A 57,671-nucleotide genomic window follows, 5' to 3' on the forward strand; every position below is an offset into this window, starting at 1 on the left:
GGGCCTGCAGGCGGTCGCGGACCGGCTGCTGGCGCACCTCGACCCCGACGGCGAAGAACCCCCCGAGGAGGACGCCGGGCGGGACGACGAGCTGTGGTTCGTGCGCCGCAAGAACGGAGTGTTGCTGTTCCGGGGGCGGATGTCGGATCCGGTCGACGCCGAGGCGTTCGTCGAGACCATCGACACCATGGCCACCCCCTGCGGGCCCGACGACCAGCGCGAACTCAAGCTGCGGCGCATCGAAGGACTCAAAGACCTCGTCAACGACGCCACCGGCCCCCCACGGCATCGCCTCTGATGCCCGCCGCGACCACGGCGAGGCCAGCGACGAAACGACCGACGACGCGGCTGACGCCACCACCGACGCCGCCTCAGGCGACGAACCGACCGACGACGGCGCGGCCGATGACACCGCTCGTGACGCGGCCGAGGACGGGTTGATCCCTGCGCCCCGCCGCCCGGAGCCGTCCGGGCACCCGGCGGGACGTACGGCGCGGGCCGCGCGGCCGGGGCGGGCGCTGCTCACGATCACCCTCGACCAGCGGTGGCTCACCGACACCCTCACCACCCGCGGCCGCCACCGTGGCTACGGGCTGCTCGACTCCGGCGCCCCCGTCCACCCCGCCACCCTGCGCCGCTGGGCCTGCGACGCCGACATCGTCCCCATCGTCCTCGGCCCGAAATCCGAACCCCTCGACGTCGGACGCCTCCAACGCACCGTCACCGACGCCATCCGCCGCGCCCTCAACCTGCGAGACGGCGGCTGCGCCTTCCCCGACTGCACCCGCCGACCCCGCCGCTGCCACGCCCACCACATCCGCCACTGGCGCGACCACGGCCCCACCCGGATCGACAACCTGGTGCTGCTGTGCAGCTACCATCACCAACTCCTGCACCACGGCCACTGGACCGTCACCATCCGAGACGGCCGACCCTGGTTCACCCCACCCCACTGGATCGACCCCACCCGACAACCCCGCCTCGGCGGACGACCCCGCATCCCCGTCTGACACGAAACGCTTCGACAATCGAAGCGAACCCGCGAAAGCCGGCGCGCCCTCGGACCGGCGAGGGCCGGCGAGGGCGAGCGAGAGGAATACCGCGTCAGCGGCTGGGCCCGCCGAACTCGCCCGCGAGCACACCCCGCCGGAAGGCGACCCATTCGTCGTCGCGGAAGTGCAGCACCGCGCCCGAGGAGTGCTCGCGCACGGCGCGACCGTCATCGGCGCCCGCGGTCACGTCGACCGCGCCGTTCGCCGACGGGACGTCGCGGGCGACCTCGTCGAGGAACGCCGTCCACGCCGGCCCGTCGAGGTGCAGCACCGGGCCCTCGCCGTGCTCCTTGGTGTCGCGCAGGTAGGTCGCGCCGTCGGCCTCGAGGACCTCGACGCAGCTCGCGCCGTTGGAGCTGAAGCTGGAGGTCCGCCATCTCGTGTGGGTCATGGACTCGTCTCCTTGCACCGTGGGGAGCGATGCGGCCGCGGCACCGGGCTCACGGCTCAGGTACACAGCGCCGCGCGTCGGTCGCGGATCACCTCGAGGGAGGCGTCCGGCGGCAACGCTGCGGCGCGAAGTCTCGCAGCGGCGGTGCGGTATCCGCCAATCCGGTCAGGATCCTGGACGTAGACCGCCCCGTCCTGGAACTCCACGTAACCAATTGATCGCGCAGCGTCGAAATCGAGCAGCGTGAACTCGCCGTCGAGCCCGTCGTGTACGGCGACCGCCAAGGGCATCACCCGGATGCTGACGTTGTCCTGCGCCGAGAGTGTCAGCAGATGGTCGAGCTGTTCGGCCATCACGGTGGGCCCGCCCACGAGCCGGTCGAGAATCGTCTCCTCGATCACCGCTTCGTAGCGCAGCGGCCGTGCGGCGTCGTGCAGACGTTGCTGGCGCGCGAGGCGCAGTGCCACGACGCGATCCACGTCGACGACGGGCACGCGCAGCGCGTCGGCGAGCAGCGCCGTGGCGTAGGCGCGCGTCTGCAGCAGCCCGTGCAGGAGCAGCGGCTCGTAGGCGAACGCGGCGGTCGCCAGGCCCTCGAGCCCGACGAAGGTGCGCAGCCAGTCCGGGACGACGTCGGCGAACGGCGCCCACCAGGTGCCGCGGTCGGCGGCCGAGGCCAGGGAGGCGAGCCGGTCGACGTCGGCGACGTCCGCCCCGTAGGACCGCAGGAGCCGCGCGACCTCGTCGGGCCGCTGCTGGTTCTTCCCCTGCTCCAGATAGTTGATCTTCGCGTGGGTGCAGCCGAGCACCCGGGCCGCGGCGGTCTGGGTGTGACCCGCGCCCTCGCGCGCCGACCGCAGCTCGTGCCCGATCAGCCAGCGCAGCGCGCTGGGGTCGGACCGGTCCGGACCACCGGACCCGCGTCGTTCCGTGTCCCCCGCTTCGGCGGTGCGATCCACGCCCCGCGTACCTCCTACAGCCCCCTGCCGCGCCGCCGGTCGGCGCCGGTCGTCCGGAAGGGTAGCCACCTGACGCAACACGAACCGGTGAACTACTCTTGGCTCTACATGTAACTGCGCCGGTGAGTGACCTGGAGGCCGAGGTGCCCGATCCCACCGTCGATCCTCTCGCCACCCGGACCGGGCTGCGGGCGGTGCCGGACACGCCCGGCGAGTCCACCTGGATCCTCCCCGCCGAACCGGTCAGCGGCACCACGACCACCACCGCGACGGGCCACCGGGCGACCCTGACGCACTGTCGGTGCGGGCTCCCGGTCGGCGGCGAGGGCTACGACGTGTCGGTCGACGCCGAGCCGCCCGACCTCGTCACGGTCACCGTGCTCGGCCAGGTCCCGGGCGTCACACGCTGGGACCGGGGCGCCGACGGGCTCTGGCACCCGGCCCGCACGCGCTACCAGGCGTCGACCCCGCCGGTGCCCTGGCGAGCGCTCGGGGTGTGCGCCGCGCGCCGGCGGCACCGGATCGTCCCGGTGAGGCGCCTGAACCGGTAGGCGTGCCGGCAGATCAGGCGTGCCGGCGGAAGAGCGGCGCCCGCCCGGGCGGCTGCTCGACGTCGCCGACCGGCGGCGCCGGCGGCAGGTCCCGCGTGACCGGCTCCCCCTTCGCCACGGTGACGGACTCGCCGTGGTGCCCGATCTCGAGGTCGTCGCCCTCCTCGAGCGTGTAGGTGGCGTCCGCGCTCTCGATCGCGACGTGCAGCGAGCGCCCCCGCCACTGGATGCGGAACCGCAGGCCCGAGAGCGCCTCGGGCAGGCGCGGCGCGAACGTCAGCTGCCCGTCGTGGGTGCGCATGCCGCCCAGGCCCATGACGATCGAGGTCCACGCGCTGCCCATGGCCGCGAGGTGCACGCCGTCGCGGACGTTGTGCTCCAGGTCGGCGAGGTCCATCTGCGCCGACTCGCACAGGTAGTCGTAGGCGAGGTCCAGGTGGCCGGTCTCGGCGGCCATCACCGCGAGCGTGCCGGGGGAGAGCGAGGAGTCCCGGACGGTCACGCGCTCGTAGTAGACGAAGTTGTCGTGCTTCTGCTCCGGGGTGAACGCGTCCGGGCACTGCACCATCGCCAGCACGAGGTCCGGCTGCTTGACGACCTGCTTGCGGTAGAGGTCGAAGTACGGGTAGTTGAGCAGCAGCGGGTAGTTCTCCTCGGGCGTGTTCTCGAAGTCCCACACCGCGTGGCGGGTGAAGCCCTCGCTCTGCTGGTGCACGCCGAGCGCCTCGTCGAACGGGATGACCATCGAGCTCGCCGCGGAGCGCCAGCTCGCGATCTCCTCGGGCGAGACGTGCAGCCGCTCGGCCTCGCGGGGCCAGCGGACCGCGGCGTCCGCGGCCCCGCGCAGGTTCTTCTGCGCCATGAGGTTGGTGTAGACGTTGTTGTCGGCGACCGCGGAGTACTCGTCGGGGCCGGTGACGCCGTCGATGCGGAAGGCGCTGTCGCTGTCGTGGTGGCCCAGCGAGCGCCACAGCCGCGCGGTCGCCACGAGCAGGTCGACGCCGATCTCGCGTTCGAACGCCTTGTCGTCGGTGGCCGCAACGTAGCGCATCACGGCGTCGGCGATGTCGGCGTTGACGTGGAACGCCGCGGTGCCGGCGGGCCAGTAGCCCGAGCACTCCTCGCCGTTGATCGTCCGCCAGGCGAACGCGGCGCCGTCGAGGCCGAGCTTGGCGGCGTGCGCGGTGGCGATGTCCAGCGTGCTGTGGCGCCAGCGCAGTGCGTCGGCGGCCGCGCGCGGCTGGGTGTACATGAACACCGGGAGCACGAACGTCTCGCCGTCCCAGAAGCTGTGGCCGTCGTAGCCCTGGCCGGTGAGGCCCTTGGCGCCGATCGCGCGGTGCTCGGCGCGGGCGCCGGCCTGCAGCACCTGGAACAGGCAGAAGCGCAGCGCCTGCTGCAGGCGCGGGTCGCCGTCGATCTCGAGGTCGGCCTTCGCCCAGAACGCCTCGAGGTATTCCCGCTGCGCGGCGAGCAGGCCGTCCCAGCCGGTGTAGACCGAGGCGTCGAGCGCGGCCTCGACCTGGTCGACGATCGCGGGCTGGGAGCGCTGGCTCGACCAGCCGTAGGCCATGTACTTGACGACGCGCAGCTTCTGGCCGGGCTTCAGGCGGGTGATCACCGTCGTGCGCCCGACGTTGTTCGAGCAGGAGCTGGTGACCTGGGCGTCGTCGGGCCCGAAGACCTGGTGCTCCATGGCCGCGCCGACGCGCAGCTCCGAGCGCCGCGTCTGGTGGGTCATGCGCGCGCCGTGGGACGAGTACGAGTGGTGCTCGGGGACGAGCACGTTCTGCAGCGCCGCCGCGACGCGCGGGTCGCCCTCGATGACGGGCATCTGCTCGTTGGCGAAGAGCTCGGACTGGATGACGAGCAGCGCCTCCGAGCCGGCGTCCTCGGGGACGGCGACCTCGTAGGAGATCGCGGCCACCGAGCGCTGCGAGAACGACACGAGCCGCTCGGAGGTGACCGTGACCCGCTGGCCGTTGGGCGACACCCAGTCGACGTGGCGGGTGAGCGTGCCGGCGCGCATGTCGAGCGTGCGGTGGTGGGCGAGCACCTGGCCGTAGCGCACGTCGAGCGGCTCGTCGTCGACGAGCACCCGGATGAGCTTGCCGTTGGGGACGTTGACCAGCGTCTGGCCCTCGTCCGGGTAGCCGAACCCGCCCTCGGCGTGCGGCAGCGGGCGCGACTCGTAGAACGAGTTGAGGTAGGTGCCCGGCATCGCGTGCGGCTCCCCCTCGTCGAGGTTGCCGCGCATGCCGACGTGCCCGTTGGCCAGCGCGAACAGCGACTCGGTCTGCGGGAGCGCGTCGAGGTCGACGTGGGGCTCGTGCACCGTCCACGGGTCGACGCGGAACGGGTTGCTGATCACGGGTTCTCCTCGTCGACGGGTCGGTCCGCGGGGCTCTCCACGGAGCGGTTCACGCGGGTCGGAGCGTATCCGGGGTCGCCGCGGGCACCGGGCCTACGGTGGAGTGATGGTTGCTCGCGTCCGTATCCCCCGCTCGGAGCTCGACGTCCACCCGCTCTGCCTGGGCGGCAACGTCTTCGGGTGGACCGCCGACGCCGCCGCGTCGGCCGCGGTCCTCGACGCCTACCTCGACGCGGGCGGGAACTTCGTCGACAGCGCCGACTCGTACACCTGGCGGGTCGAGGGCAACAGCGGCGGCGACTCCGAACGCGTGCTCGGCGACTGGATGGCGGCGCGCGGGGTGCGCGACCGCGTCGTCGTCGCCACCAAGGTCGGGTCGTGGCCGGAACGGCCGGGCCTGTCGCCGGAGAACGTCCGGGCGGCGTGCGACGACTCGCTGCGCCGCCTGCGCACCGACCACATCGACCTCTACTACGCCCACCGCGACGACCCCGACACCCCGCTCGAGGACGCCCTCGGCGCGTTCGACGAGCTCGTGACGGCCGGCAAGATCCGGGCCGTCGGGCTGTCGAACTTCTCGGCCGAGCGCCTGACCTCGGCGCTCACCGTCGCCGACAAGCACGGCCTCGCCCGGCCCGTCGCGCTGCAGCCGCACTACAACCTCGTGGAGCGCGCCGTCTACGAGGACGAGCTCGCCGACGTCGCCGCGGACGCCGACCTCGGCGTCATGCCGTACTTCGCGCTGGCCAAGGGCTTCCTCACCGGCAAGTACCGCCCGGGCGACCCGGCCCCGGACACGAGCGGGCCGATGGCCTCGGCCCGTGCCGGCGGCGCAGTCGCGTACCTCGACGACCGGGGGACGCGGGTGCTGGGGGTGCTCGAGGAGGTCGCCGGCGCGCACGACGTGCCGATGGCGGCCGTCGCGCTCGCGTGGCTCGCCGCGCAGCCGACCGTCACGGCGCCGATCGCGTCGGCCCGCACCGTCGAGCAGCTCGCGACGATCCTGCCGATGGCGGACCTGGTGCTCGCGCTCGACGAGATCGCCGCGCTGACCGAGGCGTCGGAGGACACTCGGCTGGCGAGCTGAGGGCCGCTCGGGTCTCATGAACGTGTGAGCGCGCTCTCCTCGGTGCACCGCGCCCTGCAGGTGCTGGAGGTCGTCGCCGCGGCCGGCGACGGGATCAGCGCGAAGGCCGTCGCCCGGCGCCTCGAGTACAACCTCTCGACGACCTACCACCTGCTCGACAGCCTCGTGTCGGACGGCTACCTCGTGCGCCTGGAGGAGCCCCGCGGGTTCGGCCTGGGCCCGAAGCTGCCGGCGCTGCACGACCGCCTCGTCGCGCAGCTGCCGGTGCCGCGCGGGCTGGGCGGGATCCTCGGCGAGGTGCACGGCCACGCCGGGGCGGGCGCCCTGTACGCGGCGTTCCGCGACGACGACGTGGTGGTCGTGGGCCACGACGACTGTGCCGAGCACCCGGTACCCGTGATCTCGGCGTGGCGGGGAGCCCTGCACGCCACCGCGGTCGGCAAGCTCTGGCTGGCCGAGGTGGCCGGCCCCTCCCGGCGGGCGATCCTCGACCGCGACGGGCTGCCCGCGCACGCCTACCGGACGATGACCGACCTCGACGAGCTCGAGCGCGAGCTCGACGCCGTGCGCCGCCGCGACCTCGCCGTCGACCGCGGCGAGTTCCGCGAGCGCCTGGCCTGCATGGCCGCGCCCGTGCGGGTGCCGTCGGCGTGCGGGCCGACGCTGGTCGGCGCCGTGGCGGTGGCGGTCCCGGTCGTCCCCGCCGGCGGGCCCGGCAGCATCGCCGACCGGCGCGACCGGCTCGAGCGCGCCGTGCGCGAGGGCGCGCGTCGCCTGTCCGTGGCGCTGCAGGATCCCGTTTCCACTGGATGGGACGACGGCGGGCCGGGGGCCGTGCGGCGCGGATAACCTGCCGCGCATGAGTGCCCGGACCAGCGCCCCGTTCCGCGCCGACCACGTCGGGAGTCTCCTGCGCCCGCAGGCCCTGAAGCAGGCCCGCTCCGATCACGCGGAGGGGCGCATCGGCGCCGACGAGCTCCGCAAGGTCGAGGACGAGGCCATCCGCGACGCGGTGCGGCTCCAGGAGGACGCCGGCCTGCAGGCGGCCACCGACGGCGAGTTCCGCCGCACCTCCTGGCACATGGACTTCCTGTACCAGCTCGACGGCGTCACCTCGTCGAAGGACTCGTCGGTGGAGGTGGCGTTCCGCAACGCCTCGGGCGACCTCACCTTCGCCGCCATGTCGCTGGTGATCGACCAGCGGATCGGGATCTCGCAGACGATCTTCGGCGACGCCTTCTCGATGCTGGCGTCGACCGTGACGACCGCGGTCCCGAAGCTGACGATCCCCTCGCCGTCGATGCTGCACTACCGCCTCGGCGGCGCCCCGGTGCACGAGGGCTCGCCGTACTCCGACCCGGACGCGTTCTGGGCGGACCTCGCGGCGGCCTACCGCGACGAGGTGTCGCGGCTCTACCAGGCCGGCGTGCGGTACCTCCAGCTCGACGACACCTCGCTCGCCTACCTCAACGACCCGGCGCAGCGCGAGTCGATGGCCGCCCGCGGCGAGGACGCCGACCACATGCACGAGCGCTACGTCGCCACGATCAACGAGGTGCTCCGCGACCGGCCCGCCGACCTGCGCGTCACCACGCACATGTGCCGCGGGAACTACCGCTCCTCCTGGGCGGCCGAGGGCGGCTACGACTACGTCGCCGAGACCGTCTTCGGCGGCCTCGAGATCGACGGCTTCTTCTGCGAGTACGACGACGCGCGCTCCGGCGACTTCTCCCCGCTGCGCTTCGTGCCCCGCGGCGACCAGCAGGTCGTGCTCGGTCTGGTGACCACCAAGACCGGCGAGCTCGAGGACCCGGACACCCTCAAGCGCCGCATCGAGGAGGCGACGAAGTACGTGCCGCTCGAGCAGCTCTGCCTCTCCCCGCAGTGCGGGTTCTCCTCGACGGTCGAGGGCAACGACCTGACCGCCGACCAGCAGCGCGCGAAGCTCGACCTCGTCGTCTCCGTGGCCCGGGACGTCTGGGGCTGACGCCACGACGCCGGCGCGCCCACCCCCGATCGGGGGTGGGCGCGCCGGCGGGTCGTGGCGAGGTTCAGACGCCGTAGCGCGCCGCGAGCTGGCCGCGGCAGATGCTCGTGTTCGCGTCGACGCCGACCTGGTACGAGCGTGCCTTGCGCAGGTGCAGTGGCAGGGCCTCGACGCCGACCGTGGCGCCCGAGGGGTCGACGACGAGCGGGTCGCCGTCGTCGGCCGGGATGCCGAGTTCGCGGCGCCGGGCCCGCAACCGGTGCAGATCGGCACTGTCAGGAGCATCGGCCAGCGTCATCGCCGCCACCTGCTCCGGCGTCGCCCCCGCCCGCACGAGGGGCCGGACCACGAGATCGGTGCCGGCCATCAGCGCGCGTTCGGTGAACGTGCGCCGCAGGTCGTCGAGCTCCGCCACGGCCTCGCCGACCTCGGTCCCCGCCATCGACCCCACGAAGCCCGCCCGCGCGGCGACGCCGGCGTTGATCGCGTCGGACGCGAAGTGGTCGGCGAGCGTCACGTCGGCGGTCCCGACGCCGGCCACGGCCGACACCGCGTCGTGGGCGTCGGCGACCATGAGGAACGCGAAGTTCGGGGCGCAGAAGTAGGTGGGCAGGCGCAGCGACACGTGGGCGACCCCGTCGTCGGACACCGAACAGGAGCCGACGAAGTCCAGGGAGACCACGTCGGCGTCGAGCTCGGGGTCGCGCACGGTGCGCAGCGCCTCCCACACCCGCGCCGTCGTCCCCGTCGCGGCCGACGCCTCGGCCTCGTTGGAGCCGGCGACGCGGGTGTCGGAGAGCACGGTCATGCCTGGGCCACCTCCCGGTCGACCAGCTCCGCGTCGCCGGGCGACGCGGGGGCGCTGGTGTCCGCGGACAGCTGGGCCTCCGCGGGCACCGGGATGTCGTAGAGCCGGGCCGCGTTCAGGCCGAGGATCTTCTTCTTGCCGTCGACGCCGAGGGCCGGGTAGTCGGCGTACTCCTCGCTGTCCGGGTAGTTCCAGTCGACGAGGCCCTCGACCTGCCACTTCGGTTCCCAGATGTTGTAGTCCGAGCCGAAGGTCATCTTGTCCTCGCCGACCCAGAACAGCAGCTCGCCCATCACCTTGGCGAAGAAGCGCGGGCGGGCGTGCATGAGCCCGCCGAGCACGACCGACAGGCCCGCGTAGACGTTGGGCTCCTGCGTCGCCATGAAGCAGAAGTCCTCGATGCGCGGCAGCCCCACGTGCTCGACGATGAAGTTGAGGCCCTGGAAGTCGGTGGCGGCGTGGTCGACGTCGGAGACGTCGAACGCGTCCTTGTCCAGCGGCCAGATCGTCGGGCCCTTGTGGACGTGGATGTTCTTGATGCCCAGTTCCTGGGCGCGCTCGAGGAAGCGGTAGCACTCCGGGTCGGAGAGCTTGTAGCCGCGCGAGTCGCCGTTCCATTCCGCGGTGTAGAGCTTCGCGCCGAGCGGCTGGTAGGTCTCGACGTTCTTCTCGAACTCGCGCATGCCGGCGTCGCCGTCGCGCGGGTCGAAGCGCGTGTTGACGCGGAACTTCTCCGGGTACTTCTTCGCCAGTTCGCCGTTGCGCTCGCTGGTGTTGAAGCCGTCCTTGTACCACTCGCGCAGGTAGGTCGACTGGAAGATCGCGACGTCGACGTGGCCCTCGTCGAAGACCTCGCGCATCAGCTGGTCCTCGGAGACCTTCTGGAACTCCTTGAGCGGCTGGTGCGTCTCGGCGGGGCCGAGCGACTGGTAGGCGTGGAAGCACTCGATCCAGCCCTTGGCGTACTGCTCGGCGCCCTGCACCCAGTTCTCGGGCGAAGCGTCCCAGTAGTGCATGTGGGAATCGACGACGAAGTACTTCTCACCGTTCTTCTCGTACACGGAGACGGCCTCCCCAGGCGTGCGCGGTCGTGGTGGTGGATGTGGTGGTGACCACGCGGCCCACATCACACGTGATCGTCGGGGCGTGGGCAAGACCACGGATTCCGTGGGTCGCCGAAACGGACGAACCGGACATCGCGAGGAGGCTCCGCGTACCGTCGGACCCATGCGCATCGTCATCGCCGGCGGACACGGGAAGATCGCGCTGCGCCTCGAGCGGCAGGCCGCCGCGCGGGGTGACGCGACGGTCGCCCTCATCCGCGACCCGGACCAGTCCGACGACGTCCGCGACGCCGGTGCCGAGCCCGCCGTCGCCGACCTCGAGGCGACCCGCGCCGACGAGCTCGCGACCCACCTGACCGGCGCGGACGCCGTCGTCTTCGCCGCCGGGGCGGGGCCGGGCAGCACGGTCGAGCGCAAGGGCACCGTCGACCGCGACGCGGCCCTGCTCCTCGCCGACGCCGCCGCGGCGGCCGGGGTCCGGCGCTACGTGCTGGTCTCGGCGATGAACATCGACAGCCCGCCGGCGCCCGAGGACGACGACTCGGTCTGGGCCCACTACCTGCGCGCGAAGAAGGCCGCCGAGGACGCGCTTCGGGCGCGGAGCGACCTGGACCTGACGATCCTGCGGCCCGGGCGCCTCACCGACGACCCGGGCACCGGGCTCGTGCGGCTCGGCGCCGTCGACGGTCAGCCGCCGGTGGGCTACGGCGAGGTCACCCGCGACGACGTCGCCGCCGTCCTGCTGGCGCTGCTCGACGCCCCGGACACGGCGGGCGCGGTGCTCGACCTCGTCGGCGGCACCGTGCCGCCGGCCCAGGCCGTCGCCGCCCTCCGCGGGGCGAACGCCCCCCGCTGACAGGGACGACTCAGCCGATCAGCCCCTGCTCGCGCAGGAACGACCGCGCGACCTCGTCGGGGCTGCGCCCGCCCGCGGAGACGCGCTCGTTGAGCTGGCGCATCACCGGCTCGGTGAGGGTCGGCGCGAGCATCCGGCCGAGCAGGGCGAGCCGGGGGGCGCGCGCCATGACGTCGCTGCGGACGGTGAGCGCGGCGTTGTAGGGCAGGAAGTAGCCGCGGTCGTCGACGAGCGTGGAGAGCCGCAGCGGGTTGAGGCGGCCGTCGGTGGCGAACACCTCGCCGAACGTGCAGGGGTTCGCGGCCGCGACGGCGTCGTAGATCTGGTCGATCTCGCGGGTGTCGAGCGCCTGGTCCCCGAGCGGGATGTCGTAGGTGGCGAGCATCCCCTGCAGGCCGTCCTCGCGCCCGGTGAACTCCTGGTCGACGCACAGCGTGCCCGCCGGCGACCCGGAGCGGACGAGGGCGGCGAAGTCGGAGAGCGTCCGGACCCGCAGCCGCTGGGCCGTGTCGGTGCGCACGCCGATCGCGTAGGTGTTGTTGAACGGGGTGGGGTCGAGCCAGGTCACCTGGTTGCCCTCGTCCGCGGTGCGCACGGCGTCGAACAGGGCCTGCGGGTCGGCGATCGTCGACTCCTGGGACAGGTACAGGCGCCACGCGGTGCCCGTGTACTCCCAGTACATGTCGATCTGACCGCTGGTCAGGGCGGCGCGGACGTTGGCCGAGCCCTTCGTGTCACAGCGGTCGACGACGGTGGCCCCGCTCGACTGGAGCAGGGCGATGGTCATCTTGCAGAGCACGATCTGCTCCGCGAACTCCTTGCCGCCGACGGTCAGCGTCTGCCCGCCGAGGTCGACCTCCCGGGCGAAGCTGCCCGGCGGGGTGAGGCGCTGCTCCTGGGAGCACCCGGCGAGCAGGCCGGCGATCAGCACCACGAGGAGGGTGAACGGGACCGGGGAACGCCGGGATCGGGGCACGGGCGTGGCGCCTTCGTCTCGTACGGTCGTGGACGGTCTTTCCCCGCGACGACGGCGGCCGGCCGGGGCCCGAGGACCCGCGACCGGCCGCCGCCGTCGTCACACCGTGAGGACCATCAGGGGCCTCACTGGCCGCCGATGAATCCCTGCTGCTGCAGCCAGCGGGTGGCCACCTGCTGGGGGTCCTGCCCCTGCGAGGAGACCTGCCCGTTGAGGTCGAGCATGACCTCGTTGGTCAGACGCGGGGTGATCGCGTCGAAGACCCGCTGGACGCTCGGGTTCCGGTCGAAGACCTCCTTGCGGAAGGTCGGCGACGCGTTGTACTGCGGGAAGTAGTTCTTGTCGTCCTGCAGCGTCACCAGGTTCAGGCCGGGGATGCGGCCGTCGGTGGTGAAGACCTCGCCGAAGTTGCACGGGTTGCCGTTGGCGGTGGCCTGGTAGATGGCGCCCGTGTCCAGCGTGTTCAGCCCGGGGGGACCGGCCGGCGGGTTGGTGACCCCGTAGGTCCGGTACAGGCCCGCGAGGCCGTCGTCACGACCGGCGAACTCGGCCTCGACGCAGAGCGTCGCCGCCGGGTTGCCGCTGTTGGTGAAGTTGCCCCAGTCGGTCAGCGTCCGCAGGTTGTTCTGGTCCGCGAACGGACGGGTCACCGCGAGGCCGTAGGTGTTGTTGAACGGCGACGGCGGCAGCCAGACGATGTTGTTCTGCGCCAGGTCGGCGTCACGGGTCGCGATGTACTGCTGCTCGGAGCCCGGGATCGGCGAGGCGTTCTTGAGGTGGGTGATCCAGCCGGTGCCGGTGTACTCCCAGTACATGTCGATCTGACCGCCGACGAGGGCGGCGCGGGTCGACGCGGTACCGGTGATGTTGCAGCGGTCGTTGGCCGTCGCGCCCACCGACTGGAGGGCGGCGATGGTCATCTTGCAGAGGACCAGCTGCTCGTCGAACTCCTTGCCACCGACCGTGTAGGTCTGGCCCTGCAGGTTGATGCCGCTGGCCGCCAGGCTGCCGCCCTGGGCCGTGGGCTGGCCGCTGCCCGACAGGCCACCGCAGCCTGCGGCCAGGAGGGCCGTGGCGGCGAGCGTCACCGCGCCCGCCCGCCAGCCGGAACGACGACCGGAGCGGCCGCCGCGGAATGTCCACCGCACAGTGTTCTCCTTATCCTCCGGGGTTGGCCGGGCCTCGCGGGCGGGGCGGTCGGCCGAGAGAAATCTCGAGGGGCCCGGCGTCAGCCGGACCGGGACACGACGATCCGTTCGACGACGCCGGCGAGCCAGTCGATGAGCAGGGCCACCGTGGCGATGACGGCGCCGGCGACCAGCAGGACGTTGATGCGGTTGAGCCGCAGCGCCTGCTGGACCAGCTCGCCGAGACCGCCCGCGCCGATGTAGCTGGCGAGGGTCGCGGTACCGACGTTGAGCACGAGCGCCACGCGCAGGCCGGCGACGATGACCGGCACCGCGAGCGGGATCTCGACGCGGAACAGGGTCTGCCGTGACGACATCCCCATGCCGCGCGCCGCCTCGATGAGCGACTGGTCGACCTGCTGCAGACCGATGACCGTGTTGCGGAGCACCGGGAGCAGCGCGGCCAGCGTCAGGCCGATGACGGCGGTGGTGACGCCGAAGTCGAGCCAGAACGCCATGAGCAGCAGGACGCCGAACGGCGGCAGCGCCTGGGCGAAGCCACCGACGGCGAGCACGGGGCCCTGGGCCTTCCGGGCGCCCCGCCTGCTCAGCAGGATGCCCAGGGGCACCGCGATGATCAGCACCAGGACCGTCGACAGGAACGCGAGCCAGAGGTGCTGCCGGAGCAGGCCCGCCACGTTGTCGGCGGCGAGCACGCGCTCCTCGATGGTGTCGAGGTCGCGGGTCTGGATGTACACGAAGAGCAGGATCAGCAGCAGGACGATGATCGCCGGCAGGATCACCAGGTCGTAGTGCTGCTGCCAGAGCCGCGAGAGCCTGCTCTGCTGCGGGCCCTCGACCTCCTCGACCGACTGCTCGGCCTGGGTGTTGATGGTCTCCGGGGTGGCCGTGCTCATGCGTCACGCTCCCGGGTGCGCAGCCCGCCGACGAGGTCGTTCCAGTGCAGGACACCCTGCGCGCGGCCCTGCTCGTCGACGACCGCGACCAGGGCGGCCCCGCCGTCGAGCATGACGTCCACCGCGTCGTAGACCGTGCCCGAGATCGGCACCGTCACCAGCGCGACGCCGGTCGCGTCGGCGCCGGGCAGGTGGCGCCACGAGACCGGCTTGCCGGAGGAGTCGACCTCGGCCACCGGGTGGCCGTTGCTGTTGCCCACGGCCTTCTCGTCGGTCTCGATGGGGTGGAGCTCCAGGCGGGCGAGCTCGAGCAGGGACAGGCGCCGGACCGCCGCACCGCCGCCGACGAAGTCGGAGACGAAGTCGTTGGCGGGCCGGGTGAGGACCGTGTCGGGGTCCGCGTACTGCTCGAGCTTCCCGGTGGCGAACACCGCGATCTTGTCGCCCAGCTTCACGGCCTCCTGGAGGTCGTGGGTGACGAAGGCGATCGTCTTGCCGATCGTGCGCTGGATCTCGAGGAACTCGTCCTGGAGGCGGTCACGGGTGATCGGGTCGATGGCGCCGAACGGCTCGTCCATGAGCATGACCGGCGGGTTCGCGGCGAGCGCGCGGGCGACGCCGACGCGCTGCTGCTGGCCACCGGAGAGCTGGCGGGGGTAGCGGTCGCGGAAGGTCGAGGGCTCGAGGCCCACGAGGTGGAGCAGCTCGTCGGCCCGCTCCTTGATCTGCTGCTTGTCCCAACCGAGCATCTTCGGGACGACGCCGATGTTGTCGGCGATCGAGAAGTGCGGGAACAGGCCGCCCTGCTGGATGACGTAGCCGATCTGGCGGCGCAGGAGGTCGCCGTTGACGTGGGTGACGTCCTTGCCGTCGAGCAGGATGCGCCCGGCCGTCGGCTCGATCAGCCGGTTGATCATCTTCAGCGTGGTGGTCTTGCCGCAGCCCGAGGGGCCGATGAGCATGACGATCTCGCCCTTGGGGATCGCCATGTCGAGCTGGCTCACCGCGGGCGTCTCGCTGCCCGGGTAGATCTTCTCGACGCCCTCCAGAACGATCATGTCGGACGACCCGGCGCCGGTGTCCGGGACGATGGCGGTCTGGTCTTGGTTGTCAGACACGGATACCCCTGGGGATGGTCAGGCGCTGGACGATGGCGAAGAAGATCTCGAAGACGGCGGCGACGACGAGGCACAGCAGCGTGCCCGCGAGGACCTGGTAGAAGGAGTTCGCCGCACCGATGCGCGAGATCCCGTTGAGGAGCAGGATGCCGAGGCCGGGCCCCTGGACGACGGCGCCGACCACGGCGATCGAGATCGAGATCAGCGTGGTGACCCGGATGCCGTTGAGGATGACCGGCCACGCCAGCGGGAGCTGGATGGTGAGCAGCCGGCGCAGGCGGCCGTAGCCGAGCCCCTTGGCCGACTCGAGCACGGCCCGGTCGACGGTGGTCAGGCCCGCCACGGTGTTCCGCAGCACCGTGTAGAGCGTGTAGATCGTCAGCACGATGATCGCGGTGGTGACTCCCAGCCCGGTGATGGGCAGGAACAGCGCGAACAGCGCCAGCGACGGCACGGTGAGCAGGGCGGCGGTGAAGACCAGACCGCCCTCGCGCACGCCGGCCGCGAACCAGTCGAGGGAGAACCGCCGCGGGTCGGGCTCACCGGTGGAGACCGCCAGCCCCAGCACGACGCTGATCAGGGAGCCCAGGCCGACGGCGATGAGCACCACCAGGAAATGGGCCTGCGTCAGGAAGACGATCTGCTGCGCATTGCTGGAGAGATAGTCCAGGAAGTTCACGACGCTCCTCTCTCGGGAGCAGGGGGGGTGGACAGGGCGGACACGTCGTCGTGGGCGAGCGGAGCGACGGGAGATCCTTGGGTCGGGCCGGATGGTCCGGCGCGGGCGGTGGCGCGCCCCGCCGGGCTCACCGCGCCCGCCCCCAGGGACCGGGACAGGTCGTAGGCCGCCCGCAGCACCGCGGCGCGGACCTCGTCCAGGACCGGATCGACGCGCGACTCGGGGCCGCTCACGCCGAGGGCGGCGACCACGGCGCCGCTGCTGTCGCGCACGGGCGCGCCGAGGGAGAGGAGGCCGCGGTCGGTCTCGTGGCGGGCCAGCGCCCAGCCCCGGCGGCGCTCGTCGGCGACCCGGGAGACGAGCTCGTCGAGCGATCGCGGTGCCGCCGGGCCGGCCGGACCGAGGCCCTCGGGCACGATGACCCGGGCGATCGCGGCCGTGTCGAGGTCGAACAGAAGTGCACGCCCGGTGGCAGTACACGACAACGGCACCGTGCGCCCCACCCACCCCGCCGCGCGCAGCTCGCTGTCCGGCGCGGCGGAGGCGATCGTCATGACGCTGCCGCCGCTGCGGATGCCGACGTCGACGCGCTCGCCGAGCAGCGCGGCCTCGCGGGCGACGGCGGTGTCGGCCTCGTCGCGCAGCCTGCGGTCCACCGCCGTGGCACCGATCGCGAACAAACGGGTGCCGATGCGGTAGCGCAGGGAACCGGGCTCGCGGTCGACGTAACCGGCGTCGGCGAGGAGCTTGAGCAGGCGCGAGACCTGCGACTTGTCCCGTCCGAGCTGCCGGGCGATCTCGACGACGCCCAGGGAGGAGGGGCCGCCCGGGGTACCGAGCAGGTCGAGGACGTCGAGGGCCCGGTTCACGGGGCCGCCGGCCTCGTCACGGGGGCGTCGCCCGCGGGGGGCGGGGGTGGTGGGGGCGGCCTCTTTCGAGCCGAGCGCGGCGGTGGGCGAGGCGGGGGACCGAGGTGCCGGCGTGTCCGTCGCTCCGGTGCGCGCGCGAGGGCTCACGGCTCGTCCCCCTTCCCGTCGACTCCGTTCCGGGCTCCCCGGATCGGGGCGTCTGCGGCAACGGGCGTTGTCTCAGCGACAACGACTGCGGGGACAGTAGGCGGGGAGAGCCGGGGTTGTCACCCCGTAGGTCCGACATTCGAGGGATGTTTCCCCGGGGATGGTGGACGCGGTGGGTGACCGAGTACCGGTCAGGGGCTCCGACAGAATCGGATCCGGGCAGCTCCGCGCCCGGTCGGACCCTCATCCGGGGTCGGACGACCGCTGCGGCTCACCATCAGTGACAACACCGATGTTTCGAGATCGTGATGTGCTCCCGGACCCCGGACGTCGCCCGTTCGGGGCGGGTCTCGGAGCCCCGGCCGGAGGCCGGCCGGAGGTCAGCCGGAGGTCAGCCGGAGGTCGTGGTGCGCGGGCCGGTGACCGCGGTGCGCGGGTTTCCGCCGACGCCCCACAGGGCGAGCAGGCGGTCCTCGATGCGCTCGAGCTCGCCGGCCACCGCGACGTGGGCGCTGCGGCGCCTGCTCGCGGGCATCTGCTCGGCGGCGCGCACGGCGGACTCGAGGTCGCTGAGGCGCTGCTCGGTGTCCTCGACGAACGCGCGGATCTCGGCCGGGCGGGTGCCGTCGCCGCCGCCGTGGCGCGTGCGCAGGTCCTGCGCGGACAGCGCGAGGTTGTGCACCCGGGCGTAGAGCGCGGCCCCGCGGCCGGTGAACTCGCCGATCTCGTCCGGGGCGACGCCGAGCTGACGCGCGCGGTGCGCGTCCCAGCGGTCCCGCGCCACGCCGACGGCCTGGTAGACGATCGGGGCCACGATCGGCACGACGATCCGGGCGATCCCGATGTAGCGCTTCACCTTCGCGCCGGTCCACGGGTCGGCGGCGGTGCCGTCGAGCTCGTCGTCCTTGTCGGCCGCGGCCTCGTCCGACTTCTGGCGCTTCTTCGCGGCCTTGAGGGCCTTCTTGTCCCCGAGCAGCGTCGCTTCCTGGGTCTCCGCGAGGTGGCGCTCGGCGAGCGCCGCGCGACGTCGCTCCTTCTGCGCCTTGACGGCCAGCTCGGCGGCCTTCCTGCTCACGACGTAGACGTCGTCGCCCACCTCGACGGTGTCCGCCTCCGTCGCGGGCCGCCCGCGCCGCAGCAGTCCCATGGACCCTCCAGTCCTCGTGCCCGTGGCCTGTCGTGCGTCCGGGCGGATCGCCCGCACCCTAGTGGCCGCGGGCGGGGCGTCGGAGTCCGTGACCCGGCCCGGCGCGTCCGGTCCCCGACGATCGATCGGGGCCCGAGTGCCCGGGCCGTACCCGTCCCACACCTGCACGCGGACGCCGTCGACCAGGGCTGTCGGGGTCGCGTGGGAAGCTCGGACCATGAGCACGACCACCGCGCAGGGGCCAGGAGACGCCTGTGCCGCCGACGCGGGTGCCCCCGCCGCGACGCCGCCGCGGCCGGTCCTGCTCGACGCCGCCGCCACGACGCGCTGCCGCCGCCGGGTCCACCTCGAGCACGTGCCGGCGGAGGACCTCGCGCCGGGCGGCCCGCCCCCGGGTGACGACGCCGACCCCGGCGTGGCGATGCGCAAGGCGGACGCGGCGAGCCACCGCGCGACGCTCGCCGCCCGCTGGGCCGAGCTCCTGGGCGCGGGCTGGACCGCCGTGCCGGCGGCGCCCACCGCGCGCGAGCGCGCCGCGGCCACCCGGGCGGTCCTCGTGGACACCACGGCCGACGTGGTCGGGGGCGCGGAGCTCCCGGCGGGCGAGGGGCGCCGCGGGCACGCGGAGGCGCTGGTCCGGGCGGTGCCCGGCGACGCGGCGTCCGGGTGGTGGCCGCTGATCGTCGTGCGCCACCGCATCACCGACCCCGGCGAGGGCGCGCTCACCTCGCCGCTCGGCCGGCCGCACCCCGACGCGGCCGCCCCCGACGACGCGCGGCGGGTGCGCACGGTGACGCGCGACGTGCTGCGCCTGGCCCACCTCCACCGCATGCTGCGCGCGGCCGGGCTCGCGCCGCCGGAGGACGCCGGGGCGCCGGTGTGGGGCGGCATCGTCGGCCTCGACGCCGACGTCGTGGTGTGGGTCGACCTCGCGGGCTCGGCGGGGTCCGGGCGCAGCACGCTCGAGACCTACGACCGCCGCCACGCCGACCGGTTGGCCGTCGCGGAGGCCGCCCGCTCCCGCCGCCCGGCGCTGGCCGAGCCCTCGCGGATCACCGAGTGCCGCCGCTGCCCGTGGTGGCCGACGTGCGAGACGGCGCTGCGCGCGGTCGACGACGTCAGCCTCGTCGTCCGGGGCGACGCGGCGTTGCGCCTGCGCGGTCGCGGCGTCACCACGGTCCGCGAGCTCGCGGCGCTCGACCCGGCCGCGGGGCTGCCCGGCCCGGAGCCCGACCCCGAGACCCCCGAGGCGGGCGAGGTCCCCGATCTGGTCGAGGCGGTGGCGCTCGCGCGGGCCTGGAGCCGCGACGTCCCGCTCGTGCGTCGTGTCGCGCGCCCCACCGTCGCGCGGGGCGACGTCGAGGTCGACGTCGACATGGAGAGCCTCGGCGAGGACGGCGCCTATCTCTGGGGCGCGCTGCTCTCGGGCGCGGACATCGGGCTCGAGCCGGGCTACCGGGCCTTCGTCACCTGGGACCCCCTGCCGACCCGCGACGAGGGCCGCTCCTTCGGGGAGTTCTGGACCTGGCTCTCCGACGTGCGCGCCCGCTGCGCGGAGCGCGGGCTGGTGATGCGCGCCTACTGCTACAACGAGCAGGCGGAGAACCGCTGGTTGCGGGGGTCCGTCGAGCGGTTCGGCGGCATGCCGGGGGTGCCGCCGGCCGCGGAGGTGGAGGAGTTCATCGCCTCCGACGCGTGGATCGACCTGTTCCCCGTGGTCAGCGAGTCGTTCCTCTGCCCGCACGGCAAGGGCCTCAAGCGGGTCGCGCCCTCGGCGGGGTTCGCCTGGCACGACCCGGAGGCGGGCGGCGAGAACTCCATGCGCTGGTACCGCGACGCGGTCGGGCTCGACGGCGGCGAGCCCGACCCGGCGCAGCGCGAGCGGCTCCTCGTCTACAACGCCGACGACGTCCGGGCCACGTGGACGCTGCGCACGTGGCTGACGTCGGACCGCGTCCTCGAGGTGCCCTACCTCGAGGACCTCACGGCCTGACCCCTACCGAGGCTGCATGCGCAGGCCGCCGTCGAACCGGATCACCTCGCCGTTGAGGTAGTCGTGCTCGATGATCTGGGCCACGAGCTGCGCGTACTCGTCGGGGCGCCCGAGACGCTTCGGGAACGGGATGCCCTCGGCGAGCTGCTCGCGGAACGACTCCTCGACGCCGGCCAGCATCGGGGTGTCGATGATGCCGGGCGCGACGGTCATGACGCGGATGCCGTACTGGGCGAGGTCGCGGGCGGCCGGCACGGTCATGCCGACGACCCCGCCCTTCGAGGCTGCGTAGGCGACCTGGCCGATCTGGCCCTCGAACGCCGCGACCGACGCCGTGTTGACGACGACGCCGCGGGCGCCGTCGGCGAGCGGCTCGGTCTGCGCGATCGCCTCGGAGGCGAGCCGCATGACGTTGAAGGTGCCGATGAGGTTGACGCCGATGACCTGGTTGAACACGCCCAGGTCGTGCGGGCCCTTCTTCGACAGCACGCGGCCGGCGGTCCCGATGCCCGCGCAGTTGACGACGATGCGCAGCGGCACGCCGGTGGCCGTGGCCGCCTCGACCGCGGCGGCCACCTGGTCGCCGTCGGTGACGTCGGCGCCCACGTAGTCGACGTTGTCCAGCGCCTCAGCGCCGTCGACGGCCTTCGGCAGGTCGATGGCGACGACCCGCGCGCCCTGCTTGGCCAGCCGGCGGACGGTGGCGCCACCGAGGCCGGAGGCCCCTCCGGTGACGATCGCGGCGACGTCGTTGGTGTCCATCTCTCTGCGGCGCTCCTCTGCGGCACGGGGTCGTTCCGGCGCGGAGGCTATCCCCGACACCCGCGGCCGGTCAGCCCTGACTGCCGGTGAACGCCGACACGTCCCGATCAGGGGCGGGCGATCCCCAGCTGGTAGTCGTCGAGGTAGCGCGACGCGAACCCGGCCTCGGAGTAGGCCAGGTAGAAGTCCCACATCCGCACGAACGTCTCGTCGAACCCGAGAGCGCGCACCTCCTCGGCGCGGGCGAGGAACGTCGCGCGCCACCGGCGCAGCGTCTCGGCGTAGTCGAGCCCGATCGAGCGACGGTCGACGACCTGCATCGTCGTGTGCCGGGCGAGCGTGTCGTCGACGGCCTCGAGGCTCGGGATGAGCCCGCCGGGGAAGACGTACTTGTGGATCCAGGTGTACGACGACTTGGTCGCCTCGAGCCGGTGGTGCGGCATCGTGATCGACTGCAGGCCGAACCGTCCGCCGGGGGCGAGCAGCCGGTCCACGGTGCGGAAGTACTCCGGCCAGAACCGCTCGCCGACCGCCTCGATCATCTCGATGCTGATCACGGCGTCGTAGGTGCCCGCGGCCTCGCGGTAGTCGCGGACGTCGATGGTGATCCGGTCGGAGACCCCGGCGCGCTCGGCGCGGGCGCGCGCGAGCTCGGCCTGCTCCACCGACAGCGTCAGCGTCGTGACCCGGGCCCCGCGCCGGGCCGCCCGGATCGCGGCCTCGCCCCACCCGGTGCCGATCTCGAGGACGTGCTGGCCCGCGCGCACCCCGGCCAGGTCGAGGATGCCGTCGATCTTGCGGTGCTGGGCGTCGACGAGCGGCTCGTCCGGGCGCTCCGGGTCGAACCAGGCGGCGGAGTACATCATCGACTCGTCGAGGAAGAGCGCGAACAGGTCGTTCGACAGGTCGTAGTGCCGGTGCACGTTCTCCTGGGAGACCTCCGCGTCGGCGGCGACCTCCTCGCGCGGCTGGCCGCGGTCGTAGAGACGGCGCAGGTTGCGCAGGGGACGGGGGACCAGCTCCTCGATGTGGTCGGTCATCACACGGAGCACGCCGACGAGGTCGTCGGAGTCCCAGTCGCCGACCATCCAGCCCTCGCCGAACCCGATGAGGCCCTGGCGGCCGAGGCGGGTGAAGAAGGCCTCGGGGCGGATCAGGCGGAGGCCGGGCCCCAGCGGGTCACCCTCCACCGAGCCGTCGGGCCACACGAGGTGCATCGGCAGACGCTTGACCGCCGACCGCACGAGGCCGCGGGCCACCGTCATGCGCAGACGGTTCTCGCCCGGGTCCTGCAGGCCCGGCCAGACACCCTCCGCGGGACGCGGCAGGACGCGGTCGCGCGCGGCGGGGGTCGCGGTGGTGCGCGAGGTCGGAGACACGGAGACGTCCTCTCGTCCGCGGCCGTGGGGGTCGACCGCACAGGGCATCGCGACGCCCTCGTGCGCCGCATTCGCCGCCACCTTCGTCAGGGACCGCCGGGGTGTTCGCAGCATTTCGCCGAGATCACGCCGACGGTCGTCGAGCTGATGATCCACTCACGGACCGCTGCCGTGCGTTACCGTGCGGAACCTGCCCAGCTCGGACGGTGCCCGTGCCGCATGCGGCGGGGTCGCGGAGGAAGGTGTGATGGGCGTCCCGGAGCAGCTGCGTCGCCTCGACGAGGACCTGGCCACCGGGCGGGTCGACGCCGAGTCCTACCGGCGGCGCCGCGACGAGATCCTCGCCTCCCGGCTGCCGCCGGCACCCCCGCCGCCGGCCCGCGACGAGCTCGACGACAGCGAGATCGACGCCGCCGACCAGGAGCTCGGGTTCGACGACGGGTTCGACACCGACGTCGCCGCGCGCGGCAACGGGCGCGGGTCCTCGCACGCGTCGCCGTCCGCGCCCTCCTCGCCGTCCGCGCCCGCCGTGCCCTCCGTGCCCGCCTCACCCCGGCAGCCGCCGCCCGGCGGGCCCCGACCTCCGGTGCCGCCGCCCGGCAGGCCCGACCGTCCCGACCGGCCGGCGGCGCCCCCGCGGGGCGGACCGCCCCCGACCGACCGGCGCCCGCCGCCGCCCCCGGAGCGGCGGAGCACCGGACCGGCGGCGCCCCCGGAGACGGGTGCCCCACGGCCGCCGGCCGGCCGGACGCCGCCCCCGCCGGGCACGCCGCGCGCGCCGAGCGCGCCGACCCCGCCGAGCGCGCCGACCCCACCGAGCGCGCCGACCCCGCCGGCCGAGGCTCCGACCGGGGAGCGGCCAGCGCCCGAGACCCCGGTGACGCCGCCTCCGGCCGGGCCGGAGACGCCGGTCGCGGACGCCCCCACCGGCCGCGACGAGCCGCGGGCGACGATCCCGGCCGCCGGCTCGGTGGAGAGCGCGCTCGCACCCATCGCGGAGGCCACCCCTCCCGCGCGCGACGAGCCCCCTGTCGCGACGACGCCCTCCGACGCCCCGGAGCCGGAGGAACCCGAGACGCCGGAGGAGGACCCGCTCCCGGCCACCGACGCCGCTCCTGAGGACCACGCCATCGGCGGGATCGACGAGGACCGTCCCGACGGGGACACGCAGTGGACGCCGCTGCCCGGCCGTCCGGCGCGGGTCGCCACCCCGCCTGCCGACACACCGGAAGCCCCCGGGACGGCCGAGACCCCCGGGACCGCCGCCGTCGATCCCGAGGCACCCGCTCCGGACGTCCCGGCCCCGGACTCCGAGGACGGCGACGGCGCCCTGCCCCGCGGGATCCCCGTGCCCGCGACCGCCGCCGAGGCGCCGCCGTTGCCCGAGACCCGCCCGTCGTCACCCGCCCTGCGGCCCCCTCCGCCGCCCGTGGACGAGGACGAGGACGACGCCCGCACCGACGAGCGTCCGCTGCCGGCCGATCCCTTCCCGCCGCCGTTCCGGTGGTCGGCGGAGGACGCCGACGCCGAGGCGCACCCGGACACCACCCAGGTCGTGCGCGACGCGCCCGGCCCGGCCGCCGACCGCACGCAGGTCGTGACCCGCGACCAACCGGCGCCGGAGGCGACCCAGGTGGTGCCCCGGCGCCCGGCGGCCCCGCGGTTCCCGAGCGGTCCCGCGCGCCCCGGACCGCCCCCGCCGCCGGAGCGCACGCAGTTCGTGCCCGGCGCGGTGCCCGCGCGGGCGGCCGGGGGTGGCGTGGCGCGCCCCGAGGACACGGCCCCGCCGTGGGCGAGCGCCGCCGCCCGCTCGGAGGGCCTGCAGGGCCGCGAGCTGTTCGCCCGCGGACCGGGCCCGCGCGCCGGGGTCATCCTCGGGACCGTGGCGCTGCTCCTGCTCGTCGCGATCGTGCTCGTGGCGTCGATCGCGCTGGCCTGACGCCACCTCACTAGGCTCCCGGCCGTGGCGACCATGGTCAGCTTCCACGCGCACCCGGACGACGAGTGCATCTCCTGCGGCGGCGTCATGCGCGCGGCCGCCGACGCCGGGCACCGGGTGGTGCTCGTGGTCGCGACGCGCGGGGAGCACGGCGAGATCGTCCCCGGTGTGCTCGACGACGGCGAGACGCTGGCCGAGCGCCGGGTCAAGGAGACCCACGAGGCGGCGGCGGTGCTCGGGATCGCGCGGGTGGAGTTCCTCGGCTACGTCGACTCCGGGATGGTCGACACGGAGACCAACGGGCTGGACGGGTCGTTCTGGTCGGCCGACGTCGAGGAGGCCGCCGAGCGGCTCGCGGCGATCCTGCGCGACGAGGACGCCGAGGTCCTGACCTGCTACGACCGCATCGGCGGGTACGGCCACCCCGACCACATCCAGGTCCACCGGGTCGGCCGGCGCGCCGGGGAGCTCGCGGGCACGCCGCGGGTCTACGAGGCCACGTCCAACCGCGACGAGTTCCGCAAGCTGATGGCGATGGCCCGCGAGGCCGGCGAGGAGGACGGGCCCGACCTCGACCCCGAGTCCTTCGGCTCGCCCGAGTCGGAGCTCACCACGCGGGTCGACGTCACGCCGTACCTCGACGCCAAGCGGGCGGCGATGCGGGCGCACCGCAGCCAGATCGCCGACGACTCCTTCTTCCTCACCCTCGCCGACGACCGCTTCGCCCTGGCCTTCGGCACCGAGTGGTTCATCCGGACCGACGGCGACCCCGCGCACCGTGAGGACACCCTCTTCCCCGCGGAGCGCCCGCGCGACTCCGCTGGGTGATCGGCACTGCTCATGGCGCGACCCGCCGGGCCCTGACGCGGCGGCGCCGCACTGTTGTGGTGGTATGGGCCGACACCGGAGACACGGAAGGCGGAGTCGGCCGATGCCGAGCGTGACTGCCGTCGCGGGCCGAGAGAGGGTGTGAGGTGGCCACCGGGCTCGAGCCGTCCCCCACGACCGTTCCGGACGTCCCGTCCCCGCGCGACGGGGTCCGCGGGCGCGAGTTCCCCAGGCCGTCCCGGTCCACGCTGCTGATCGCCGCCGGCGGCGCCGTGCTGGGGGCGCTGCTGTTCGTCGTGGCGTACCGCGGGATGCCCGACGACTCCTACATCACCCTCGACTACGCGCGGAACCTCGCCGAGCTGGGGCACTGGGGGCTCACACCCTTCCGGGACGCGAACTCGGCGACCTCGCCGCTGAACGTCTGGCTCCTCGCCGCCGGCATCCTCGTCACCGGCCGGCCGGTCGTCGCGGTCGGCCTCCTGCTCGTGGCCACCACGGCGCTCACGGCGGTCTGGGCGGCCTCGCTGGCGCACGCGGTCCGCCGTCGCCGCGTGGTCGTCGCCGGCCTGGTGGTGGGGCTCGTCGTCACCTCGCCGATCTTCGCGAGCGTCGTCGGGATGGAGGCGTTCCTCGCCGCGGCGCTGCTGGTCGGGGTCGCGCGGTACGGCGCCGAGCGCCGCACGGTCCCGGCGGGCGTCGTGACGGGCCTCGCCGTCCTGACCCGCCCGGACCTCGCCCTGCCCGCCGTCGTGGTCCTCGCGGTCCTGTTCCTCACGCCGGCGCCGCGACGGTGGGGCCGGCTCGTCCGGACCCTCGCCACGGCGGTCGCGGTGGCCCTGCCGTGGCACGTGTGGTCGTGGTTCGCGCTCGGCAGCTTCGTCCCGGACAGCCTCGTGATCAAGATGGGGCAGTCGCCCCCGGAGGGCGAGGCGTTCGGCGACGGTCCGCTCTACCTCTACGAGCGCTGGCCCGCGGCCGCCCTGCTCATCGGGCTCGTCGTGGTGGCCGGGCTGCTCGCCCTCGGGGCCGCCGCCCTCGCCCTCGCCCGCGGTCGCGGGCAGCTCGCCGACCGCGTCGTGGTGGCGTGCGGGATCGCCGGGCTGGCGCACTACGCCGCGTACGCGGCCCTGGGTGTCGCCCCGTACACCTGGTACTACAGCCCGTCGCTCGCGCTGCTCACCGTGTGCGCGGCGCTCGGTGCCGCCGGGCACGTCGCCGCGAGGAGCGGTGCCGTCACGGGCCTGGTGCTGGTGGTCGGCCTCAGCGCCGGCGTCCAGGTCGCGCCCGGGGTGCCGTGGACCGCCCCGATCATCTTCGGCAACTGGACGACGGCCGACCAGTACCTGGCCGTGGGCCGCGAGCTCGGCGCCGCCCTCCCGCCCGGGACGAGCGTGCAGGCGACCGGCGAGATCGGGCTGCTCGCCTACGCGTGCGAGTGCGACATCGTCGACGGCTTCGCCGACCAGCGGCACATCATGGTGCAGGTCGCCGCTCTGGAGCAGGAGGCCGGACCGGTGACGCGGCTGCTCCTGGGGGTCAACTACCTCCACGCCGACCGGACGCCGCCGCGGCCGTTCGAGTACTCGCTGCGCTTCGAGCCCGGCTCCGGGGACGGGCCGGGGTGGCCGACCAGCGGTGGCCCCGGACGGGGCGCAGGACGGTTCGTCCTCGGGCCGGCGGGCCCGCAGATCGGTTGGGCCGGCTGAGCGCGGCCCAGACCTCGATGATCCAGCCGAGGACTCAGCCCTCGAGGATGTAGCCGCGCCCGCGCACCGTGCGGATGCGCTCCGCGCCGAGCTTGCGGCGCAGGTAGCCGATGTAGACCTCGACGATGTTCGAGGTCGGCGGCCCGCCCCACACGCGGGTGACGAGCTGCTCCTGGGACATCGCCTGCCCGCGCGGGTGGCGGATGAGCGCGTCGACCACCGCGTACTCGGTGCGCGACAGGCTGACCGGCTTGTTCTCGACGAAGACCTGCTCGAGCGCCGTGTCCACCGCCACCTCGCCGCGGCGCAGGAACAGCTGCGCGGTCGGGCGGTCGTCCCCGAGGCGCAGGCGCAGGCGCGCCAGCAGCTCCTCCATGGGGAAGGGCGTGACCAGGTAGTCGTCCTGCGTCGCGCGCAGGGTCGACACCGTGCGGTCACGGGCCTCGGGGCTGGTCAGCGCGATGATCGGGGTGCGTGGGCTGTCGCGGTGCAGGTCCGCCAGCACCTCGACGGGCCGCAGTCCCGGCATCTCCACGTCCAGCACGACGGCCCGCGCCCCGCTGGCACGCGCGGTCGCCCCGACGCTCCAGCTCTCACGGAGGAGCTGGGGTTCGAAGCCGTGCGACCGCAACGTCCCGACCAGGACGCTCGTTGTGCGATGGGAAGGGGCCACGCACAGCACGCGGCCCCGCTCCGCGCCCGCATAACGATCAGGTCTCATCGCGGTCCAGCTTGTACCGGGACGCGTTCGAGTTCAATCGACGAGCGGCGAGCGGAGACGTGATGCTCGTCCGACGCGCCGACCTGAGAACCACACGAGGCGAGCGGCCCACTTACTCATCCGTTCGGCCGCATCAGCCTGCCGGTCGTCGTGCCGAGCGGTCCTGCGAGCGGCGCCGGAACCTGAGATCTCTCAGATAAGCGGTCGCCGGACGGCCGTGTCCCTACCGTGACCTTCCGTCGGAGCCCGGGCGGCGACGCTCCCCCTTTCGCCCCTGCCGCCGTCCTGGCTCCGCCGACAACCACCGGCAGGACACCCGTGTCCCGCGCGTCGATTCCCCGGACGAGCTCCCCCGTCCCGGCGTCGCGGGCACCGTCAGGAGGTTCCCGTGCCCCGACGCGGACGACATCGCACCAACCTGCCGACACGGCTCATCGCAGCCGTGGCGGCCCTTCTGCTCACGGCCGGCGTCGTCGCCGTGGCCGGCTCGGCCGCCGCCGACGAGTCCGGCAACGGCGGCATCCTCGGTTCCCTCAGCAGCTCGTCCTCCGACGAGGGGTCCGAGGGCGATTCGGACGACTCCTCGGACGACGAGGGCAACCGGTCCGGCGACTCCGACGAGGGCTCCGACGACGACGGCGACCAGGGCGACCAGGGCGGTCAGGCCCAGGGCGACGAGAACGGCGACGAGGGCGACCAGGGTCAGGACGACCAGGGCGACCAGCAGCGTCGCGGCGACGAGAACAACGGGATGTCCCAGGACGTCGGCGAGGTCGACGCCGACAACGAGGGCGCGCAGGTCGAGGCCGCCGAGGCCGAGGACCCCTTCCCGGGCCGTGACCAGGCCGCGAACGCCGACGCCGGTGACTACGTCGAGATCGGCGACGTCGAGGCGAACGGCAACATCGGTGAGGGCGGCGTCTTCAACGGCGGGTCGTACAGCGTCGACTGCGGCGTGAGCGACCACAACAACTCGGACAACTACATGGCCGCGCCGGGCAAGAAGAACGGCGCCCAGCACGTCCACGACTACGTCGGCAACCAGACCACCGACGCGAACTCCGACGACGACCCGCTGCAGGAGGCGGCCGACGCCGGCCAGACCTCCTGCGTCAACGGCGACGGCTCGGCCTTCTTCTGGCCGGTTTTGCGTGACATCAACGGCCAGAGCCCCGACGAGGGCGAGGACGGCGGCAGCCTCGACGGCAACAATGGCTCGATCATCAAGCCGGCCTCGGCCGACCTGACGTTCCACGGCCACGGCGACCGCGAGATCACCGCCATGCCCAGCCACCTCATGATGATCATGGGGAACGCGAAGCAGGGTGCTCAGGACGGCAAGAACGTCAACGCCAAGTACACGTGCTCCGGCGCCGGCAACGAGAACCGGATCACCGAGCAGTACCCGATCTGCGGGGCGAACGAGCAGCTGACGCGCATCCTCGACTACCCGAGCTGCTGGGACGGCGAGAACCTGGAGTCCAAGGACTTCCGCTCGCACATCTTCTTCCCGGACGCCCAGGGCAACTGCGAGGAGGACCAGGAGCCGATCCCGGCCCTGCGCATCACCCTGAAGTACGACCAGCCCGAGGGCCGGACGTTCCAGATCGACAGCTTCCCGAACGAGCAGCACGACCCGAAGACCGACCACTCCGACTTCCACAACATCGCCAGCCAGGCGTCGAACGACGCGGGAGCGGACTGCATCAACAACGACCAGCGGTGCGCCAACCTGCAGCAGTAGGCCGCACTCCGCACGACCCCGAGGGGCCGTCCCCGTGATCCTCGCGATCACGAGGGCGGCCCCTCGTCGTGTGTGCTTCGCGTACGGTCGTCGGCAGGCGCCGACCGGCGCTCACGGGAGTCCGGAGCCACCGGGCTGAGAGGGGACCTGCCAGCGGTCCCGACCGTCGGAACCTGATCCGGATCATGCCGGCGCAGGGAGGCTGACCTTGAGCACGTCCGCATCGACCTCGGCGTCCGAGAACCCCGAGGTCGCCCCCACCCTCGACGGCCCCGTGCCGAAGACCCTCGGTTTCCTCGACCAGGGCGCGTTCTGGGCCAACCTCGGCGTGAGCCTGCTCGGCTTCGCCGGGGTCCTCGCGGTGCTGCAGCCGGCGGGCGCCCCGCCGCTGACCGTCACCGCCGCCGTCGTCGCGACCGTCGTCGGCACCCTCATCGGCAGCGCCATGGTCGGCGTCTCGGCGATGCCGGGCGCCGCGACCGGCGCGCCGGCGATGGTCCTGCTCCGCGGCCTGTTCGGCGGCGTCCTGTCCTGGGTGCCGTCGGTGCTCAACGTCGTGCAGCTCATCGGCTGGGGCACGTTCGAGCTGGTCGTCATCGCCCAGGCCGGCACGCTGGCGCTCGGCGGCCCGACCTGGGCGTGGGTGCTCGGCGCCGGGGTCGTCACCACCCTGCTCACGCTGCGTCCGCTCGGGATGCTGCGCCTGCTGCGCCGGGTCGTGACGATCCTCGTCGCGATCTCGGTGGCCTACCTCGCCTGGTGGCTGTTCACGAGGCCCGAGCTCGACCTCGGCGCCGGCGGCGGCTCCTGGGCAGGGTTCTGGGCGGGCACCGACGCCGCGATCGCCGTCGCCGTGTCGTGGATCCCGGTCGCGTCGGACTTCTCGCGGCACTCGCGGCGCGTCTCGACGGCCTTCACCGCGGCCACCGTCGGCTACGGGGTCACCCAGATCGTCTGCTTCGTCGTCGGCCTCGCCGCCCTGGCCCTGGTCGGGGGCAACGGGGACGAGGTGTTCGCGCCGATGCTCGCCGCGCCGCTCGGGCTCGTGGCGCTGCTCGTGCTCACGGCCCGCGAGACCGACCAGTCCTTCGCGAACGTCTACTCCACCGCGGTCTCGGTGCAGAACCTCGCGCCGCGTGCGGACCGCCGCGTGCTCTGCCTGGTGATCGGCACCGTCATCACCGTGCTCGCCCTCGGCGTGACGATCGACGACTACGCGGTCTTCCTCGCCGTCATCGGGTCGGTGTTCGTGCCGCTGCTCGGCGTGGGGGTCGGTGACGCGCTGGTGCGCCGCGGTGCGAGCCCGGACCTCTCGCGCTGGGCCCCGTCGCGCCCGCTCATGGTCGTCGCCTGGGTGATCGGTCTCGCGGTGTACCAGCTGGTCAACCCGGGTGGGGCGCCCGTCTGGTCGGACGCCTGGAGCGCCCTGCGCGACGCGCTCGGATTCACGCCGCCGTCGTGGCTCTCGGCGTCGCTGCTGTCGTTCGTGGTGGCCGCCGGGGTCGCCGCGGCCCTGGCCCGTCTGGAGCGGCGGGTGACGCGGGCGGGGTCCGTCCGGTAGGGCTGGATCCCGACAAGTCCGGGGGAGTCGAGCAGCGAGGAGGACCGTGGGCCGCCGCCTCCGTGCCGCCGGGCGCGAACTGCGCTCACCCGTGACGCTGCTCCTGGTCGTCGCCTGCGTGGTGGCCGGGGTCTGGGCCGCGCTGGTCCTCACGCCCGACCAGGACGTCGAGGCCTTCGGACAGCAGATCAGCGTCGGCGTCCAGCCGCCGAGCGCGACGGCGTCGGGACCGCCCCGGATCGTCCAGATCGGCAACACCAGCCTGGACGTCCCCGACGTGACGATCTACGGGCCGATCCGCCCGCAGCTCTCGATCGGCCCGGTCCAGCGCAACGAGACCGCCGGGTCCGCGTTCGAGTCGCTGGCCGACGGCGACAGCCCCACCGAGGCGCTGTCGGCGATCGTCTCGGGCTTCGAGCAGTGGTTCGGGAAGGCGACGCTGATCCTCGTCGCCGTGGTGCTGGGGGTGTGCGGGCTGGTCGGCTCGCTGCGGGTCCTCGCCACCCTCCGGTTCACCGCCCGCCGCTCCGGGGCCGGCGCCCGCCCGGCGGTCATCGCGCGGCGGCTCTCCCGGACGCTGACGTCGTCGACGATCACCGCGCTCGGCGTGTCGCTGCTGGTGTGGGGCGTGTGCGGCGTGCTGGCGGTGGCCGGGGCGCAGGAGCTGCGCAGCGCGCGGTCGCTCACCGACCTCACCGGCGCCCACCACGTCACCCCCTCGCCGGTCGGCCCGACGGTCTCCGGGGTGCGGGGCGTCGTCATCGGGGACTCGCGGGTGGCCCGGCTGGGCGGGACGCCGGCGCCGGACGCGTCGCCCGAGGACGTCGCGTGCGCCCGCAGCACCGACTCGCTGGCCCGCCAGCTCGGCGCGGCCATCCGCGACGACGTCCTCAACCTCGCCTGCTCGGGCGCCCGCATCACCGGCGGGCTGCGCGCACCCCAGCAGACGGGCGGGGTCACGGTGCCGCCGCAGATCGGGCGCCTCAAGCAGGTCGAGGACCCGGCGTTCGTCGTCGTCGCGGTCGGCCCGAACGACCTGAACTGGACCGACCTCATCGGCTACTGCTACGCGGTCACCGACTGCGCGGACAACTTCACCGCCGGCGAGTTCTCCTACCGGCTGGCGGCCTTCGACCGCGACTACGCCGACCTGCTCGCCGACCTCGCGACGCTGCCGTCCAAGCCGCGCGTGGTGGTCATGACCAGCTACGACGTGCTGAAGCCCGACGCGCGGTGCTCCACCGCGCGCGGCCCGCTGCAGTACCCCGGGCTGACCCCCGAGGAGATCCAGCTGCTCGCCGACCGCAACGCCCGGCTCAACGGGGTGCTCGCGGCCGGCGCCGCGCGCTACGGGTTCGACGTCGTCGCGCCGCCGCTGACCCCGCTGTGCGAGCCCTCGCCGGACGGGCTGGGCCCGGACCTGCAGTCCCTCGAGGACCCGCACCCGTTCCACCCGACGGGCGTCGGCGAGCTGCGCCTCGCCATCCCGGTCGTCGACCGGATCGGGCTGCCGCCGGCCGCGGCGCCGCCCCCGGGCTGACGCATCGATCGGGATGTCAGGGGCTACTCCGTCGCCGTGAAGATGCGGACACTGGGCGGGACCGGCATCAAGGTCAGCCCCTACTGCCTCGGCGCCATGATGTTCGGCGCCTGGGGCAACACGGACCACGACGACTCGATCAGGATCATCCACCGCGCGCTGGACGCCGGGATCAACTTCGTCGACACCGCCGACGTCTACGCGCAGGGCGAGTCCGAGGAGATCGTCGGCAAGGCCCTGCAACAACTCCCGCCCACCCGCCGGGACGACATCGTGCTCGCGACCAAGGCCCACGCGCCGATGGGCGACGACCCGAACCGCCGCGGCAACTCGCGCCGGTGGCTCGTCACCGAGGTCGAGAACTCGCTGCGCCGGCTGCAGACCGACCACCTGGACCTCTACCAGATCCACCGCCCCGATCCCGAGACCGACGTCGAGGAGACGCTCTCGGCGCTCACCGACCTCGTGCGCAGCGGCAAGGTCCGGGCGATCGGCTCGTCGACCTTCCCGGCCTCCGAGATCGTCGAGGCGCAGTGGGTCGCGGAGCGCCACGGGTACCAGCGGTTCCGCACCGAGCAGCCGCCCTACTCGATCCTCAACCGCGGCATCGAGCGCGAGGTGCTGCCGGTCTGCCGCCGCTACGGCATGGGCACGCTCGTCTGGAGCCCGCTGGCGATGGGAATGCTCACCGGGAAGATCCGCAAGGGTCAGGACGCCGGCACCCAGCGCGCGCACCGGTCGCCGGGCCGGTTCACCGACGAGCGCAAGCTCGACGCCGTCGAGGCCCTGATCCCGCTCGCCGAGAAGGCCGGCCTCTCGATGGTGCACATGGCGATGGCGTTCGCCGTGTCCCATCCGGCGGTCACCTCGGCGATCATCGGGCCCCGGACGATGGAGCAGCTCGAGGACGTCCTCGCGGGGGCCGAGGTCACCCTCGACGACGAGGTCCTCGACCGCATCGACGAGATCGTGCCGCCGGGAGTGGACGCCAACCCCGGCGATGTGTCCTACGAACCACCCGCCATCGGCGAAGTGGCCCAACGGCGTCGGCCGATCGCCGAGCGCGCCGCAGCGGGAAATTAATTCCCTGCTCCGCGGCGGATCAGCACCCGGAACCGGGCACTCCTCCTCGAGCGCTGACCGATGATTTCCCGCGTCCGGAAGGGGTCCCGCGATGGGCACCGTCGCCGTCGTGATCGTCATCGTGGTGGTGTTGCTGGTCGTCGCCGGCATCGCCGCCCTCGTGCTGTCGCGACGACGGCGACAACAGGAGCTCCAGCAGGAGTTCGGTCCCGAGTATGAGCGCCGCGTCTCCGAGACCGGCGACCGCAAGGAGGCCGAGCGGGAGCTGCGGCAGCGCAAGGAGCGCCACGACCAGCACCAGCTGCGGGACCTCCAGCCCGACGAGCGCCAGCGCTTCCACGCCGACTGGCAGCAGGTCCAGCGCGGGTTCGTCGACGACCCGGGCGGCGCGGTCGAGCACGCCGACGCGCTCCTCGTCACGATCATGCGGGCGCGTGGCTACCCCGTCGAGGGAGGCGAGCGGCGCACCGACGACCTCTCGGTCGCCCAGCCCCACCTCGTCGGGGACTACCGCGAGGCCCAGCGTGTGGTGACCGCCCACCGCCAGGGCACGGCGAGCACCGAGGACCTGCGCGGGGCGTTCACGGCGTTCCGCACCCTCGTGGAGGCCATGCTCGACGACGGCGGCGGGCGTGACGGCGATCAGCGAGGCGGCGACCACCGCGGTGTCGCCGGCACCACCGAGCGGATCCCGGGCGCCGGCGGCGGTGGGGACGACGGGCGGATCGGTCACCCGAACGCGGGCACGGAGCGGATCGCGCCCCAGCACGCGGCCGGTCCGGGCGCCCCTCCCGGGGGAGCGCCGCCGCAGGGCCCGCCGCCGCAGGGCGTGCCTCCGCAGGGCGTGCCCCAGCAGGCGCCGCCGCAGGGTGTGCCCCAGCAGGCCGCGCCTCCGCAGGGCGCGCCCCCGCAGGGTCCGCCCCCCGGCGGACCGGCCGGCCCGGGCCGGCCACCGTCGACGCCTCCCGCGTCCGGCGGACCCGACGGACACCAGGAGCGCAGGCGATGAGTCATCCCGAGCAGAGCCGGTCCACCGGCGGGCCGCAGGGCCACGAGCGCCCCGGCGGGTACGACGAGGACCCCCGGCAGGACCTGGGCGCGCAGGGCGGCGTCCAGCAGTGGAACGACCACCAGGCGCCCGGGCACGCCGCAGGGCCGGGTCAGGACCCGTACGGGCAGCAGCCCGGCGCGGGCCAGTACGGCGGGCAGCCGGGCGTCGACCAGTACGGCGGGCAGCCGGGCGCTCAGTACGCGGAGCAGCCCGGTGGCGGCCAGTACGGCGGGCAGCCGGGTGTGGACCAGTACGGCGGGCAGCCGGGCGGGCAGTACGTCGAGCAGCCCGGTGGCGGCCAGTACGGCGGCCAGCCGGGCGGTGGACAGGCCCAGCAGCACGGCCAGCACGTGGGCGAGGCGCCGCCCCAGCAGTACGGCGCGAACCAGGGCCAGCCCGGGCAGGCTCCCGGGCAGGTGCCGGGGCAGGGCGGTCAGCCCGGCGCGTACCCGGGGCCGCCCGATCACGGGACCGGCGCGCCCGGCGAGCCGGCCGGAGCTCCCGGCGACCAGCACGGCGGCCACCCCGGCGCGCGCGGGGACGGCGCGCACGACCCCGGGGACGCACGGCAGCCCGCCGAGCACGGCACGATCTTCGACTCGGAGCACGCCACCCGCTGGCGCACCCAGTGGGAGGACGTCCGGATGGCGTTCGTCGACCGGCCGCGCGATGCGGTGGCGCAGGCCGACGCGCTGGTCGGTGAGGTGCTCGAGGAGCTCTCGCGCACCTTCGCCCAGCAGCGCAGCGCGCTCGACCCGAACGCGCTCGGCGGCGACCCGTCGACCGAGGAGATGCGCCGCGCGGTGCAGCGCTACCGGGAGTTCTTCGACCGGCTGCTCACGCTGTAGCCGGCGGCTGCGGCCGCTAACGTGCGGTCGTGGTCACCACCAGCGGCTTCGGTCGCGTTCTCGATCGTCTCGCCCCGGTCGTCGGTGCGGTGACACGGGCGCACATCGCGCTCTATCGCCGCACCGGCGGCCGGCTCGGCCACACGATCCCGGGCATGCCGACGATGCTGCTGCTCGACCACGTCGGTGCCCGCTCGGGGCGACCGCGGACGACGCCGCTGCTCTACTTCACCCACCCCGACGACCCGGACGACGTCGTGATCGTCGCGTCGTACGGCGGGCACCCGCGCCACCCGGCGTGGTTCCACAACCTGCGTGCCCACCCCGACACGACCGTGCAGGTGCGCGACGAGGTCCGCCCCGTGCACGCCCGGGTCGCCGGCGACGAGGAGCGCGCGCGGCTCTGGCCGGCCGCCCTCGCGACCTACTCGCCGTTCGCCGGCTACCAGCGCCGCGCCGAGGAGGTCGGGCGCACGATCCCGTTCGTCGTGCTCACGCGTCGGCGCTAGCCACCGGCCGACCGTGCGCCCGTGGAGATCACGGGCGACGTCACGCACGCCGCTACCCCAGCCGCACGTGCTCCGGGCGCAGGTCCTCGACGCGCGAGACGCCCAGCAGCGCCATCGTCCGGCGGATCTCCGCGGTGAGGATCGTGCCCAGGCGTTCGACCCCGGGCTCGCCGCCGGCCATGAGCGCGTAGAGGTACGCGCGCCCCACCAGGCACCCCGAGGCGCCCAGCGCCACCGCGGCGACGATGTCCGCCCCCGACATGATGCCCGTGTCGAGCAGGACCTCGGCCTCGCCGCCGATCTCCGCGACCACCGAGGGCAGCGTCTCCAGCGGCACCGGCGCCCGGTCGAGCTGGCGCCCGCCGTGGTTGGACACCACGACCGCGTCGGCCCCGGCGTCCACCACCCGCCGCGCGTCCGCCGCGGTCTGGATCCCCTTGACCACGAGCTGCCCGTTCCATGTGGAACGGAGCCAGGCGAGGTCGTCGAGCGTGAGGTGCGGGTCGAACATCGTGTCGATGAGCTCGGAGACCGTGCCGCCCCACGAGGACAGCGCCGCGAACTCCAGGGGCTCGGTGGTGAGGACGTTCATCCACCAGTGCGGGTGGCGCGCCATGTCCAGCAGCGTGCGCGGGGTCAGCGCCGGGGGGATCGTGAGGCCGTTGTACGCGTCGCGCAGGCGGGCCCCGCCGACGGGCGTGTCCACGGTGAGCATCAGGGCCTCGTTGCCCGCCGCCTTCACCCGCTCGACGATCGCCGCGCTCGCCTCGCGGTCGCGCCAGAGGTAGAGCTGGAACCAGCGCCGGGTGTGCGGGGCGGCGAGGGCGAGGTCCTCGGGCGAGGTGGTGCCCATCGTCGAGAGGGTGTGCGGCACCCCCAGCGTCGCGGCCACGCGCGCGACCGCCGGCTCGCCCGCGTGGTGCATCATCCGGGTGAACCCGGTCGGCGCGAAGGCGAACGGGAACGCGGAGGGCCCGCCCAGCAGGGTGGTCGAGGTGTCGACGTGCGAGACGTCCTGCAGCACCGACGGCCGGAACTCCAGGCGGGAGAAGGCGTCGCGCGCGCGGCGCAGGGAGAGCTCGGCCTCGGCGGCGCCGTCGGTGTAGTCGAACACCGCCCGCGGGGTGCGGCGCCGGGCGATCGTGCGCAGGTCGGCGACGGTGTGGGCCCGCGCGAGCCGCCGCCGGGTCGGGTCCAGCTCGGGACGTGCGACCCGCAGCAGCGGGCGCAGCTCCGACGGGCGCGGCAGCCGGCGCGCCGTGCGTCCTGCGGTCGGGTGCTGCGGCGGGGTCGTCATCGGCCGGCTCCTCTTCGTGACGGTGGTGACGGCAGCGGTGACGCGGTCGTGACGGCACAGCCGTTGCTCACCGAACGGGGCCGGACGCGGAACGTCAAGGGAGACGGAGCGGAGCGGAGCTCGACCCGGGGGAGGGACGCTCCCGGCGCCGGGGGAGGGTCCACCCGTGGCGACGTCCGGTGCGGTACAACCATCCGGACGGGCCGGCACCGTCGGTCGGGGAGAGGACGAGGTCGTGAGCTACCCGCAGTCTTCGTGGAACGACGGCGACGTCGAGGTCCTCGGCCGACGACTCTGGGCCGGCGGGGTGGCCACGGCGATCGTCGCCGCGGGCATCGCCATCGTCGGCGTCCTGATCATCTCCAACGTCTTCGACCTGGGGATCCAGACCGCGCAGCGCAGCGGCGCCCTCGTCGACAACGCCATGACGATCATCCCGGTCTGCGCCGTGATCGCCGCGCTCGCCGGCACCGCGCTGCTGCACCTGCTGCTGCTCACGACGCCCCGCCCGGCGACGTTCTTCTCGGCGATCGTGCTGCTGGTGCTCGTGGTGCTGGTGCTGCAGGTGTTCCTCGCGGCCGGCGGCGTCGTCGACCACATCGCCACGGCGGTCCTCTACGCGGCGATCGGGCTGGCGATCATCTCGATGCTCTCGGGGGTCTCGCGGACCGCGGTCCGTCCGGCGGCGCAGGGCGGCTGGGGCGGTCGGCAGTACGACGGCCGCTACGACCAGCGCTACGGCAGCTACGACCAGCAGTACAACGACCCGTACGGCCAGCGCGACGAGCGCACCACCCGCTACGACCCGCGGGGGCCGCAGGGCGGCGGCCGCTGGGGGTGATCAACCGGGCGCCACGCGTGACGTTGCTTCTATTGACGCCCCCTTTCCTTGACCCCCGCTCCGGGGGCTGACGACGATCGATCCCGCGTGATGCTCCACGCGGGCGGTTCCTGCTGCCCGCGTCCAGCTTCCGTCGCCCTCCCCTGGGGAGGGTGACACCGGGAGGAGAAAGTCGATGGCACCCACGGCGGTCAACGGCAACGGCACCAGCCGCGAGCACGAGGTCCTCCACCGGGCAGGCGGCACGCAGCGCAGCGGAGCTGCCGCGCCGGAGGCCGCAACGGCACCGGCGGGCCGCAAGGCCCCGGACCCACGCCCCGTCGACCTCGAGGCGGCTCGCGCGGCGCTGCGCCTGGCCCTCCCCGAGCCGGGCAGCAAGTTCAGCCAGGACGACGAGTTCTGCGTCGTCGCCCAGCCCGACGGCACGTGGGGCGAGTACCGCTTCCACGACTACGACCGCATCTTCGGCGTCCCCGGGCTCTACGAGAAGATCTTCTATGACGTCCTGGGCTGCGACTCGCCGCGGTTCATGGTCGGCCTGCTGGGTGAGGCCCTGGCCACCGCGGGCGACGAGGCCTCGGCGCTGCGCGTCCTCGACCTCGGCGCCGGCAACGGGATCATGGCCGAGGAGCTCGCCAAGATCGGCGTGGCGCACTCCGTCGGCGTCGACATCCTCACCGAGGCCCGCGACGCCGCCCTGCGCGACCGGCCCGGCCTCTACGCCGACTACGAGGTCGCGGACCTCACCCGGCTCCCCGCCGCCCAGCGGGAGACGCTGGCCGGACACCGGCTCAACGCCCTCACCGTGGTCGCGGCCCTGGGCTTCGGCGACATCCCGCCGGCGGCGTTCCGCACGGCCTACGACCTCGTCGCGCCCGACGGCTGGATCGTCCTGACGATCAAGGACGCGTTCCTCGAGGACACCGACACCACGGGCTTCGGCGGCATGATCGGCGAGTCGATCCGCTCCGGTGCCCTCGAGGTGGTGCGCCGCGAGCGCTTCCAGCACCGTCTCGCGACCGACGCCAGCCCCCTGCTCTACGAGGGCATCGTCGCGCGCAAGCGGGGCGCACTCGCGGGCTGAGACCCCGCGCTGAGACCTCGCTCTATGACTCGCCGGTAACCGTGTGACCCAGCTCCCATCGGGGCACACTCCCCGTCGGGGCGTGTCGGCGCGGCACGCCCGGAGTCGACGTGGAGGTAGGTCGCCGACATGACCCTGGAGCAGCACCGCACGCAGCCGCCGACCATCCCGGACGGCGTCGGTGTCGACCTCGCCCGCTCCCTGGAGTCGATCGTGCCGGCCGAGGTGCTGGCCGAGGTCGACCCGGCCCTGTGGGGCCGGACGGTCGTGCAGGTCGCCCAGGGCCTCGCGACGCACCCGGCCGACGTCGGACGGGTCGTCGCGGGGCACGCGGCGCTCGCCGCGCGCATCGGCACGGCGACGGTCGCGCGGCTGTTCGGCTCGACGGCCGACGGTCCGGTGCCGATCGAGAAGGACGGCCGGTTCAAGGACCCGACGTGGGAGGAGAACCCGGCCTACTGGGGGCTGCGCCAGCAGTACCTCGCGCTCGTGGCCACGCTGCACGACCTCGTCGACGCCGCGGGCCTCGACGAGTCGTCGCGCGAGCGGGCGCTGCTGCTCGCCGACGTGCTGAGCAGCCTGCTGTCGCCCACCAACCTGCTGCCCGGCAACCCCTCGGCGCTCAAGCGCGCGTTCGAGACCGGCGGGACGAGCGTGGTGTCGGGGTTCCGGCAGATGCTCGACGACCTCGCCACCAACCAGGGCCGCCCGCAGCAGGTCGACCGCACCAACCTGCGCGTGGGCCAGGAGCTCGCCGCGACGCCGGGCAAGGTCGTCTACCGCAACCGGCTCATGGAGCTCATCCAGTTCGAGGCGCAGACCGACGAGGTCCACGAGATCCCGATCCTCGTGAGCCCGCCGTGGATCAACAAGTACTACGTCATGGACCTGGCGCCGGGCCGCAGCTTCCTCGAGTGGGCCGTGCAGCACGGGCACACCGTGTTCGTCATCAGCTACCGCGACCCGGACGAGTCGATGGCCGACACGGGCCTCGACGACTACCTGGAGCTCGGCGACCTCGCCGCGCTCGACGTGGTCCAGGAGATCACCGGCGCGGACAAGGTCAACCTCGTCGGTCTCTGCCTGGGCGGGCTGATGGCCACGATCGCGACGGCCATGCTGCACGCGCGGGGCCAGGGCGACCGCATCAACTCGCTGACCCTGCAGAACACCCTGCTCGACTACAGCGACCCCGGGCCCGTCGCGAGCTTCGTCGACCCGGAGATCGTCGAGCGGCTCGAGCGCAAGATGGCGAAGACCGGCTACCTGCCATCGGAGTCGATGGCGGGCACGTTCGACCTGCTGCGCGCCAACGACCTGATCTTCAACTACGTCGGGCCGAACTGGCTGGAGGGCAAGGCCCCGCCGGCGTTCGACATCCTGGCGTGGAACGCGGACTCGACGCGGATGCCCGCGAAGATGCACGCCTTCTACCTGCGGCACTTCTACCTGCAGAACGAGCTGGCCCGCGGCGAGCTCGAGCTGCTGGGCGAGCACCTCTCGCTGAAGTCGATCACGAACGACACGTTCATCGTGGGCGCGGTGAACGACCACATCGCGCCGTGGCGCACGTCGTTCACCTCGACCGGCCTGCTCGGCGGCGACGTCACGTTCACGTTGAGCAACGGCGGGCACATCGCCGGCGTGGTCAACCCGCCCGGCACGAAGGCCAAGCACTGGATCGGCACCGTCGGCGGCACCTCCGCTCCGGACGCGGACACCTGGCTGCAGCGGGCGAGCGAGGTCCAGGGCTCGTGGTGGGAGCCGTGGCGCGACTGGATCGCCGAGCGCGGCGGGGGCATGCGCACGCCGCCGCCGGTCGGGTCGGACGCCCACCCGCCGCTCGGGGACGCGCCCGGCTCGTACGTCCTCGGGACGGCCTGAGCACGGGGCGTGCTGCGTGGCGTGCGAGGAGCAGGTGGGTGACCTGCGCCTCGACGGTGTTTCGCCTGTTGAACGCTGGGTAACGGCGAGGGCCGATCGGTCGATCCACGGTTGACGAGAGCGCGCGCGCTCGTCACCGTGTTGCAAGGAGCGCATCTGCATCGCGCCTCCTGCAACCGGACCGACCGTTGCCCTTCACCGCCCGAGGGTGTTGCCCGATGAACCGCCACGCCTCCGTCGCCCTCCGCCGGAAGGTCGACGACGCCGTCGGCCCCGCCTTCGACCCGGTGTTCCTGCGCCTGGACCTGCTCCTGGCCAGCCGGGAGGCGCGCTGCCCCTGCGGCTCGTGCGCCTCGCGCGTCGCCGAGCGCCTCGAGCGTCTGGTCGCCTCGCTGCCGGAATCCTGACGTGACCGGCGCCATCGCCGTACCGCGTCGACCCGGGAGCGCTTGGTAAACTGAGCGCCGTCACCGACGACGCGGAGGAACCCCCATGGCCACCCCCACCGCCGACCCGAGCATCGACCAGGTCCGCGAGCGGGCCGTCGACATGCTCACCCAGGTCCAGGAGGCCGGGCTCCGCTTCGCGGGCTCCGTCGCCGAGTCCTGGACCGCGGCGCTGCAGAACGTCCCCGGTGCCGGGGCCGTCACCGGCGCCGGGTCCGCGGCCGGTCTGCCGCGCACGCCCGGCGAGGCCGTCGACCGGTTCTACGACACCGGGGTGCAGATCCTCGAGGCGCAGCGCGCCGTCGCCCACCAGGTGATCGACGCCGTCGCCCCGGCGCTCCCGGCGTCCGTGCGCGCGACGACGTCGCCGCGCCGCTAGGACATGGCGGGCCCGGCCGGGGCGTGGGAGGACCACCGTCGCGCCCTGGGCGGGTTCATCCGCAGCCAGCGCAAGCTCGCGCGCCTGTCGCTGCGGCAGCTCTCCGCCCTGAGCAACATCTCGAATCCGTACCTGAGTCAGATCGAACGAGGGCTGCACGAACCCTCGGTGCGCGTGCTGCACGCGATCGCCGAGGCCCTCGACATCTCGGCCGAGACCCTGCTGCTGCAGGCCGGCCTGGTGCGCGAGCACGCCGGGGGTACCCCGGCGGAGGCCACGGGGCCGAGCGAGGCGTCCACGGAACGGGCGATCCGCGCCGACCCCCGGCTCTCCGACGCGCAGAAGGAGGCCCTGATCTCCGTGTACCGGAGCTACACCGCGGGAGGCACGCCGTGAGCGCGCTCCCCGTCGACGACCCCGGTCCCGATCCCGTCCCGGCCGGGCGCCCGGAGTGGGTCGGCGACCTCGTCGTCGCCGCGCACCGCCTGCACGTCGCGCACCGGCCGGGCGCGCCCGGGCGCACGCCGCTGGTGCTGGTCAACGGCATCGGCGCGAGCATCGAGTTCCTCGACCCGCTCGTGGCGGCGCTCGACCCGGACCGTCCGGTCGTCCGCTTCGACGTGCCCGGGATCGGCGGCTCGCCGCTGCCGTGGGTGCCGCTGCCGATGGCCGGGCTCGCGGGACTGCTCTCCGGCCTGCTCGACGAGCTCGGGTACGCCCGCGCCGACGTGCTCGGCCTGTCGTGGGGCGGCGGGATCGCGCAGCAGTTCGCGCTGCAGCACCCCGACCGCACGAACCGGCTCGCGCTGGTGAGCACCGGGACCGGCGCGATGATGGTGCCGGCGCGGTTCACCGTGCTCGCCAAGATGCTCACGCCACGCCGCTACAACGACAAGCGCTACCGCCACGACGCCGGTGCCGAGATCTACGTGGGCGAGGACCAGGCCGCGGTCGACGAGGTGTTCGGCCGCGCGCGGAAGGTCGCGTTCCGGGGCTACCTGTTCCAGCTCATGGCCCTGATGACGTGGACCAGCCTGCCCGTGCTGCCGTTCATCACGGCCCCGACGCTGGTGCTCGCGGGGCGCCGCGACCCGGTCATCCCCGTGGTCAACGCCCACCTCATGGGCACGCTCATCCCCCGCGCCACCGTGCACCTGCACCAGGGCGGCCACGTCGGCATCCTCACCCGCCCGCACGAGCTGGGTCCGGTGCTCGAGGACTTCCTGGACAATTGAACGCCTGCCAATAGGGTGCGGGCATGACCGACTGGCGGACCTGGGTTCCCGAGCACCTCACCTACCCGGAGGTCGCCGTCGGGGCTCTGCTCGACGGCGCCGCGCGCCGCTACGGCGAGCGGGTCGCGTTCTCGCACCACGACCGGACGCTGACGTTCACGGGCCTGTGGCGCGCCGCCTGCGGGCTCGCCCACCACCTGCAGGCGCAGGGCGTCCGACCCGGCGACGTCGTGGGCGTGCACCTGCCCAACGTGCTGTCGTACCCGGTCGCCTACTACGGGATCCTGCTGGCGGGGGCGACGTTCACCCCGGTGAGCCCGCAGCTGCCGGCCGAGGGGGTCGCGGCGCAGCTGGAGGACGCGCGGGCCGTGGCGGTGGTGGGGCTGCGAGCGAGCGCGCCCATTCCGTTCATCCCCACCGACGGCGTCACCGTCGCCGACGGGGCCGAGGCCGAAGAGGCGCCCGTGGTCGACCTCGACCCGACCGTGGCGCGCGCGCACCTCGCCTACACCGGCGGCACCACGGGCAGCCCGAAGGGCGTCGTCCTCACCCACGCCAACGTCGTCACCAACGTGCTGCAGTACGCCTGCCACGGCAGCGGGTCGCGCCCGGCACCCGGCCTGGGCGGCGACGTCGGCCTCGAGCAGGTCGGCCCGCCCGAGGAGTGGCCGGTCCGCCTCGGCGAGGGCACCGGCATCGCCGTCGCGCCGTGGTTCCACGCAATGGGCACGATCGGCGGCATCGGCGTCGCCGTGGTCTCCGGGGCGACGAGCATCGTCCACGAGCGCTTCGACCCGGCCCGGCTGCTCGCCGACGTCGAGACCCACCGGGCCACGACGGTGTCGGGCGCGCCGCCGCTGTTCCACGCCCTGCTCGCCCACCCCGAGGCGGCGGGGCGCGACCTCACGTCGGTCCGCACGGTCACCTCGGGCGCCGCGCCGATGCCGGTGGCGCTCGCGCAGCGGATCGCGGAGCGGATGCCCGAGGCGGTCATCGTCGAGGGCTACGGCATGACCGAGGCGACCATGGGGCTGACGATGGGCGCCACGGCCCGCTCCGCGCACCGCCGGATCGGCACCGTCGGCGTCCCCGTGCCCGACACCGAGATCGTCGTCGGGCCGTCCCCGGGCGAGCCCGCGGGCGTGGGCGCGGCCGGCGAGGTGTGGGCGCGCGGCCCGCAGGTCATGGCCGGGTACCTGGACCGCCCGCAGGCCACCGCGGAGACGCTCGTGGACGGCTGGCTGCGCACCGGCGACATCGGCGTGCTGGGCGAGGACGGCCAGCTCGAGATCGTCGACCGCGCGAAGGACATGCTGCTCTACAAGGGCTACAACGTGTACTCGCGGGAGCTCGAGGAGCTGCTGGTCGCCCGGCCCGAGGTGGCGTCGGCGGCGGTCGTCGGACGGCCGGACGCCGCGGTCGGCGAGGAGCCGGTGGCCGTCGTCGTCCCCGCGCCCGGCCACGAGCCCACCGCCGAGCTCGGTGCGACGCTCGCGTCCGCCCTCGACGAGCGGGTGGCGCCCTACAAGCGGCTGCGTGCCGTGCACCTCGTCGCCACGCTGCCGGTCTCGGCGGCGGGCAAGGTGCTCAAGCGCGAGCTCCGCGACCAGCTGGACGGCGCGCTCGGGGAGCCGGTCTGGCGCCGTGAGCAGGGCTAGAGTGTCCGCATGGCCCGGATCCGCATCGTGCGTGCCGCCGACGGACGGCAGTGGATGGTGCGCCAGAAGCTCGAGTGGACCGACCCCGCCACGGGGGAGGACTTCGAGCACGACATGCAGGGCGGCCGGCTCGCGGCCATCGGCATCGTCTCGATCATGGGCCTGCTGTGGGTCGCGCTGCTGGCCTGGTGGTTCACGGGCAGCCAGGGCGTCGTCGTCCCGGTGTGGGTCTGGCTGATCCTGCTCGCGATCCTGCTGTTCTTCCCCGGCCGGTGGGTGCTGCGGCGCCCGCGCACGCTGGTCGCCGAGACGCCGGGCGGCTCCGACGGGTCGGCGCCCGAGCGCTGGGTGGGCTGGGTGCGGGGCACCGCCGCCGCGCGCGAGGAGATGATGCAGACCGTGCGCAGCCTCGAGACCCGCGCGACGCCCGCCTACGCCGACAGTCCCCTGCAGCCGGTGAGCTGACATGCCCGAGCTCCCCGAGGTCGAGGCCCTCGCCGAGCACCTGCGCACGCACGCGCTCGCCCGGCCCGTCGCGCGCGTCGACGTCGCGAGCATGACGGTGCTCAAGACCTTCGACCCGCCGGTGTCCGCGCTGGTCGGGCGGCTGGTGACCGGGGCGTCGCGGCACGGGAAGTTCCTCGACCTCGAGCTGGAGGACACGCAGCGGAGCGGAGCTGGACCGTCGACTCCGCTCCACCTCGTCGTGCACCTGTCCCGGGCGGGCTGGCTGCGCTGGCACGACCAGGCGTCGGCGACGCCACCGAAGCCCGGGAAGGGCCCGCTCGAGTTCCGCGTGCACCTCGAGACCGTCGGCGGCCCCGGGTTCGACCTCACCGAGGCCGGCACGCAGAAGCGCCTGGCGGTGTACCTCGTCGAGGATCCGCAGCAGGTCCCGGGCGTCGCCAAGCTCGGGCCGGACGCGCTGGCGATCTCGCGGGCGGAGTTCGGCGAGCTGCTGGACGGGCGCCGGGACACGAAGCGCAGCGGAGCTGGACCCATCGGGTCGATGCGGCTCAAGACGCTGCTCGCCGACCAGCAGGTCATCGCCGGCATCGGCAACGCCTACTCCGACGAGATCCTGCACGTCGCGAAGCTGTCGCCGTTCGCGGCGGCCGGCAAGCTCGACGCGGAGGCGGTCGACCGGCTTCACGCCGCGATGGTCGGCGTGCTCGCCGACGCGGTGGAGCGCGCGGTGGGCCAGGACGCGGCCCGTCTCAAGGGCGAGAAGCGCTCCGGGATGCGGGTGCACGCCCGCACCGGCCTGCCCTGCCCGGTGTGCGGGGACACCGTCCGGGAGGTCTCGTACGCCGAACGGTCCTTCCAGTACTGCCCCACCTGTCAGACACAGGGCCGCGCGCTGGCGGACCGTCGGCTGTCGCGTCTGGTCAAATAGCTGCCGTGCCCAGCTGGTTGACCGATCCGCGCCTCCTCGCCGCCGTCGGCGTGCTGGTGGCGCTGGTCATCGCCGTCCTGGTCTACCGGCGGGTCAAGCGGCGCAACCAGTTCGCCTCCCCGCTGGAGCGGGCCACCTTCTCCACGCTGCACACGGTGTCGCTGGCGGCGCCGGCGCTGCGCGAGGGCCTCTCGGAGGGCTCGGCGCAGTTCGCGGTGCCCTACCTGCGCACGCTGCTCGACACCGAGGCCCTGTCGATGACGGGGTCGGACTGCGTCCCGCTGGCCTGGGACGGCGAGGCCGAGCACCACAGCCTCGACGTGCGCCAGTACGCCGAGAAGGTCATGCGCACCGGCCGCCAGCAGGTGGCCAGCCGCAAGGACATCGAGTGCGGCTCGCAGGACTGCCCGGTGCGCGGCATCGTCGTCGTGCCGCTCGAGGTCGACGGCAACGTGGCGGGCACGCTGGCCGCGGTCAGCGCCGACACCCCGGGGCCGGTGCTGCTGCGCGCCTCGGCCGAGGTCGCCCGGTACGTCTCCAGCCAGCTCGAGCTCGCCGACCTCGACGAGTCCCGCGCCCGGCTCAACCGCGCCGAGGTCCGGGCGCTGCGCGCGCAGATCTCGCCGCACTTCATCTACAACGCGCTGAACACCGTCGCCTCGTTCATCCGCACCGACCCCGAGCGGGCCCGCGAGCTGCTGATGGAGTTCGCCGACTTCACCCGCTACTCGTTCCGGCAGGCCGGCGAGTACACGACGCTCGCCGACGAGCTCAAGAACATCGACCGCTACCTCGCCCTCGAGCACGCCCGGTTCGGCAACCGGCTCAACGTGAAGGTGCAGGTCGCGCCCGAGGTGCTCTCGGTGGTGCTGCCGTTCCTGGCGCTCCAGCCGCTGGTCGAGAACGCCGTGCGCCACGGTCTGTCGGGCAAGCCCGGCGGCGGCACCGTGTCGCTGACCGCGGAGGACTCGGGCGCCGAGTGCACGATCATCGTCGAGGACGACGGCGTCGGCATGGACCCGCAGGCGCTCAAGGAGGAGAACCGCGACGCGCACCTCTCCGGCGCGCACGTCGGGCTCGGCAACGTCGACGACCGGATGCGCTCGGCGTTCGGCCCCGACTACGGGCTCGTCGTGGAGACCGAGCGCGGCGCCGGCACCAAGATCATCCTGCGCGTCCCCAAGTTCCGGGCGGGCGTTCGCGTCTAGCGGGCACACCCGGGGTGGGGGGTGCGGCGTGCGGGGTGCGCTGGGGGGCCGAGGGACTCCCTGAGTGCGTGTCAGGCAGCGAGGGACGCCCTCGCTGCCCACCGAGCGCCAGGAACCCGGTTGATCACGACCTCACCCGGGCGGCGGCTAGCCTCGGAGGCATGAACCTGCGCTTCGGCCCGGCCCTGTCCTCGGTCCTGCCCGGTCCCCTCGCGGCGGCGACGGGTCAGCGCACGGTGAGCGTGGTCCGCCTGCAGGGCGTGATCGCGGCGACGACCGGCCCGGTGCCGCGGGCGGTCATCAACATCACCGCGGTCGAGGACGCCCTGCGCCGCGCCTTCACCGCCGACCGGGTCGACGCCGTCGCCCTGATGATCAACTCGCCGGGCGGGTCGCCGACCCAGTCCGCGCTGGTCGCCGACCGCATCCGCGGGCTCGCCGAGGAGCACGAGGTCCCGGTGCTGGCGTTCTGCGAGGACGTCGCCGCCTCGGGCGGGTACTGGCTGGCCTGCGCCGCCGACGAGATCTACGCTCACCCGACGTCGCTCGTCGGCTCGATCGGCGTCGTGTCTGGCGGGTTCGGGCTCACCGGGCTCATCGAGCGCTACGGTATCGAGCGGCGGCTACACACCGCAGGCCAGAACAAGGCCCGCCTCGACCCGTTCCAGCCCGAGAAGTCCGAGGACGTCGAGTGGCTGCTCGGGATGCAGGGCGAGCTGCACGAGATGTTCATCGAGTGGGTCCGCGCGCGGCGCGGCAGCGCGCTGGCCGAGTCCGACGACCTGTTCACCGGCGAGGTCTGGACGGGCCGCAAGGCCAAGGAGCGCGGCCTGATCGACGACCTCGGCACGGCCCGCGAGGTCCTCGGCCGCCGCTTCCCGGACGCCGAGCTGACCACCGTGGAGCCGCGCCGCCCGCTGCTCGCGCGCCTCGGGCTCGGCGGGGTCGCCGCCCCGTTCACCGCCCCGAGCGCGATCGCCGACCCGGTCGGCTCGGCCCTCGACTGGATCGAGCACCGCGCGCTGTGGAGCCGGTTCGGGCTCTAGGGATCCTCCCCACCGTCGCCCGGTCGGACCTACCCTCGGCAGGTCGGAGCGCGCTCGGCGCGGGGAACGGGAGGTGGTGGACCGTGCCGGTCCCCGGCGTCCCGTGGGGCGGACGCGACACCTCGGTCCTGAGCCACGAGCTCATCCACCGCTGGATCCACGACGGCGCCGACCCCGCCGCGCTCGACTCGGCGCGCCTGCGCCACGCCGCCCGCGGCGAGGAGCTCCGGGCGGCCGCCCAGCGCCTCGAGCGCGCCCACGGCCAGCTGGGCGCCTCCTGGCGCGGCCGGGACGCCGAGGCCGCCGCCTCGCACGTGCGCACGCTCGTGGCCCGCATGAGCCGCCTCGGGGACGCCGTCACGGGGCAGGCCGGCAGCCTCCAGGGGGTCCGTGACGCCCTCGCGCGCGTCCAGTCGCTCGTCGCGCCCCCGCGCGCGCCGGCCCTGCCGGTGCTCGGGACGTCGCCGGCCACGCCCGGCCTCGCGGGCGCCCTGGCCGCCGGCGGCCCCGCCGACGGCTTCGGCACCTTCCAGGCGGCGCAGGCCGAGGAGCGCGCAGCTCAGGGCGCCTACCGCGCCTACCTCGAGCAGACCGGGCTGGCGGCGCGCGGCGCCCCGTCCGCCGTCGACGGCCTCGCCGGGCGGTCGGCGCTCGGCGCGGCCCCGGAGGCCGGCGGCACGGCCCGGGGCGCCACGGCCGGGCCCGGCGGTGTCCCGGGCGGCGGGGGCCCCGGTGGCGCGCCGGCGGGCCGCGGCGGCGTGCTCGCGCGGGCCGCGGCGCCCGCGGCCGCCTCTCCCGGCGCTCCCGGGGCCGGTGGTGGCCCGCCGGGGCGTGCTCCCGGCGGTGTGCCCGAGGCGGCGCGGCCCGGCACGGTGGGGCGGTTCGTCTCGCGGCTGCTCGGCGGACCGGGGGGAGCGGGCGGACCGGGCGGACCGGCGAGCGGTGGAGCCCCGGGCGCGGGGGCCCCGGGACGGCCGGCGCCGCGCGCCGGGCCCGGCGCGGTCGGTCCGGGCGGTCCCGTCGTGCCCGGTGGTCGCGGCACCGCGGGTCCGGGCACGCCGGGGGGCCGGGCCACGGCGGGTCCCGCCGGCACCGCGCCGCGGAGCCCCGCGCACCCGGTCGCGCCGACGGCCGCGGACCGCCTCGCCGGGGGCGGACCCGGGGCCGCGGGCCGCGGCGCCACGCCCGAGCGCCGCCGCGAGGAGCGCGAGCCCCCGGACCGCGGCGCGGCGGCCGAGGCCGGCGCCGAGGAGCCGTGGCGGGGGTCGGACGGCCCGGGCAGCACTCCCGGACCGACCGGACCGTCCCTCGCGGGCCCGTCGGTCGGCGTGGGCGGCCACGACGTCCCCGGCGTGCCCGGCGGTACCGCCCCACCCCCGACCCACGCGGGCACGGCGGGCACGGCGGGTGCCGGGAGCCCGGACGTCCCGATGATCCCGCCCACGGCCGGGGCCGCCGCCTCGTCGCCGCTGGAAACCTCGGGCGGCGTGCGCCACCCCGAGTACCTGGTGGACGCCGACCCCTGGCGCGACCCGGCCGACGACCCCGACGAGCGGCGCCTCGTCACCCCGCCCGTCATCGGGGAGCAGGACGGCCGGTGACCGGTGTCGTGCTCGACCGTCACGAGCTGCTGTGGGTGCTCGAACAGTGCGGGGCCGGGTGGCCCTACCCGCTGCGCCCGGTGCACTGGTCCGCGGAGACCGACGCGGAGGCCCGGCGCCACCGCACCGCCACCGAGCAGGCGCTGCGGGCCCGCGGCCTGCTCGAGCCCGCACCCGCCCGGATGCTGCTCGACGCCGGGCAGGCCGTGGCCGGCTGGGCGCTGGCGGTCGACCTCGTCCGCCGCGACGCGACGGCCCCCGTCGCCGCGGTCGCGCTGACCGACGGGCGCACCGCGGCGCTGCTCGAGTCGCCCGAGCACGCGCAGGCCCCGGTGCGCGTCACGCCGTGCGCCCCCGACGGGCTCGCCGAGGCGGTGTTCGCGCTGGTCCCGCCCGTGCCGCCCGGCAGCGGGCCGCCGGTGCCGGTCCCGGCGGGCACCCTGCCCGGCGACCTCCCGACGACGCAGCGGACCGCGCGGGCCCGCGACGTCGCCGAGGACCTCCTCGCGACCGTCACCGCCGTCTCCCAGGTCGGGGTGGCCGACCGTCGTGACGGCGTCCCCCGGCGTCTCGCCGCGCCGCTGTGCTGGCTGGACGGGCCCCGCGGGCGCCACGTCCTGCGCTCGCCCCCGCCCTCCCCCGCACCGTCACAGCGCCCGTCGCTGCTGGTTCCGGCAACCGGCGGACAACTGCTGACCGACATCCGTACCGTGCTGACCGACGCCGCCGTGCCGCGTCCGTCCGGAAGGAGCACCGCATGAGCACGCCCGAGGGGGGTGGTCGTGCCGGTGAGGCGTCCATGCGCCCGGACGAGACCCGCGCGTTCGCCGGCAAGGTCGACGCCCTCGAGCAGGGGGTCACCGAGGCCCAGGCGGCGCTCGACGGGCTCGCGGCCGAGTCGCTCGCGGTGGGCACCGGGGAGGACAACGCGGCGATCGCCGCGTGGTACCGGGATCTGGTGACGTCCGACACGGTCCCGGCCGCCCGCACGCTCGCCGCCGAGCTGGCCGAGCTGCGCCGTGCCGTGCGCGAGAGCGCCGCCGCGTGGGAGCAGGCCGACGCCGACGCCGCGTCCACGTTCCGCACCGATCCGGGCACCACCTGACGGCCCGAGGGCGGTGTCAGGGGCGTGTCGAGCCGGTGTGGAGGCGGTGTCGAGGCGGTGTCGAGGCCCCGAGATGTCGATCGACCGGCCCAACGCCGTCCCCCCGAACGGGTGGTCCTTCCCGCGACACCCGAGGTGAGCCGCGGCTCGCCGTGCCGACGCGCCGGACCACGGCAGGGTGGCGAGCCGATCGGGTCCTATCGTGGACGCGGGAACCTCGGCTGGGCAGGATGGCGTGGCAGTGAACACGAGTGAGAACGACGGCCTGGTGGTCCTCGCCGTCGATGACGAAGAACCGGCGCTCATGGAGCTCGCCTACCTGTTGGAGCAGGACCAACGGGTGGGCACCGTGCTGCGGGCCTCCGACTCGATCTCGGCGCTGCGGATCCTCACCGGCGGCGACCGGGTCGATCTCGGCGGGTTCTCGGGCGGCACCCCGCCGGCGGGCCTGCCGGCCCCCGCCAAGCAGTCCGACGTGGACGTGCTCTTCCTCGACATCCGCATGCCGGGTCTCGACGGGCTGGAGCTCGCGAACGTGCTGTCCCGCTACGTCATCCCGCCGTCGGTCGTCTTCGTCACGGCGCACGACGACCGCGCGGTGGAGGCGTTCGACGTCGGCGCGGTCGACTACCTGCTCAAGCCCCTGCGTCCCGAGCGTCTCTACGCGTCGCTGTCGCGGATCCTGTCCTCGCGCGGCACCACCGTGCCGGTGGAGCCCGCCACCGACGAGGAGAGCGACGACGAGGTGATCCCCGTCGAGCTCGCCGGCACCACGAAGCTGGTGCAGCGCTCGACGGTGCGCTGGGTGGAGGCGCAGGGCGACTACGCGCGCCTGCACACCACCGAGGGCAGCCACCTCGTGCGGATACCGCTGTCGGTGCTCGAGGAGCGCTGGTCGGACGCCGGGTTCGTGCGCATCCACCGCTCGTACCTCGTCGCGCTGCCGCTCATCACCGAGCTGCGCCTGGCCGGCTCCGGGTACGTCGTGCGGCTGGGCACCGGCGGCGACGTCGCCGAGCTGCCCGTCAGCCGCCGCCACACCCGTGAGCTCAAGGACCGTCTCGTCCGCTCGACGAAGCAGGCCTGGGGCCGACGATGACCTCCCCCGGCGGTCCGGCGCGGGCCTCGGGGCCGGTGCCGCGGGCCGCCGGGTCGGAGCGAGCCGTGGACGACGCGCCCCGGCGCCCGGCGGGCGAGGGGCTGCGCTCCGTCCCCGACCCGGGGCCCGACGACGCCGGGTCGGACGACCCCGCCCCGGACGACCCCGCGGCGGACGACGTGGACGGCTCCGGCGTCCGGGGAGACGGCCCGCGGCTCCCCGACGGCGTACCTGCAGACGACGGCGAGGTGCCCGAGGCGGCCTCGCCGGGGGACGGCGTCCCCGAGGGCTGGCCCGGCCAGGGACCCGACACCGGCACCGTTCGGCGCTCGCGGCCGTCCCGGGCCCCGCGGACGGCCGCCGTGGGCGTGCCGACCCCCCCGAGCCCCATGAACGCCGCCACCGGACCGACGCCGGGTCTCGGCACGGGCCCGACCCCCACCGGTGAGCAGCCCCGTCGCCCCGTGCCGCCGACCTTCCCGTCCCCGGGGCAGCCCCCGCCCGGCGTCGCCCGCCGCCACGGGCGGCACGCCCGCCCGGAGCGGCCGGGCGCGGTCCACACCCCGCCCTCGGGCTACCGGCCGCGGCACGCGGCGCCCGACGCCGAGACCGAGCAGTTCGCGGCGGCCCCGGTCACCGGGCCGGGCGGCCTCGGGCCGATGCCGCTGCCCCCGCAGGACGACGCCGTCGCCGCGGACGCTCCCGCGGCCGTCTCCGCCGTACCGGTCGAGGCCGCCGCGATCACCGCCGACACCCCGACCGCGGCGGCGGCGTCGTCGAGCGCCGCCCCCGGCGGGACCTTGCTCCACACCAGCCCGGGCCTCGTCGTCCCCCCCGTCACCGGGGACGACGGCGGCTCCGACCGCGTGCGGGTCGTGCTCGCCGAGCGCCGTGTGCCGACGCGCGCGGTGCGCACGGTCGCGGAGATCGAGCAGCAGACCGAGACCGGCGAGCTGCTGCTGCGCAACCTCCTGCGCGCGCAGCTGGCGCTCGGGCTGCGCCTCGGGCTGGTCGCGGTGTTCGTGCTCGGCGCGCTGCCCGTGCTCTTCCTCGTGCTCCCGCGCCTCGGGTCGTTCGAGGTCGCCGGCGTCAGCCTGCCGTGGCTGGTGCTGGGGCTCGCGCCCTACCCGTTCATGCTGCTCCTGGCCTGGCTCTACGTGCGCACCGCCGAGCACAACGAGCTCGACTTCGCCGACAACGTCGAGGACTGAGGTCGCCGTGGACACCGCGGGCATCGTCGCGCTCGCCGCCGTCGTGGTCGTCGGCGTCGTCACCATCGTCATCGGGTCGCTCGGTGTCCGCGTCGCGCGCACGACCGACGACTTCCTCGCCGCGTCGCGCACCGTCGGCACCCGGGCCAACGCCGCGGCGATCTCCGGGCAGTACCTGTCCGCCGCGTCCTTCCTCGGCGTGGCCGGCATCGTCCTCAAGGACGGCGTCGACGGGCTCTGGTACCCCGTCGGGTTCACTGCCGGGTACCTGGCGCTGCTGTTCTTCGTGGCGGCGCCGCTGCGGCGCTCGGGGGCGTACACGGTGCCGGACTTCGCCGAGGTCCGGCTCGACTCGTCGCTGCTGCGCACGGTCACGACGTGGTTCGTCGTGCTCATCGGCTGGCTCTACCTGCTGCCGCAGCTGCAGGCGGCCGGGCTCGCCCTCACGGTGCTGACCACCGCGCCCACCTGGGTCGGCGTCGTCGCCGTCGGGCTCGTCGTCACCGCGAGCGTGACCTTCGGCGGCATGCGCTCGATGACCTTCGTCCAGGCGTTCCAGTACTGGCTCAAGCTCACCGCGCTCGCCGTCCCGGCCCTCGTGCTGATCGGCGTGTTCACGCTCGGCTCGGCGCGCGACGACGCGCCCCCGCCGCCGGCGTTCACCGACGCCACGACGGTCGAGGTCAGCACGCCGGTGACGCTGCAGGTCTCGACGCCGGTGGAGGTCGGCGTGCGGGGCGAGGTGGACGGCGCGACGATCAACGGGTCGGTGTCCTGGGCGCCGGGCCTGCACACCGTCGACGCGGGGACCACCCTGCGCTTCCCGCCGGGCGCCGCGGTGCCCGTGGTGACCGACGCGGACCCCGACGGCGCGTCGTGGTCGGCGCCGCTGACCGGGTTCGGCGAGGACGGCCACTCGCTGCTCGCGACGTACTCGCTGATCCTCGCGCTGCTGCTGGGGACCATGGGCCTGCCGCACGTGCTCGTGCGCTTCTACACGAACCCGGACGGCCGGGCGGCCCGGCGGACCACCGTCGTGGTCCTCGCGATGCTGGGCGGCTTCTACCTGCTCCCGATCGTCCTCGGCGTGCTCTCGCGGCTCTACGTGCCGCAGCTGCTCGTCACCGGACAGACCGACGCGGCGGTCCTCCTGCTGCCCACGGCGGCGCTGCCGGGGTGGATCGGGATCGGTCTCGCGGCCCTCGTGGCGGCCGGGGCGTTCGCGGCCTTCCTGTCCACCTCGTCCGGATTGTTGCTCTCCGTCGCCGGGGTGCTCTCCACCGACCTGCTGCCCCGCCGTCTGGGTGACTTCCGGATCGCCGCGCACGTGGCCGGCGCGGTGCCGATCGTGGCCGCGCTGGGCGCCACGCGGCTCGACTTCTCCCTGACGGTGTCGCTCGCGTTCGCCCTCGCCGCCTCCACCTTCTGCCCGCTGTTGGTGCTCGGCATCTGGTGGAAGGGACTCACCGACCGCGGCGCCGTGATCGGCATGCTCGTGGGGGGCGGGGTGGCCGTCGCGGCGGTCGGGTCGACACTCGCGGGGGTCGCCCCGGAGGGCGCCTTCGGCGTGCTGCTCGCCCGTCCGGCCATCGTGACCGTGCCGCTGACGTTCCTCGTGATGGTGCTGGTCAGCCGCTCGACGCCGCACCGCGTACCGGCGAACGTCGGGCGCACCCTGCTGCGTCTGCACGCCCCCGAGCGCCTCGGCCTCGGGGACGCGCGGCGTGGCGCGCGCCCTTCCGCCTGAATCCGTCCTCGCCTGCCGTAACCTCCCGGCGACGCTGTGTGAGCAAATGCCACACGCCGTCACGTCCCGGAACGATTCGGACGAACGGGGAGGAGCGGGATGGATTCGCTTGCCGTCTCGACAGGTGATATCGCTGTGAGTAGTCACTCAAATGGGCTAATCGACGTGACGTACGGCGGTTTAAGGTTCGGCCCGATCGTGACGACCACGGACAACGCGGAGATCTCGTGAGTGCCACCGACGAAACGCCAGGTGGGTCGAGCGCGCTCGACGCCACGCCATCCGCCTACCAGGAGGTCCAGCGCTCGCCCGAGTTCGCGTCGCTGCGCAAGCGCTGGCGCGGCTTCATCTTCACCATGAGCGCGATCTTCCTGGCCTGGTTCCTGGTCTACGTGCTCCTCTCCGACTTCGCGCACGGCGTCGTCGACACCCGCCTGGGCAGCACCAACTTCACCGTCGGCCTGCTGCTCGGCCTGCTGCAGTTCGTGTCCACCTTCGCGATCGCGACGATCTACGTCCGCTTCGCCAACCGGAACCTCGACGACGACGCCGAGACGCTGCGGAAGCGCGTGGAGGAGAAGCTGTGAACACGCAGATCGGCAGCCCGGCACTCAACCTGGGCATCTTCGCGCTGTTCGTGGTGGTGACCCTGCTGATCGTCTACCGGGTCAGCCGCGCCTCGAACACCGCGTCGGACTACTACGCCGCCGGCAGCTCGTTCACCGGGCCGCAGAACGGCATCGCGATCTCCGGTGACTACCTCTCCGCGGCCTCGTTCCTCGGCATCGCCGGCGCGATCGCGGTCAACGGCTACGACGGCTTCCTGTACTCGATCGGCTTCCTCGTCGCCTGGCTGACCGCGCTGCTGCTCGTCGCCGAGCTCCTGCGCAACGTCGGCCGCTTCACCATGGGCGACGTCCTGAGCTTCCGGATGCGCCAGCGCCCGATCCGCGCCGCCGCGGCCGTGTCGACGCTGCTGGTGTCGTTCTTCTACCTGCTGGCCCAGATGGCCGGCGCGGGCGGCCTGATCTCGCTGCTGCTCGGGGTCAGGAACGTCCCGGGCACGCCGTTCGACGGGCAGTCGCTGGTCATCGCCGTGGTCGGCATCCTGATGGTCATCTACGTGCTCTACGGCGGCATGCGCGGCACCACGTGGGTCCAGATCATCAAGGCCGCCCTGCTGGTGATCGGCGCCGCCGTCATCACCGTGTGGGTGCTGGGCCTGTCCGGGTTCAACCTCTCGGCGCTGCTCGGCCAGGCCGTCGAGAACACCGGCAAGCCCCTGCTCGACGCCGGCAACCAGTACGGCAAGTCGATCACCACGCAGATCGACTTCCTCTCGCTGGCGATCGCGCTGGTGCTCGGCACCGCCGGCCTGCCGCACATCCTCATGCGCTTCTACACCGTGCCGACCGCCAAGGAGGCGCGCCGCTCGGTGCAGTGGGCGATCTGGATCATCGGCATCTTCTACCTGTTCACGCTGGTGATCGGGTACGGCGCCGCGGCGCTGCTGCCGCGGGGCACGCTGACCTCGGCCAACGTCAACGACGCCGCCCCGCTGCTCGCCTTCCAGATCGGCGGCACCCTGCTGCTCGGCATCATCGCCGCGATCGCGTTCGCGACGATCCTCGCCGTCGTGGCCGGCCTGACGATCACGTCCGCGGCCTCGTTCGCGCACGACATCTACGCGAACGTCATCAAGGACGGGAAGCCCGAGCCGGGCATGGAGGTCAAGGTCGCGCGCCGGACGGCCCTCGTGGTCGGTGTCGTCGCGATCGTCGGCGGCATCCTCGCCAACGGCCAGAACGTGGCGTTCCTCGTCGCCCTGGCGTTCGCGGTGGCCGCCTCGGCGAACCTGCCGACGCTGCTCTACTCGCTGTTCTGGAAGAAGTTCAACACCACGGGCGCGCTGTTCAGCATCTACGGCGGTCTGGCGATCTGCATCCTGCTGATCGTCTTCTCGCCGGTGGTGTCCGGGAGCGCGACCGCGATCTTCGGCGAGGGCGTCGACTTCGCGATCTTCCCGCTGCAGAACCCCGGCATCGTGTCGATCCCGCTGTCGTTCATCCTCGGCATCGTCGGCACGTTCGTCGGCGCGCGGGAGCCGGTGAACGAGGCCAAGTTCGCCGAGATGGAGGTCCGGTCGATGACCGGTGCGGGCGCGTCCCGCACGGCCGTCGACCACTAGCCGGTCCTGTTCGTGGAGCCCGTCGCCCTCCGGGGCGGCGGGCTCTGTCGTTCGCCTCCGGCGCGGCAGCTCTCCCTATCGGTGTGCTCCCCTGATTGCTTCGTGCCGCCACTGCTGTCATACGGACGACGTGATGGGATGGACGGCGTGAGCCACCCCGGACTCCCTTCGGTCGGACCCGGCGACATCCCGCCGGGGTCCACGCTGCTCGACGTGCGCGAGGACGACGAGTGGGCCGCGGGCCACGCGCCCGACGCCGTGCACCTGCCGATGTCGCAGATCACGGCGCGTCTCGACGAGATCCCGGCGGGACCGCTGGCCGTCGTGTGCAAGGTCGGCGGCCGGTCCGCGCAGGTGACGGCGTTCCTGGCCCAGCGCGGCCACGAGGCCGTCAACGTCACCGGCGGCATGCTGGCCTGGGAGGCCCAGGGACGCCCCCTGACCGCCGAGGGTGGCGGTCCCGCCGCGGTGAT

Annotated in this window: 55 protein-coding genes and 1 riboswitch (1 of these 56 running past the window's edge); of the genes, 39 read left to right on the forward strand and 16 right to left on the reverse strand. The window is 74.0% G+C overall.

Annotated features, from left to right (window positions below; all coding sequences use genetic code 11):
* Positions 1-298: DUF222 domain-containing protein (locus WCD58_RS18835; protein WP_337704604.1), on the forward strand; the 298-nt coding region annotated here is incomplete at its 5' end.
* Between the two features lie 139 nt (positions 299-437).
* Entirely contained in the window at positions 438-1,010 is a 573-nt protein-coding gene (locus WCD58_RS33690; protein ID WP_373696249.1) for an HNH endonuclease signature motif containing protein, read from the forward strand.
* Positions 1,011-1,104: 94 nt separating this feature from the next.
* On the opposite strand, the gene WCD58_RS18845 is transcribed toward WCD58_RS33690, so the two are convergent.
* Entirely contained in the window at positions 1,105-1,443 is a 339-nt protein-coding gene (locus tag WCD58_RS18845; RefSeq protein ID WP_337704605.1) for a DUF397 domain-containing protein, read from the reverse strand.
* Positions 1,444-1,499: 56 nt separating this feature from the next.
* Complete coding sequence (locus tag WCD58_RS18850) at positions 1,500-2,402, reverse strand: helix-turn-helix domain-containing protein (RefSeq protein ID WP_337704606.1); 903 nt, start codon at positions 2,400-2,402, stop codon at positions 1,500-1,502.
* A gap of 122 nt (positions 2,403-2,524) precedes the next feature.
* Between WCD58_RS18850 and WCD58_RS18855 the strand changes: the two genes are divergently transcribed.
* Positions 2,525-2,953, forward strand: a complete 429-nt coding sequence (locus WCD58_RS18855; RefSeq protein ID WP_337704607.1) for a hypothetical protein — start codon at positions 2,525-2,527, stop codon at positions 2,951-2,953.
* Positions 2,954-2,966: 13 nt separating this feature from the next.
* Here WCD58_RS18855 and WCD58_RS18860 read toward each other — a convergent pair whose 3' ends face one another.
* Positions 2,967-5,324 (reverse strand): glycoside hydrolase family 65 protein, encoded by a 2,358-nt coding sequence (locus tag WCD58_RS18860; RefSeq protein ID WP_337704608.1) that lies wholly within the window; start codon positions 5,322-5,324, stop codon positions 2,967-2,969.
* Between the two features lie 106 nt (positions 5,325-5,430).
* On the opposite strand from WCD58_RS18860, the gene WCD58_RS18865 reads away from it, so the two are divergent.
* The 3 genes from WCD58_RS18865 to WCD58_RS18875 are packed head-to-tail and all read left to right on the forward strand — an operon-like array spanning position 5,431 to position 8,398.
* A complete protein-coding gene (locus tag WCD58_RS18865; protein ID WP_337704609.1) occupies positions 5,431-6,411 on the forward strand; it encodes an aldo/keto reductase in 981 nt (326 codons plus the stop codon).
* A 24-nt stretch (positions 6,412-6,435) separates the two neighbouring features.
* A complete protein-coding gene (locus WCD58_RS18870; RefSeq protein ID WP_337704610.1) occupies positions 6,436-7,260 on the forward strand; it encodes an IclR family transcriptional regulator in 825 nt (274 codons plus the stop codon).
* A 10-nt stretch (positions 7,261-7,270) separates the two neighbouring features.
* Positions 7,271-8,398, forward strand: coding sequence for a 5-methyltetrahydropteroyltriglutamate--homocysteine S-methyltransferase (locus tag WCD58_RS18875; RefSeq protein ID WP_337704611.1), 1,128 nt, complete (start codon positions 7,271-7,273; stop codon positions 8,396-8,398).
* A 64-nt stretch (positions 8,399-8,462) separates the two neighbouring features.
* Here the strand turns inward: WCD58_RS18875 and WCD58_RS18880 are convergent, their stop codons facing one another.
* Positions 8,463-9,206, reverse strand: a complete 744-nt coding sequence (locus tag WCD58_RS18880; protein WP_337704612.1) for a metal-sulfur cluster assembly factor — start codon at positions 9,204-9,206, stop codon at positions 8,463-8,465.
* Positions 9,203-10,267, reverse strand: a complete 1,065-nt coding sequence (locus tag WCD58_RS18885) for an amidohydrolase family protein (RefSeq protein WP_337704613.1) — start codon at positions 10,265-10,267, stop codon at positions 9,203-9,205. Before WCD58_RS18885 ends, WCD58_RS18880 begins: the two co-directional genes overlap by 4 nt.
* A 166-nt stretch (positions 10,268-10,433) precedes the next feature.
* Here WCD58_RS18885 and WCD58_RS18890 point away from each other — a divergent pair, with 166 nt between their 5' ends.
* Positions 10,434-11,126: an NAD(P)H-binding protein gene (locus tag WCD58_RS18890; protein ID WP_337704614.1), complete on the forward strand. Its 693-nt coding sequence runs from the start codon at positions 10,434-10,436 to the stop codon at positions 11,124-11,126.
* Positions 11,127-11,136: 10 nt separating this feature from the next.
* On the opposite strand, the gene WCD58_RS18895 is transcribed toward WCD58_RS18890, so the two are convergent.
* The 7 genes from WCD58_RS18895 to WCD58_RS18925 form a co-directional block, all read right to left on the reverse strand.
* On the reverse strand, positions 11,137-12,057 hold the full coding sequence (locus WCD58_RS18895) for a glycine betaine ABC transporter substrate-binding protein (protein ID WP_337704615.1): 921 nt from the start codon (positions 12,055-12,057) through the stop codon (positions 11,137-11,139).
* 170 nt (positions 12,058-12,227) lie between these two features.
* The gene (locus tag WCD58_RS18900) at positions 12,228-13,250 is read right to left on the reverse strand and encodes a glycine betaine ABC transporter substrate-binding protein (protein ID WP_337704616.1); all 1,023 of its coding nucleotides are present in this window, start codon (positions 13,248-13,250) and stop codon (positions 12,228-12,230) included.
* An 80-nt stretch (positions 13,251-13,330) separates the two neighbouring features.
* Positions 13,331-14,146 (reverse strand): ABC transporter permease, encoded by an 816-nt coding sequence (locus tag WCD58_RS18905; protein ID WP_337704617.1) that lies wholly within the window; start codon positions 14,144-14,146, stop codon positions 13,331-13,333.
* On the reverse strand, positions 14,143-15,204 hold the full coding sequence (locus tag WCD58_RS18910; RefSeq protein WP_337704876.1) for an ABC transporter ATP-binding protein: 1,062 nt from the start codon (positions 15,202-15,204) through the stop codon (positions 14,143-14,145). Before WCD58_RS18910 ends, WCD58_RS18905 begins: the two co-directional genes overlap by 4 nt.
* A 52-nt stretch (positions 15,205-15,256) precedes the next feature.
* A complete protein-coding gene (locus tag WCD58_RS18915) occupies positions 15,257-15,943 on the reverse strand; it encodes an ABC transporter permease (protein ID WP_337704618.1) in 687 nt (228 codons plus the stop codon).
* Positions 15,940-16,812, reverse strand: coding sequence for an IclR family transcriptional regulator (locus WCD58_RS18920; RefSeq protein ID WP_337704619.1), 873 nt, complete (start codon positions 16,810-16,812; stop codon positions 15,940-15,942). Before WCD58_RS18920 ends, WCD58_RS18915 begins: the two co-directional genes overlap by 4 nt.
* 538 nt (positions 16,813-17,350) lie before the next feature.
* Positions 17,351-18,106, reverse strand: coding sequence for a DUF6474 family protein (locus tag WCD58_RS18925; RefSeq protein ID WP_337704620.1), 756 nt, complete (start codon positions 18,104-18,106; stop codon positions 17,351-17,353).
* A 217-nt stretch (positions 18,107-18,323) separates the two neighbouring features.
* Between WCD58_RS18925 and WCD58_RS18930 the strand changes: the two genes are divergently transcribed.
* Entirely contained in the window at positions 18,324-20,099 is a 1,776-nt protein-coding gene (locus WCD58_RS18930; RefSeq protein ID WP_337704621.1) for a TM0106 family RecB-like putative nuclease, read from the forward strand.
* A 3-nt stretch (positions 20,100-20,102) separates the two neighbouring features.
* Here the strand turns inward: WCD58_RS18930 and WCD58_RS18935 are convergent, their stop codons facing one another.
* Positions 20,103-20,861 carry an SDR family NAD(P)-dependent oxidoreductase gene (locus tag WCD58_RS18935; RefSeq protein ID WP_337704622.1) on the reverse strand — a complete coding sequence of 253 codons (759 nt, stop codon included), beginning with the start codon at positions 20,859-20,861 and terminating at the stop codon, positions 20,103-20,105.
* Between the two features lie 107 nt (positions 20,862-20,968).
* Complete coding sequence (locus WCD58_RS18940; RefSeq protein ID WP_337704623.1) at positions 20,969-22,240, reverse strand: class I SAM-dependent methyltransferase; 1,272 nt, start codon at positions 22,238-22,240, stop codon at positions 20,969-20,971.
* Positions 22,241-22,487: 247 nt separating this feature from the next.
* Between WCD58_RS18940 and WCD58_RS18945 the strand changes: the two genes are divergently transcribed.
* The 3 genes from WCD58_RS18945 (at position 22,488) to WCD58_RS18955 (ending at position 26,716) form a co-directional block, all read left to right on the forward strand.
* Entirely contained in the window at positions 22,488-24,179 is a 1,692-nt protein-coding gene (locus tag WCD58_RS18945; RefSeq protein ID WP_337704624.1) for a hypothetical protein, read from the forward strand.
* Positions 24,180-24,203: 24 nt separating this feature from the next.
* Positions 24,204-25,007 carry a PIG-L family deacetylase gene (locus WCD58_RS18950; protein ID WP_337704625.1) on the forward strand — a complete coding sequence of 268 codons (804 nt, stop codon included), beginning with the start codon at positions 24,204-24,206 and terminating at the stop codon, positions 25,005-25,007.
* A 146-nt stretch (positions 25,008-25,153) separates the two neighbouring features.
* Positions 25,154-26,716: an ArnT family glycosyltransferase gene (locus tag WCD58_RS18955; protein WP_337704626.1), complete on the forward strand. Its 1,563-nt coding sequence runs from the start codon at positions 25,154-25,156 to the stop codon at positions 26,714-26,716.
* A gap of 34 nt (positions 26,717-26,750) precedes the next feature.
* Here WCD58_RS18955 and WCD58_RS18960 read toward each other — a convergent pair whose 3' ends face one another.
* Positions 26,751-27,437 carry a response regulator transcription factor gene (locus WCD58_RS18960; protein WP_133826668.1) on the reverse strand — a complete coding sequence of 229 codons (687 nt, stop codon included), beginning with the start codon at positions 27,435-27,437 and terminating at the stop codon, positions 26,751-26,753.
* A 442-nt stretch (positions 27,438-27,879) separates the two neighbouring features.
* Here WCD58_RS18960 and WCD58_RS18965 point away from each other — a divergent pair, with 442 nt between their 5' ends.
* The 7 genes from WCD58_RS18965 to WCD58_RS18995 all read left to right on the forward strand — a co-directional run bounded on the left by WCD58_RS18965 (position 27,880) and on the right by WCD58_RS18995 (position 35,773).
* Positions 27,880-29,181 carry a DUF1996 domain-containing protein gene (locus tag WCD58_RS18965; protein ID WP_337704627.1) on the forward strand — a complete coding sequence of 434 codons (1,302 nt, stop codon included), beginning with the start codon at positions 27,880-27,882 and terminating at the stop codon, positions 29,179-29,181.
* A 103-nt stretch (positions 29,182-29,284) separates the two neighbouring features.
* A riboswitch (TPP riboswitch) is annotated at positions 29,285-29,398 on the forward strand.
* Positions 29,390-30,742: a purine-cytosine permease family protein gene (locus WCD58_RS18970; RefSeq protein ID WP_337704628.1), complete on the forward strand. Its 1,353-nt coding sequence runs from the start codon at positions 29,390-29,392 to the stop codon at positions 30,740-30,742. Its footprint overlaps the riboswitch before it by 9 nt.
* Before the next feature lie 46 nt (positions 30,743-30,788).
* Positions 30,789-32,282 carry a GDSL-type esterase/lipase family protein gene (locus WCD58_RS18975; RefSeq protein ID WP_337704629.1) on the forward strand — a complete coding sequence of 498 codons (1,494 nt, stop codon included), beginning with the start codon at positions 30,789-30,791 and terminating at the stop codon, positions 32,280-32,282.
* Between the two features lie 36 nt (positions 32,283-32,318).
* The gene (locus WCD58_RS18980) at positions 32,319-33,365 is read left to right on the forward strand and encodes an aldo/keto reductase (protein WP_337704630.1); all 1,047 of its coding nucleotides are present in this window, start codon (positions 32,319-32,321) and stop codon (positions 33,363-33,365) included.
* A 91-nt stretch (positions 33,366-33,456) separates the two neighbouring features.
* Entirely contained in the window at positions 33,457-34,374 is a 918-nt protein-coding gene (locus WCD58_RS18985) for a hypothetical protein (RefSeq protein ID WP_337704631.1), read from the forward strand.
* Positions 34,371-35,264, forward strand: coding sequence for a hypothetical protein (locus WCD58_RS18990; RefSeq protein ID WP_337704632.1), 894 nt, complete (start codon positions 34,371-34,373; stop codon positions 35,262-35,264). Before WCD58_RS18985 ends, WCD58_RS18990 begins: the two co-directional genes overlap by 4 nt.
* A gap of 29 nt (positions 35,265-35,293) precedes the next feature.
* Positions 35,294-35,773, forward strand: coding sequence for a nitroreductase family deazaflavin-dependent oxidoreductase (locus WCD58_RS18995; protein WP_337704633.1), 480 nt, complete (start codon positions 35,294-35,296; stop codon positions 35,771-35,773).
* A gap of 52 nt (positions 35,774-35,825) precedes the next feature.
* Here WCD58_RS18995 and WCD58_RS19000 read toward each other — a convergent pair whose 3' ends face one another.
* Entirely contained in the window at positions 35,826-37,070 is a 1,245-nt protein-coding gene (locus WCD58_RS19000) for an alpha-hydroxy acid oxidase (protein WP_337704634.1), read from the reverse strand.
* Between the two features lie 235 nt (positions 37,071-37,305).
* Between WCD58_RS19000 and WCD58_RS19005 the strand changes: the two genes are divergently transcribed.
* The 21 genes from WCD58_RS19005 to WCD58_RS19105 all read left to right on the forward strand — a co-directional run.
* Positions 37,306-37,911: a hypothetical protein gene (locus tag WCD58_RS19005; protein WP_337704635.1), complete on the forward strand. Its 606-nt coding sequence runs from the start codon at positions 37,306-37,308 to the stop codon at positions 37,909-37,911.
* A gap of 175 nt (positions 37,912-38,086) precedes the next feature.
* Positions 38,087-38,995, forward strand: a complete 909-nt coding sequence (locus tag WCD58_RS19010) for a class I SAM-dependent DNA methyltransferase (protein ID WP_337704636.1) — start codon at positions 38,087-38,089, stop codon at positions 38,993-38,995.
* Between the two features lie 129 nt (positions 38,996-39,124).
* A complete protein-coding gene (locus WCD58_RS19015) occupies positions 39,125-40,879 on the forward strand; it encodes a PHA/PHB synthase family protein (protein ID WP_337704637.1) in 1,755 nt (584 codons plus the stop codon).
* A gap of 218 nt (positions 40,880-41,097) precedes the next feature.
* Complete coding sequence (locus tag WCD58_RS19020; RefSeq protein WP_337704638.1) at positions 41,098-41,286, forward strand: hypothetical protein; 189 nt, start codon at positions 41,098-41,100, stop codon at positions 41,284-41,286.
* Positions 41,287-41,371: 85 nt separating this feature from the next.
* Positions 41,372-41,704, forward strand: coding sequence for a hypothetical protein (locus WCD58_RS19025; protein ID WP_337704639.1), 333 nt, complete (start codon positions 41,372-41,374; stop codon positions 41,702-41,704).
* 3 nt (positions 41,705-41,707) lie between these two features.
* Complete coding sequence (locus tag WCD58_RS19030) at positions 41,708-42,100, forward strand: helix-turn-helix domain-containing protein (RefSeq protein ID WP_337704640.1); 393 nt, start codon at positions 41,708-41,710, stop codon at positions 42,098-42,100.
* A complete protein-coding gene (locus tag WCD58_RS19035; RefSeq protein WP_337704641.1) occupies positions 42,097-42,939 on the forward strand; it encodes an alpha/beta fold hydrolase in 843 nt (280 codons plus the stop codon). Before WCD58_RS19030 ends, WCD58_RS19035 begins: the two co-directional genes overlap by 4 nt.
* Before the next feature lie 23 nt (positions 42,940-42,962).
* A complete protein-coding gene (locus WCD58_RS19040) occupies positions 42,963-44,597 on the forward strand; it encodes a class I adenylate-forming enzyme family protein (RefSeq protein ID WP_337704642.1) in 1,635 nt (544 codons plus the stop codon).
* A 9-nt stretch (positions 44,598-44,606) separates the two neighbouring features.
* Complete coding sequence (locus WCD58_RS19045) at positions 44,607-45,062, forward strand: hypothetical protein (protein WP_337704643.1); 456 nt, start codon at positions 44,607-44,609, stop codon at positions 45,060-45,062.
* Between the two features lies 1 nt (position 45,063).
* Positions 45,064-45,993, forward strand: a complete 930-nt coding sequence (locus tag WCD58_RS19050) for an Fpg/Nei family DNA glycosylase (RefSeq protein ID WP_337704644.1) — start codon at positions 45,064-45,066, stop codon at positions 45,991-45,993.
* Positions 45,994-45,998: 5 nt separating this feature from the next.
* The gene (locus WCD58_RS19055) at positions 45,999-47,201 is read left to right on the forward strand and encodes a histidine kinase (protein ID WP_337704645.1); all 1,203 of its coding nucleotides are present in this window, start codon (positions 45,999-46,001) and stop codon (positions 47,199-47,201) included.
* A 161-nt stretch (positions 47,202-47,362) separates the two neighbouring features.
* The gene (locus WCD58_RS19060; RefSeq protein ID WP_337704646.1) at positions 47,363-48,247 is read left to right on the forward strand and encodes a S49 family peptidase; all 885 of its coding nucleotides are present in this window, start codon (positions 47,363-47,365) and stop codon (positions 48,245-48,247) included.
* Between the two features lie 83 nt (positions 48,248-48,330).
* Positions 48,331-49,848, forward strand: coding sequence for a WXG100 family type VII secretion target (locus WCD58_RS19065; RefSeq protein ID WP_337704647.1), 1,518 nt, complete (start codon positions 48,331-48,333; stop codon positions 49,846-49,848).
* Positions 49,845-50,609, forward strand: a complete 765-nt coding sequence (locus WCD58_RS19070) for an ESX secretion-associated protein EspG (protein ID WP_337704648.1) — start codon at positions 49,845-49,847, stop codon at positions 50,607-50,609. Before WCD58_RS19065 ends, WCD58_RS19070 begins: the two co-directional genes overlap by 4 nt.
* The gene (locus WCD58_RS19075; protein ID WP_337704649.1) at positions 50,606-50,953 is read left to right on the forward strand and encodes a WXG100 family type VII secretion target; all 348 of its coding nucleotides are present in this window, start codon (positions 50,606-50,608) and stop codon (positions 50,951-50,953) included. The genes WCD58_RS19070 and WCD58_RS19075 overlap by 4 nt, the downstream gene beginning before the upstream one ends.
* A 241-nt stretch (positions 50,954-51,194) precedes the next feature.
* Positions 51,195-52,052 (forward strand): LytR/AlgR family response regulator transcription factor, encoded by an 858-nt coding sequence (locus WCD58_RS19080; protein ID WP_133826645.1) that lies wholly within the window; start codon positions 51,195-51,197, stop codon positions 52,050-52,052.
* A 65-nt stretch (positions 52,053-52,117) separates the two neighbouring features.
* On the forward strand, positions 52,118-53,263 hold the full coding sequence (locus tag WCD58_RS19085; RefSeq protein ID WP_337704650.1) for a hypothetical protein: 1,146 nt from the start codon (positions 52,118-52,120) through the stop codon (positions 53,261-53,263).
* 7 nt (positions 53,264-53,270) lie between these two features.
* Positions 53,271-55,010 carry a sodium/solute symporter gene (locus tag WCD58_RS19090; protein WP_337704651.1) on the forward strand — a complete coding sequence of 580 codons (1,740 nt, stop codon included), beginning with the start codon at positions 53,271-53,273 and terminating at the stop codon, positions 55,008-55,010.
* 227 nt (positions 55,011-55,237) lie between these two features.
* Positions 55,238-55,597: a DUF485 domain-containing protein gene (locus WCD58_RS19095; RefSeq protein ID WP_337704652.1), complete on the forward strand. Its 360-nt coding sequence runs from the start codon at positions 55,238-55,240 to the stop codon at positions 55,595-55,597.
* Positions 55,594-57,198: a monocarboxylic acid transporter gene (locus WCD58_RS19100; RefSeq protein WP_337704653.1), complete on the forward strand. Its 1,605-nt coding sequence runs from the start codon at positions 55,594-55,596 to the stop codon at positions 57,196-57,198. Before WCD58_RS19095 ends, WCD58_RS19100 begins: the two co-directional genes overlap by 4 nt.
* A 138-nt stretch (positions 57,199-57,336) precedes the next feature.
* On the forward strand, positions 57,337-57,671 hold the 5' portion of the coding sequence (locus WCD58_RS19105) for a rhodanese-like domain-containing protein (RefSeq protein WP_373696250.1). 4 nt of this gene lie beyond the right edge of the window; the window shows 335 of its 339 coding nt (coding positions 1-335); its start codon is at positions 57,337-57,339; the stop codon falls past the right edge of the window.

It is taken from the genome of Actinomycetospora flava (genome assembly GCF_037400335.1).
Classification (GTDB): domain Bacteria; phylum Actinomycetota; class Actinomycetes; order Mycobacteriales; family Pseudonocardiaceae; genus Actinomycetospora; species Actinomycetospora flava.

Coding starts and splice junctions, on each gene's coding strand:
- WCD58_RS18845 (WP_337704605.1), bottom strand. CDS start 1,443: ATGACCCACACGAGATGGCGGACCTCCAGCTTCAGCTCCAACGGCGCG.
- WCD58_RS18865 (WP_337704609.1), top strand. CDS start 5,431: ATGGTTGCTCGCGTCCGTATCCCCCGCTCGGAGCTCGACGTCCACCCG.
- WCD58_RS18875 (WP_337704611.1), top strand. CDS start 7,271: ATGAGTGCCCGGACCAGCGCCCCGTTCCGCGCCGACCACGTCGGGAGT.
- WCD58_RS18880 (WP_337704612.1), bottom strand. CDS start 9,206: ATGACCGTGCTCTCCGACACCCGCGTCGCCGGCTCCAACGAGGCCGAG.
- WCD58_RS18890 (WP_337704614.1), top strand. CDS start 10,434: ATGCGCATCGTCATCGCCGGCGGACACGGGAAGATCGCGCTGCGCCTC.
- WCD58_RS18905 (WP_337704617.1), bottom strand. CDS start 14,146: ATGAGCACGGCCACCCCGGAGACCATCAACACCCAGGCCGAGCAGTCG.
- WCD58_RS18910 (WP_337704876.1), bottom strand. CDS start 15,204: ATGATCGTTCTGGAGGGCGTCGAGAAGATCTACCCGGGCAGCGAGACG.
- WCD58_RS18925 (WP_337704620.1), bottom strand. CDS start 18,106: ATGGGACTGCTGCGGCGCGGGCGGCCCGCGACGGAGGCGGACACCGTC.
- WCD58_RS18930 (WP_337704621.1), top strand. CDS start 18,324: ATGAGCACGACCACCGCGCAGGGGCCAGGAGACGCCTGTGCCGCCGAC.
- WCD58_RS18935 (WP_337704622.1), bottom strand. CDS start 20,861: ATGGACACCAACGACGTCGCCGCGATCGTCACCGGAGGGGCCTCCGGC.
- WCD58_RS18945 (WP_337704624.1), top strand. CDS start 22,488: ATGGGCGTCCCGGAGCAGCTGCGTCGCCTCGACGAGGACCTGGCCACC.
- WCD58_RS18960 (WP_133826668.1), bottom strand. CDS start 27,437: ATGAGACCTGATCGTTATGCGGGCGCGGAGCGGGGCCGCGTGCTGTGC.
- WCD58_RS18985 (WP_337704631.1), top strand. CDS start 33,457: ATGGGCACCGTCGCCGTCGTGATCGTCATCGTGGTGGTGTTGCTGGTC.
- WCD58_RS18990 (WP_337704632.1), top strand. CDS start 34,371: ATGAGTCATCCCGAGCAGAGCCGGTCCACCGGCGGGCCGCAGGGCCAC.
- WCD58_RS19000 (WP_337704634.1), bottom strand. CDS start 37,070: ATGACGACCCCGCCGCAGCACCCGACCGCAGGACGCACGGCGCGCCGG.
- WCD58_RS19010 (WP_337704636.1), top strand. CDS start 38,087: ATGGCACCCACGGCGGTCAACGGCAACGGCACCAGCCGCGAGCACGAG.
- WCD58_RS19015 (WP_337704637.1), top strand. CDS start 39,125: ATGACCCTGGAGCAGCACCGCACGCAGCCGCCGACCATCCCGGACGGC.
- WCD58_RS19020 (WP_337704638.1), top strand. CDS start 41,098: ATGAACCGCCACGCCTCCGTCGCCCTCCGCCGGAAGGTCGACGACGCC.
- WCD58_RS19025 (WP_337704639.1), top strand. CDS start 41,372: ATGGCCACCCCCACCGCCGACCCGAGCATCGACCAGGTCCGCGAGCGG.
- WCD58_RS19030 (WP_337704640.1), top strand. CDS start 41,708: ATGGCGGGCCCGGCCGGGGCGTGGGAGGACCACCGTCGCGCCCTGGGC.
- WCD58_RS19040 (WP_337704642.1), top strand. CDS start 42,963: ATGACCGACTGGCGGACCTGGGTTCCCGAGCACCTCACCTACCCGGAG.
- WCD58_RS19045 (WP_337704643.1), top strand. CDS start 44,607: ATGGCCCGGATCCGCATCGTGCGTGCCGCCGACGGACGGCAGTGGATG.
- WCD58_RS19050 (WP_337704644.1), top strand. CDS start 45,064: ATGCCCGAGCTCCCCGAGGTCGAGGCCCTCGCCGAGCACCTGCGCACG.
- WCD58_RS19060 (WP_337704646.1), top strand. CDS start 47,363: ATGAACCTGCGCTTCGGCCCGGCCCTGTCCTCGGTCCTGCCCGGTCCC.
- WCD58_RS19075 (WP_337704649.1), top strand. CDS start 50,606: ATGAGCACGCCCGAGGGGGGTGGTCGTGCCGGTGAGGCGTCCATGCGC.